The following is a 57,671-nucleotide window of genomic DNA, read 5'->3' on the forward strand; positions in this document are numbered from 1 at the left end:
AAACATTTCTGCGTTCATTCCCAAAATACCTTGAGGCATAGTATCTTTAGCATATTGATACTCCATTTCTACACCTTGGCGGATGAGTTGAATGATTTCTTCTTTAAATTCAGGCGTCCACAAATGCGGATTTTCAATTTTAATTTGGTTGATTACATCAATTCCAAAGTTCATATGCATGGATTCATCACGTAAAATGTATTGGAATTGCTCAGAAGTTCCTACCATTTTATTGCGACGTCCCATTGAGAGAATTTGCGTAAATCCAACATAGAAAAAGATTCCTTCGAAGATAACATAGAAGGCAATTAAATCGCGCAATAAGCGCTGATCATTTTCTATAGTACCTGTATGGAATGTTTCATCGCCTAAGCTTTGAGTAAAAGGTAATGCCCAGGCAGCTTTAGTTGCTACTGAAGGGATCTCACGATACATATTAAATACTTCTGCTTCATCAAGTCCCAAGCTTTCAATGACGTATTGATAAGCATGAGTATGTAGTGCTTCTTCAAACGCCTGACGTAACAAGTATTGTCTGCATTCAGGATTCGTAATATGTCGATAAACAGCAAGCACTAGATTATTGGCAACCAATGAATCCGCTGTTGAGAAAAATCCTAAATTACGTTTGATAATCAAACGTTCGGCTTCTGTAAGTCCCTTAGGATCTTTCCAGAGTGCTACGTCAGCACTCATATTGATTTCATTGGGCATCCAATGGTTTGCACAAGCAGTTAAATATTTGTCCCAAGCCCACTTATATTTAAAAGGGACTAGTTGGTTTAAGTCGGCACGGCAGTTAATGATGCGTTTATCATCAACGTGAATGCGTGCAGCCCCCATTTCAAGGGGCTCATATCCTGTTGCACCAGGATGAATTATATCGTGTTGTTGTATTATTTCTGACATTTAAATTCTCCTGATTATTGACATGCTTCGCAGTCTGGATCGAGTATGGAACATACCTTAGGTTCTTCAGCTACTATTTTAACCGCATTGAGTGCTCCATCAGTCACAGTAGATTTTTCAGCATTGGATGCGCCTAAACTGCGTAAGTAATAAGTGGTTTTTAATCCACGTGTCCATGCATGCATGTAGAGTTGGTCCAATTTTTTACCAGATGGCTGAGCCATATATATGTTAAGTGATTGAGCTTGATCGATCCATTTTTGACGACGAGAAGCTGCATCTACTAACCAAATTGGGTCAATTTCAAAAGAAGTTGCATAACGTTTTTTCAACTCAGCAGGAATGCGACTGATTGGTTGGACGCTACCATTAAAGTATTTCAAATCATTGACCATTACTTCATCCCAAAGATTCAATGTTTTCAAATCAGCAACCAAATAGGGATTAATCACAGTAAATTCGCCTGATAAATTCGATTTGACATACAAATTTTGGTATGTAGGTTCAATCGATTGCGCTACACCACAAATATTAGAAATAGTCGCGGTAGGTGCTATTGCCATCACATTGGAGTTACGCATTCCTTGTGTACGAACTTTGATACGTAAGCTTTCCCAATCCAAGCGTTGTGAGCGATCTTGTTCTAGGTACTTATCACGTGTTTGCTGTAACAGATTAATTGAGTCAATTGGTAGTATTCCCTTACTCCATAAAGAGCCTTCATAGCTGGAATAACTGCCTCGCTCTTTAGCCAAGTCACAAGATGCTTCAATTGCATAATAGCTGATTAACTCCATGGATGAGTCAGCAAATTCAACTGCTTCTTGAGAAGCATAATCAATTTTTAACTCATATAATGCATCCTGGAAGCCCATGAGACCTAAACCAATCGGTCTGTGTTTCAAGTTGGAGTTACGCGCTTGAGGTACGGAATAATAGTTAATATCAATTACGTTATCCAACATACGAATAGCAGTTCTAATGGTGCGTTTTAATTTTTCAGTATCTAGTTTGCCTTTTTTGATGTGTGCAGGAAGATTAACACTACCCAGATTACATACGGCAATTTCTTCTTCTGAAGTGTTAAGTGTAATTTCAGTGCACAAGTTAGAGCTATGAACTACGCCCGCATGTTGTTGTGGTGAACGCAAATTACATGGGTCCTTAAAGGTCATCCATGGATGGCCGGTTTCAAAAAGCATAGATAACATTTTACGCCACAGTTTGACTGCAGAGAGTGTTTTTGTGTTTTTGATGAGGCCTTGTCGTGCTTTTTCTTCGTACTCTCGATAGAGCGTTTCAAACGCTTTGCCATATTGATCATGTAAATCAGGTACTTCATCAGGTGAGAATAAAGTCCAATCACCATTTTCACGCACACGAACCATAAATAAATCGGGTATCCATAATGCGGTATTCATATCATGTGTACGGCGTCGATCATCACCGGTATTTTTTCTTAACTCGAGAAACTCTTCGATATCTTTATGCCAGCATTCCAAGTAAGCACAAACAGCCCCTTTACGTTTACCTCCCTGGTTTACCGCAACTGCAGTAGCATCAGCAACATTTAAGAAGGGGACTACACCTTGTGACTTTCCATTGGTACCTTTGATATGTGATCCCATAGCGCGTACTGGAGTCCAGTCGTTACCTAAACCTCCAGCATATTTTGAGAGGAGGGCGTTATCTTTAATTGCACTGTAAATGCCATCCAAATGATCTGGGACAGTGGTTAAATAGCAGCTGGACAACTGAGGTCTAACGGTACCTGAATTAAACAGAGTAGGGGTTGATGACATGTAATCAAATGAAGACAGCAATTGATAAAACTCAATGGCCTTTTCATCTTTATCTTTTTCACGTAAGGCAAGACCCATTGCAACGCGCATGAAAAACGCCTGTGGTAGTTCATACCGTGCACCATGATCATGAATGAAGTAACGATCATATAAGGTTTGTAAGCTTAAATAGCTAAACTTCATATCACGCTCAGGTAACAGTGCTTCACCAAGTTTTTCCAAATCAAAATCGGCCATTTTGGCATCTAATATCCCCTGTTTGATGCCATGAGCGACATATACTTTGAAGTAGGCAGGATACAGCTGGCTCATTTCATCAAAGGTTGCGTCTGCTTGAATTTCTAATTTATTCAATGCTTCCATACGTAAACTGTCTAACAATAAACGCGCACTGACATAGGTATAATTCGGTTCTTTTTCAACCAATGTACGTGCTGCCATAATTAATGCTTTATGTACGTCTCCAAATTTCGCTTGATTGTAAAGATTACGCATCGCATCTTTAATAACAGGTTCTGCTTGAACATGTTCCAAATTACGGCATGCTTCATTAACAATCGTGTTCATGCGGTCGGTGTCTAATGGTTTTAATTCACCGTCAGGCATTGTAATTAACAATATTTTATTATCACTGGCCTGTTGTTTTAGTTCATTTTCACGTGCTTTACGATGTTCTTCTCGATACAATACATAGGCACGAGCAACTTTGTAGTGACCACTGCGCATGAGCGCTAACTCTACTTGATCCTGAATGTCTTCAATATGAACAGCACCACCACTAGGTAAACGGCGTTTGAACACGTGAGTTATTTGACGGGTAATTTCTTCAATCTGTTGATGAATACGATCCGAGGTGGAAGCTGTACCGCCTTCATCTGCAATGAATGCTTTAGTAATTGCGACTTTAATTTTCGTATCATCATAATTTACTACTTTACCATTGCGCTTAATGGTTTTTAATAAACCAGGGGCATTAGCGGTCAATTCCAGTTGACTGGTTTGCGGTACATCATTTACCGGATCAAGAATTGCGGACATTTTTCCTCCACGCATTTATTATTATTTTTAATATTAACAGCCAGTTAAATTATTTGACTGTCAATTGAATTATAGCACAATATATTGGGCTTTGTCTGAGCCAAAACAACAAGATAATGTGTTTTGACGAAATGATCAAGAGAATAATATGGGAGTAATTTGTGGATAACTTGTGGGTTTATTCCCAATTGTTTTTAGGGAAAGGCTATAATCTTGGAGCCTGGCACAAAAATAAGCTCACATTATTTTGGTTACTCAAAAAGAAGCAGCTTTAAATTAATTAAATTGGAGTTTCTCTTTTTTTCACAATAACAGCATCACTGACATTAGAGAATCCATGAACATTAAGTAGAAACGAACCAATATGCGCATACAGTTGACTCGAACTGCCTCCGTCCAGATTGAGTGCATCAACACAAGATAGGGGAGGAGATCTGAGTAACTGGGCAAGCTTGTTGGTAGTCATTGCTGCATTAGTTGAAACGAGAATAATAATTTTTCCATCCGCAGTGATTCCCAGGGCAGAACGGTCGGCAATACCAGGTTTAAGAGATGGAATTTTCCGTTTGATTAAAAGCCGGGGCCCACTTTGAATTGCGAAATCAATATCACTATCGTGATTAAAATGTTTTAAGCTGGAAATATATGCTTGATTATTTTTTATATAAAAAACCCCCCACCAGCTAATTCGTTTTAAAGGATTAATCAATTTTTTATTATTAATCCTAAGCCCAAGCGGGTTAAATTCATGATCAAAAAAGCCACCATTAATGCTTAAAAGTGCTTTACTGTGCTCAGCAAATTGATCCGCGGAAGCATTTTTTAGCGATAATTTTTTTGCATTGACCAGGGCGAGTTTATTTTTGTTGAGGTCAATGCGAAATGCATAAATATGTGCCCAGGGCGAAAGTATCCCTCCAGCAAGATCTTGATACTCAATGCCAGGACTCAGTGTTCGCCAATAGCCCTCAGCATATGAATGAACAGGGAGGAATATAAGGCAAAGCGCAAATAATAAACCGTACAAATATGATTTGTTTGCAGGATAATCATTGGTTTGCGAAGACATGTTATTGTATCCTTATGTACATCATTCAATACCACGGAATCTCATATGCAAATTAAAACGCAACATAACAATACTGAAGTGCAGAAGTCAATAACAGATTTAACTCGTCTTATGGATGAGGTGCTGGAACTTGCAAAAAAGGAAGGTGCAACCGATGCCATGGTGGCAGTGAATAACGATAAGGGGTTTTCGGTTGATGTACGCATGGGCGAGGTGGAAACAGTTGCATTTAGTGAAGATAAAGGTGTTGGTTTGACTGTTTATATCGGTCAACGTAAAGGTGGCGCAAGCAGTACTGATACCTCACCTGCTGCTTTGGAAACTATGGTTAAAGCTGCCTGTGATATAGCTAGAGTAAGCGCAGAAGATCCATACTTCGGCTTGGCTGATAAAGAGTTAATGTCTACGAATCATCCCAATCTTGATTTATTTCATTCATGGGAGATAAGTCCTCAACAAGCGATAGAGATTGCTTTGAAATGTGAGAATTATGCATTATCTCTGGATAAACGAATCACTAATTCAGATGGAGTAAATGTATCTACATATGAATCGCATCATGGATTTGCTAATACACATGGCGGTTCCGGATTTATTCACAGCACACGTCATGGCTTAAGTTGTTCTTTAATTGCGAAGGATGGTGAGGAAATGCAACGAGATTACGATTATACAACAGTTCGTAATCCACAGGATTTGGTAGATCTCCATGTAATTGCAAAAAACGCTGTTGATCGCGCTATAAGTCGTTTAAGTGCACAACAAATTGCTACACAGGAAATACCGGTTATTTTTTCATCACGAATTTCTAGTGGCTTATTTTCAACATTTATTAGCGCAATTAGCGGTTCAAATCTTTATAGAAAAAATACTTTTTTATTGGACTCTATAGGTCAACAAATTTTTCCCGAGTTTATTCGAATTTATGAACAGCCTCATTTGTTAGGTGCCTTGGGAAGTTCTCCGTTTGATAGTGAAGGGGTTCCAACTCGTCCAAATCTTATTGTTGATAAAGGTTATGTGAAGCAATATGTACTGGGCAGTTATTCTGCACGAAGAATGGGATTAAAAACCACTGCTAATGCTGATGGAGTTCATAATTTAACGATTGATTCTACAGCAGGTGATCTTAATGATTTATTAAAAACTATGAGAAAGGGATTATTAGTTACAGAATTAATGGGTCAAGGAGTAAATATTGTAACTGGTGATTATTCACGAGGTGCAAGTGGTTATTGGGTTGAAGATGGGCAGATCCAATATCCTGTTGATGAAATTACAATTGCGGGAAATTTAAAAGATATGTTTAAAAATATTCTTGCAGTGGGTAATGATATTAATCCAAATATTGCGACGCGCTGCGGCTCAGTATTAATCGGAAAAATGATGGTTGCAGGGAAATAAAGAAAAGAGGATCCCTGCAGAGCAGGGATCAGTTGTTAGGATCAAATCATATGAGTTTAAACTGCCAAATAACCCAATCTGCAACTAACGCCAAAACGCATACACCCCAATAAGACAAGAGAAAAGTAGGGGGATAATTCACTGAGTGTTTATATAAACTCACGTCATCGATTGATAAAATAATACTGAATAAAATTAAAGCGGGTAAGATAATTGAAAAACCGGCAAAGTTCACGGGTGTGAAACTACAGATTATTCCAATCAAAAAATAACGAAAAAACCTCTTGAAGCCAAATTGAATCATTTGCATATTTTTTTTCATATTGCGCCCGTGATCGCTGAATAGATTAAACTTAAAAGGAATAAACCAATTGCAATAGTAAAAGTCCAGCTGAGCATATAAGCATACATGGGAGTGAAGGAGGGTAAAAACTTGCCTGTTCTTTTAGCAATAATCAAATCATGAAGTACAAGCACACAACTCATTTGAATTAAAAAAGGTAAAGTAACAGTCAAGAAAATCGGCAAAAAAGTGACGCATCCAGCAAGTGTTCCAATTAAAAGATAGCGTAAGAATCGCTTGATACTGTACTTTATATAATCAATAATTTGAGAAAGCATCGCTTATTACTCGCTTTTTTTACTGAATATTAATAAGAATATCATATTTTTAATCAAGACTGTGTACTTGCTTTGTTGATTCTTTATTCTACGCTTTAGGTAAGAGGATCGAATTGGAGTCGGCATGCGCAGGGTAATTTTAGCAGCATTGCTGGTAGTGAATACTGCTTTTGCAAGTGATGAGATTGTTGGTTTCGCTGCATATCAAAATGGAGATTATACCACTGCATATCCTTATCTAACGAAATCAGCAAGGGATGGAAATGTTGATGCGATGTATTTACTTGGTCGTATGTTTCAATACGGAGAAGGAGTAAATAAAAACTATACTGAAGCAATGAGTTGGTATCAAAAATCAGCAGATAAAAATAATGCCTTAGCCCAACTAAGCCTCGGGTTTATGTATGATTTAGGACAAGGGGTTCAGCAAAATTTCCCTGAGGCTTTTAAATGGTATATGAAATCAGCCAAACAAGGTAATGCAATTGCAGAAAGAAATATTGGTTTAATGTATGCATCAGGAGATGGTGTTAAAGCGAACAAAAAAATTGCATTTGAATGGTTCGAAAAATCTGCAAAAAAAGGATACAGCAAGGCACAAGTAAACGTCGCGTATGCCTATATTATGGGAGAAGGAACTAAAATGGATGTCAATAAAGCCTTCTACTGGTATCAGAAAGCAGCAGATCAGGGTGATGTCAGAGCAGAGTATAGCTTAGGTTTATTGTATACAGGACAACAAGAGGGTATTGCTCAAGATGACAAATTAGCATTTTATTGGTTTTCACAAGCAGCGAATCAAGGTCATGTTAAAGCACAAGCTTATTTAGCTTATTATTACCTTAAGGGTTATGGAGTCGAAGCAAATCCTCAAAAGGCAGCTTATTGGTATCAGGCTGCAGCGCAAAGCGGACTACCTGAGGCACAAGCTGAATTAGGGCAGCTACTGCTTACAGGAAAGGGTATTGCTAAAGATTATGAACAGGCTGTGTATTGGTTTACCAAGTCTTCTTTACAAGGAAATCCAGCAGGACAAGCCAAGTTAGGTTACATGTATCTTGCAGGACTTGGTGTAGAGAAAGATTGGATTAAGGCATATGCATTGTTTAAGATTGCAGCTCAGAATCAAAATGATGAAGCAATCAGAGAGCTTAAAATGTTAAAAAATAAACTTTCTGATGCGGATATTAAAGCAGGTGATGAGTTATCAAAAGAAATACAGCAAAAAAATGTTTCTCAATCAGCAAACAATGAATAACGGTATTCTTTCAGATTAGAAAACATTGAAACTTTGTCTGAGTAGATTGACTGAGATTTTTTTATTTTTATCACGACTTCGTTTAAACACAGTGTACACAGTTAAATTAAGGTTCTCGCTGGTAGCATATGCGACACTTAGAAAGTAAGTACTCTCTATGGTTATTTGGTCATCAGCTATATTAAGTTTTTTGAGCAATTCAGAGACTTTGCTTAGATCTTTAATTCCATTTTCTTTTCTTTCTTTGATTAATTCATTGAGTTGAGTTTCTTTCATTGAACTGCTTAGTGATTTTAGGACTTTTATTGGCGCTGTATTGATATTAATTGGCGTTGACTCCGGTAAAGTTGTAATTAAAGGATCTAGTGCTATATAAAGAGGTGCAGTCACGTCTTTAACCAGACGTAATTCGGATTTGCTGCTCATAAGTTGATGACTAGGATAATAAGGCGGTTTTTGACTCATATAATAAGATAGATAATTGTCTTTACCACGGGCCAGATCATAAGGGGAGAGCCAATCATTAATTGCAAGAGTGAGCTTAACTCTTTCTGCTTCGGGAACATTTGGTAAGGCTGCCCCAATAAGATTTACAAATCCTAACAAGGCTTTTCTATTTTCCAGGTTATTCACATTGTATTGAGCCTGCAGATCATAAAGTGCGCCTCTTAAGGTAACGGTGCTGTAAATATTTTCCATGTCACGAGGAAATACACTCACAACTCCTTGGTTATCAGCCTTGGCAAATTTATTCTTTGTATTATTTAGCTCACTAAGTGACCAAAAAGTAACTGCTTGTGAGGCAAGATAAATCTTATCGTGAGTGAGTATAAGTTTTGTACGGTAAATATCTAATTGCACTTTGGTACTCATAGCTGTAGCTACAATTGCAACCAAAGTCATAATAAAAAGTGCAGTGAGTAAAGCGCTTCCTTTTAAGGTTTTAATTTGAAACATAAAGCGCACCTGGCAGAATAAAAAGTAAATTTACTTCACCCTGATCCTGCAAAGTCATATTAAATTGTATGGCTTTGGGGAATGGCTCTTTACGTTGATTTAAGGTTACAGCCTGCTCTCTCCATTCAGGAAGTATTTGTAGATTTTGATTTAAATAACCAAAATGGCAGTTATTCAGACGGTTCAGCAAGATTTTATCTTCATAGTTTTTTTGATTGATTATGTCGAGACTATTCCAGGTTCTACGGAGTAAAGTACCTTGTTGGCACGCATATGCAACACGTTTTAGCGTACTGCGTTTTTCAATACTACCAGGATTTATATTACCATCCCGCGTAAATTCCACATAATTTGTTTGTCCTATAAAAGCGGGTAATAATTGCATCTCATTACTACGAATAGGGCGCTCTACAGTTTGACGTGTGTCTTGTTGTATAAGACTGATTGCAAGTTGCAATTCATTAAGGCGTTCACTTTGCTCATTAACTCGCGTGCGTGTTGTAAATGCATTATATAATACGGAACTCGTAATAGTTGCCAGAATAGCGAATACGGTAAGTGCAATTAAAATTTCAATCAAAGTAAAGCCGTTAAGTTTTTTGGATGTTGCATCTTTTTTCATGGTGCATACCTGAACGCTTGCAGTTCCTCTCTAAAAGGCCCTGTTTTTTCCGGGCTGACAGAAATAACTATTTTTTGAATGTTTTTAAGTGGAGTAGTGCTTACTTTCGCTCTCCAGTACCAGTGTTCGTTCAACATGGTTGTATCTTGGGTTGTTTCCTGACTTTGATTAATCTGGAGTAAATTGAGCTGAATCATCGCCACACCTTGCATGGCGACCCAATGACTCACTGTTTTTTCTTTTATACGTCGGGTCGTTTCTACGTTTTGTGATATCGCTTTTAGCAATGCAGTTAATGCGATTGCTATTATGGAAAGCGCTAATAGAACCTCGATTAGAGTGAATCCTGACGGATTAGATCTCTTTTGAGTCTCAATAGAGTTTAAATCCTCATGCACAGCATGTACAATGCGGTTTTGCGCTTCATGCCTCCTCGCATTCATTTGGTGTTCGCCACGTTAAATTGGAGTTCTCCATTGTGTTTCCCGATAAGCAAGGCTAAATTGGTGTCTTGTTTGCTGCCAAAGCTCAAAGTAAATGGGGTCATATCTCCAGAGGCCGAAATAATAATAGGAGGGACTCCCGCTGGAGTTGAATTAGTTGTTTTCAAAATAATACGTGTATCTTGGGGAAAATAAGTCATTTTAAACACTCCTTTATCGGAAATAGGTTTCCATTGAGTGTTGTTGTACAGTTGAAACACTTGATATCCGTTATTATCAATACGCAGACCTAGAGTACTGGTTCCCAAAATAGCTTGCTGTTGGGCGAGGCGAAGTGTATTAACTAATTGTTCTGCAGAAAATAAAATACGTCGACCTTCACCAAAATCACCAAACGCAAGTAAAGCAAAACCGAAGGTTATGCCTATAATCACCAAAACAATCAAGATTTCAATCAGGGTAAAACCTTGATTTGACTTCTTGAGAACTTCTGCTTTAGAGGAGAATTGCTTTGTCGATTCGGTGCTCGAATTTTCATGTGACTGTATGTATGAAACATTTCTGCACTCAGTGTCTCCTTGCGCTTCTCTCTCTGTAGCGAATTTTCGAAAAAATCTATTATTTTTTCTCATCCCAGTTACCAATTTCGGCATTAATACCAGTCCCTCCGGGTTGTCCTTCAGCACCGTAGGTGAATACATCAACATCACTGTGTTGACCAGGATTTAAATAAAGGTAATCTCTACCCCATGGATCTGTGGGAAGTGACTTGAGATATTGTTTCCAATTGTTCGGTACTGGATTTGAAGTAGGTTTCTCAACGAGAGCCATCAACCCTTGATCCGTAGTGGGATAATTACCATTGTCTAGTTTGTATAAATCCAATGCGTTTTGGATGGCAAGCACATCTTGTTTGGCTTTAACTTTTCGCGCCTCATCAGGACGCCCCATAATTTTAGGTACGACTATAGAGGCGAGAATGCCCAATATAACGACCACTACCATGATTTCAATTAATGAGAATCCTTTTTGTCTATTCATTTTTACTCCGATTTAAACTAGATTGGATAACATGAAGCAATCAGCTGCTACACGTTTGGGCTTTTAAGTAATTAACTGCTCCATTGAAAAAATAGGCAATAAAGTAGCTAAAACAATAAATAAAACGATTGCACCCATCAACAGGATCACCATAGGCTCCAATAAAGTCAATGATGTATCAATTAGCCGCTTGACTTCATTATCCAGGTGAGCGGCAGCGCGTTCCATCATATTTGACAATTGGCCACTTTTTTCACCGCTGCCAATTAAATGAATTGCCATCGGACTAATATAACCCGTTTCCTTTAACGCCTCATTAATACCACATCCTTCCCTAACTTTTATTGTAGCAGTATCGAAAGCTTGCCGCATAACAACATTGGTTACTAGACTTGCTGCAACACGCATTGTTTCTAGAACACTTACTCCTGCTGCGAAAAGTATACCAAAAGTATGTATATAACGCGAAACATTAACTGTTTTTACTAAATATGAAATTATAGGAAGTCTTAATAAAAGTCGATGCCAGGCAGTTTTAATCTTTTCATTGTTCAAACTTTTCTTAAAGGCAAAAACCATTAGGATGAGTGCAATTAAGGTATAAAGGCCATAATTTTTCACGAAGTGACTTATATTAATTAATATTAGAGTCATTTCAGGCAGGGTTTGACCACCGCTGGTAAATACTTCAATAATTTTGGGAACAACAAAACTCAGCAAAAAACTAATAATAGCAATTGAAACAATAATCATAATGAGGGGGTAAATCAGTGCTTGCTGAACTTTTTGTCTTGTCTGCTGCTGGTTTTCAGTGTAATCCGCTAATTTTTCTAAAACCACATCAAGTCGACCAGTTTGTTCTCCTGAGCCAACAGTCGCACGATATAACTCAGGAAATGCAGATGGGAATTGGGCCATGGCTTGTGCCAATCCATACCCTTCAAGTACTTTTGCACGCACACCTATAATGAGTTCTCTGACTTTGTCTTTTTCTGTTTGCTCACTCACTCCACGTAATGATTCTTCTACTGGAATCCCGGCAGCAAGTAAAGTGGCTAATTGACGTGTGAATAGGGCAAGATCTGCTGCAGAAATTTTGCTTTTGGCACGACTTCCTGTGCGTTGTTGGGTCAAAATACGAACTTGAGTTGGAATTAATCCCTGATCACGCAAAAGTTGGCGAGCGTGACGTTCAGAGTCTGCTTCCAGCACTCCTTTGGTCGCGTTACCATTTTTTTGAAGCGCCTGATATTGGTATGCACCCATATTTTTTATGGTTTATGTTAAAACATAGAGTTTAATCTATTGGGTTTAATAAGTCACTTAAGGTACACTATACAACCAGACTATCCTGGAGAGCAATAATGAGCAAAAATACAGTACTTGAGGCGATTAAGGAACTTGACGCCAAATTAGTTGACCTGCGGTTTACGGATATACGGGGTAAAGAGCAACATATAACCGTTCCAATTTCATCAGTTGATAATGATTTTATTGAAAATGGAAAAATGATTGATGGATCTTCTTTTAAGGGTTGGCAAAAAATTCACCAGTCAGATTTGGCTTTGATGCCTGACTTGGAAACCATGAAGCTTGACCCATTTTTTCAAGACAACACTTTAGTTATTCGATGTAACGTAGTAGATCCAAAAACCATGATGGGATATGAGCGTTGTCCCCGATCATTGGCGTTACGTGCTGAAGCCTACTTGCAATCTACTGGTATTGCAGATACTGCGTATTTTGGCCCAGAGCCAGAGTTTTTTGTCTTTGATAGTGTGCAATGGGAAACAACCATTGGTGGTGCTTTCTATAAAATTGACTCAGAAGAAGCTCAATGGTACTCAGGAAAAGAGTTAGAAGGGGGTAATATTGGACATCGCCCTGCAATAAAAGGCGGTTATTTCCCCGTTCCTCCAGTTGACTCTTCTCATGATATGCGTTCTGCAATGAGTTTGATTATTGAGTCCTTGGGAACAGTTGTTGAAGCACACCATCATGAAGTAGCTACAGCAAACCAATGTGAAATTGCTACTCGGTTTAATACATTGACCAAGAAAGCTGATGAATTACAGATTTTAAAATATGTAGTCCATAACGTTGCGCACAATTACGGTAAAACAGCTACTTTTATGCCCAAGCCCTTAGTTGGGGATAATGGAAGCGGTATGCATTGCCATCAATCATTAGCCAAAGACGGTGTGAACCTGTTTTCTGGTGATCAATATGGTGGCCTATCAGAAATGGCACTTTATTACATCGGTGGAATAATTAAGCATGCACGTGCTTTAAATGCGTTCACTAATCCATCAACTAACAGTTATAAACGTTTAGTTCCTGGTTTTGAAGCTCCAGTTCTATTGGCTTATTCAGCAAGAAACCGATCTGCTGCAATTCGTATTCCTCATGTAAATAATCCTAAGGCGCGCCGTATCGAAGTGCGTTTCCCGGATCCTACTGCGAATCCTTATCTGGCATTTGCTGCAATGATGATGGCAGGCCTAGATGGTATCCAAAAGAAAATTCATCCTGGTCAAGCTATGGATAAAGATCTCTATGATTTACCACCAGAGGAACTTGTTGATATCCCTACTGTATGTTCGTCTTTGGAACAAGCTATGGAATATTTGGAAAAGGATTATGATTTCTTGTTACAAGGTGATGTATTTACTAAAGACTTTATTATGAATTACATCAAAATGAAGGAAGAAGAAACAACTAGAATCAGAAGTTTGACCCATCCTTATGAGTTTGAGTTGTATTACAGTCTTTAGGAATAATGGTGATGAGTAAATTTTTTGTCTCTCTGCCATTGATGATGGTAATTTGTGTCGTATCCTATGCGACACAAATTTACAAATGGACTGATAGTAAGGGAAATGTTCATTTCAGTGATACTCCTCGTCAGGGAGCAATAACTGTGACAATTCCCGAGACCCAAAGTTTTTCATCACCAACTCCTTCCAATCCTCAAACTCCAGCACAAAAATCTGAACAATTAGAGCAAGATGATACGATAAAGTTAAAGCATTCCTACACTAAAATAGCAATTGCCAACCCCCAAACAGGGGCAACAATTCGTAATAATCAAGGTTTTGTTGCAGTGAGTGCAGAAGTAGAACCTGAGTTGCGCTCGGGAGATAAGTTACAATTGATATACGATAATGGAGCTCTTGGTGAACCCCAAACGAGTCCAATGTTTGAAATAAAAGGTATGTATAGGGGAACGCATACTTTGGCCGTGCAGGTTGTTGATACGGATGGGAATGTGGTTGAAACTAGTGACCCCATAACTATTTATGTCTTTAGACCGCGGGTTGGTATGGTTCCTGGTACTGCACGTTAATTTCTATGGATTAATTATGCTTATTTTATTATCACCAGCTAAAAAATTATTAAATAGTTCCAAGTCCTATTCAGGAACGACATCTAATCCTATGTTTGTTGATAAAACCAACACTCTAGTTAAACTGATGAAAAATAAATCAGTTGCTGATATAGCTGCTTTGATGGATTTGTCCAAGGATTTGGCTGAATTAAATTATAAACGGTATCAAGATTTTTGTTTAGACGATAAAGTGTCATCGCATGCATATCCTGCTTTACTTTTATTTCAGGGAGATGTTTACCAAGGTTTAAAAGCTGCAAGCTGGGAGCAAAAGACGATTGACTATTCGCAAAATCATTTGCGAATTTTGTCTGGGCTTTATGGTTTGTTAAAACCTTTGGATAATATCCAGCCTTACCGGCTTGAAATGGGGGTTCGTTTACAGAATCCCGCAGGGAAGAGTTTGTATGATTTTTGGCAAGACACAATAACGAATGCGCTAAATCAACAGTTAGCAGTGCAGAAAAATCCAGTATTGATTAATCTGGCATCAAGTGAATATTTTAAAGCGGTAGATGAAAAGGGATTAAACTATCCAATTATTACGATCAATTTTTATGAAAGAAAGAACGAGCAGCTGAAGATGATTGGCATTCATGCTAAAAAAGCACGAGGAACAATGGCTAAGTTTCTCATGCAAAATCAACTTGATAATTTAGAACAGTTGAAGCAATTTAATGAGTTAGAATATAAATTTCACAGTTCAACCTCAACTGATACTCATCTTGATTTTGTACGGGATACTCATTAATGTAAAATGAATCAGTTGTAGCCTGGGTGCAGCGCAGTGGAACCTGGGTCATACGCGAAATTATTTCCCCGGGTTCCGCTGCGCTGCACCCAGGCTACAAAATATTTAATCTATGTGGAATTTATCCAGCCGAGTACATCGTTTAAACCAGTTTCCTGATCAAAAAGTAAGTTGTTATGTTAAAAGAGATGACGAATTAGGTTGTGGTATTAGCGGTTCAAAATTACGTAAGTACGCCAGTCTTTTTCCTTTTTTGATTGAGCAAGAAATACAGCACTTAATTATTATTGCTGGCCCCCAATCTAATAATTTACTTGCTGCATTGCAATTAGCACGCGAATTTAAGCTGAAAGTGACTGCTTTTTTAATTCAGCCTTGGAAATTGGAGCTGTGCGGAAATTATAAATTAAGTCGTTTATTTCTTGAGGAACACGAAATTGTCTGGGTTGCCCGTAACAACTGGTCGAAGGTTAATGAACTGGCAGATAATTACCTACTGACATTAAAAGAGCCTGGATTTGTTTTACAGGAAGGAGCGAGTGTTCCACAAGCGATGAACGGTGCCCTAACTCTTGCTGATGATATTATTGTAAATGAGCATACATTAGGATTTAGGTTTCAACACATTTTTATTGACTCGGGAACAGGGTTTTCCGCTTCTGCACTCCTTAAAGGTCTGAACCAATTAAATCATTCTGCCCGGGTTTATGTATTATTATTGGCTGATGATGAAATAGCGTTTCGAAATAAACTTAAGCAATGGATTGAACTAATTCCTCAGAATTTTCTTTGTTTTTATCCTACTACAGCAAAGGCTTTTGGCTCAGTGAATCAAACTATTAAAAATGAAGTAAAACGTTTAGCGCGAGAAGAAGGTATCTTGGCTGATCCCATCTATGCAGCAAAACTATTTCATGAGTCCAGAAAATACATCAAAACCGAACAATTGAATGGTAATGTATTAATTATTCATTCCGGTGGTACCTTAACGATGCCTGGATTTGATTATAAATAAGTTGAGATCTCAATTTTATTCTTCCCCCCCCTTGAAATTTATCAATTTAACCCTATATGACAATACATCATAAGAAAATGTGTCATAGGAGATTAGGTAAATGTCAAGTAAGCAACAAACCATGGGCTTTCAAACAGAAGTAAAGCAGATGTTGCATTTGGTAGTGCATTCACTTTATAGCAACAAGGAAATATTTTTACGTGAGTTAATTTCCAATGCTTCTGATGCCTTGGATAAATTAAGATTCTTAGCTTTATCAAACGGGTCGCTGTATGAAAATGATTCTGATTTAAGTATTACTGTTGATGTTAATGAAAAGTTAAAAACAATCACGATTAAAGATAATGGTATTGGCTTAACTTGGGATGAGGCTGTTGACAATTTAGGTACAATCGCGAAATCGGGTACCAAAGAATTCATGAGCCATTTAACTGGGGAAAGTGCAAAAGACTCTCAGTTGATCGGACAATTTGGTGTAGGCTTTTACTCAGCATTTATTGTTGCTGATAAAGTTACTGTGAAAAGTCGACGTGCGGGAGTGAAACCCGAAGAAGGCATTGTTTGGGAATCCAATGGCGAAGGAGAATTTACCATTGGTTCTGAAAATAAAGCAACTCGCGGTACTGAAATCACTTTACATATCAAAGATGAGAATGATGAGTTTCTCAGTAATTGGCGTCTGCGCAGTATTATCAGTAAATACTCGGATCATATTTGCTGGCCAATCATTATGAAGAAAATCTCTCAGGATGATAAAGAAACAAACGAGTATGAAACTGTAAATAAGGCAACTGCATTATGGACAATGCAAAAATCAGATGTTTCTGATGAAGAGTACAAACAACTTTATAAGCATATTTCTCATGACTTCCAAGATCCGCTCATTTGGTCACACAACCATGTTGAAGGAAAACATGATTATATTTCTTTGCTGTATATTCCAGCACATGCACCATTTGATTTATGGCAACATGAAGTTAAACATGGCTTAAAGCTTTATGTTAAACGTGTTTTTATTATGGACGATGCAACTCAATTTTTACCTCGCTATTTACGTTTTGTAAAAGGTATTGTGGATGCGAGTGATTTACCGCTTAATGTGTCGCGAGAGATTTTACAAGACAACAAACAAGTAGAGAGTATCCGTTCTGCATGTACAAAACGTGTTTTAGCTATGCTTGAAAAAATGAGCACCCAAGACAAGGAAACCTATCAAAAGTTTTGGAATGAGTTTGGGTTGGTCTTAAAGGAAGGGCCAATTGAAGACTTTACCAATAAAGAGGCTATTGCCAAACTGCTGCGTTTTGCAACAACGACAAGCGGTTCCGAGAAACAAGATGCAACCTTGGATGAGTATGTCAGTCGGATGAAAGAAGGTCAGGAAAAAATTTATTACATTACTGCGTCCAGTTATAATGCGGCTAAAAATAGTCCTCACCTAGAAATTTTTAGAAAAAAAGGGATTGAAGTATTGTTGCTTAGCGACAAAGTTGATGAGTGGTTAGTTGGTTATTTAAGTGAATATGATGGAAAGAAACTTCAGTCCATTTCCAAAGGTAAGGTAGAGCTAGGCGATGAGTCACCAGAGCAAATCAAAGAACAAGAAAAAACTCTTGAACCTTTGCTAAAACATATTAAAAAGGTTTTGGATACACGGATTAAAGATGTGATGGTGACAAACAGGCTGACTGATTCACCTGCTTGTATTGTTGCAGATGAGCAAGATATGGGATTAGAAATGCAACGTATTCTGCAAGCTGCAGGTCAGCAGGTCCCTATAAGCAAACCTGTATTTGAAATAAATCCTGACCACCAGCTAATTAAGCGGTTACATGATATTCAAGATGATGATTTATTTGAATTATGGGTCACTATGCTGTTTGAGCAAGCAGTTTTAGCTGAAGGTGGGCAATTAGATAATCCTGCAGATTTTGTAAATCGAGTTAATAAATTATTGGTTTCATCTGCAGTTTAGTATTTGTCCCAGGCCACTATACTTCAGTTTAAGAAATAGTAGGAGAAGGAAGAATCAGAGCTGTTATTTTGTTCAGAAACCAAGTGTTTTATCTACGTCCCGCGGCTTGTTCGCGGGATCCAGTGATTCTTATTATTTCTAGCTCCAGCGCTCAAGCTGCAGAACGTCGGATAAGGTCAGGGGGGATTAACATGAACGGCAGTTCTGCCTCACTACATCCAAGCTATAATTTAATTAGGTGTAAACGTACTTTCTTCAAGAGACTCATGCATAAAGGCGGCTGATGCGCTTGAATCTTGATAAGAATATTGAGATGTTTGATCACTAGTGAAAAAAGGTTGGCTGACTGGATATTGAACAGTTACTTTTTTTGCGTTATTTAATTTCAATTCAGCATGTTGGAATAAGCCATCGATGTGTTTATCCAGCCTGCTTAGATTACCTTCAGCCCCGCTTATTTTATGTGCTAGTTCAGGCAGTATTTCTTTTTCAAGCGAAATTATTTCACTATCTTGTTGGGCAATGGTTACGATATTATCTCTTATTATGGTTTGATTTGTACTTAATTGATTTCTGTCCATACTGTTTTTTATTGTATAGATCAATGCAGCAATGAATAGACTTAATGTAACGACAGCAAGTAGTGCAGCTGGAGCCATAAAAAGAGAAGTTATTGCAAAAATCTCCCCTGTAACGACTGCCGCTGCACCAGCTCCTCCGGCTGCCAAGAAAAAGAAGAGCAATCCTATTTTGAGAAGGGTATTCCTATAATTATGACGCTCCTTGATGGCGATTTCTAATTGTTCATTTTCCTTTCCTAAACTCACATTTTTAAAGGCCAGTTGCGGGATTGATTGTTTAAATCGTTCAACTTTTTTTTCGTTTTGAGACTTATCCCGTACTATTTCCTCCTTCTCAAAAAAAACGGCATTTCGTACCAATCTTACTCGTTGCTCCTCCGCTTTAAGTGTAAGATATTCACGTATAAATTGAATTATTTGTTTTAACGCTTCGTTTTCCTGGTAACTTCGATTTGTTGCTGATTGCAAATAAATTTCAAGACGTGTAAGATAAGTTTGATAGCTTATCTCAATAGCTCGCTGCATCAATTGCTCTTGTTTTTGATGCAGTTTTTTGTGCGCTGTCTCAACAGACTTATTCAGTGAATGACGGTTTTCTTCTGAGAGCTGCAATAAAGTAGGATCATCTCCTAAACGCGCTATAACTCTTGTCGTTCTTGCTTCTGCTCGTATCTGTCTTTGTTTTGCTTTTTCGGGTAAATCCAAAAATTTTTTGCTTATTTTATTGTGACTTTCAATCAGCTTTTGATGACATAATTGTTCGCTCTTTAATCCTATTTGGAGTGAGTTTAGTTCCTTTATAAGAGTATCTTTTTCGCGTACTAAGTCTGCTCCCGCGTGTCCATGTAGTGTTGTATTTGAATCCCTGTCAGTTGTATTTAAATGTGGGGAAACCTCCGGGTGAGTATGTGTTGTATGATCGTGTTGCTCAATTGTTTCCAGATGAGGATAATTATGAGTGGCTTTTGAAGGAGTATCCGCTGGTTCTGAATGAGAGTGATGTTGGTGAGTTTCTTCGTCTTTCTTATGCGCCGCTAAAATAAGTTCATCTAGGTGTTTTATGCGGACTTGAAGGAGACGAATATTTTCCTGGTACTGTCGTTTCTCTGCTTCTGCAGATCTTGTTTTCTCGCGCAGGAGTTGTAATTGAAACTCTAAGTTAACTGCCAAAAGAGAATCATCATCTGACTCTTGATGATCACGCCTTTGTTCATCTAAATCGTATTGGGATTGTTTTTTACAAGCATCTAATGTTAAATCAGACGTTGATTCCTTCTGATCAATCTGAAGAATATGAGATAGTAGAGCTTTGATTTCGCTGGTTACAAAAGGAATTGGCGATAAAATAATACATGAGTCACGCAAAGTAGAATAGTTTGAACTTTCAATGTACTTATCCGTTATTTGCTCAACTGAAAGTTCAAGATTTAATTTTGATAGCGACATACTCCAATCCCTCTGTAATATTTAGCTGCATTTTATATAAGTGCTTTACAGAGTCAATAAGTATTATTTTTTAAAAAAATCCTGGAAAAATATTGTTACTTTTCCAGGATTAATGGGTATGCATGTTATGTGTTATGCATATGGAAGAACCAATACCGTAGTTCCTACATCAATGAAATGCTCATTGAGCCATTTTGCAGCCCCAGGTAAAACACGAATGCAGCCATGACTGCTATTGTATTTAGGTACTTCATATGCAGCATGAATCGCATAGCCATCATGGAAATGCATACAATAAGGCATTTTGGCGCCTCCCACTACATGACCATCGCGGGCAATAGGGTACTCATTAGATTTACAGTCGGCGCCTTTTTTATTGAATACATGGTAAGTTCCGACAACTGTGCGGCACGATTCATGAATATCCTCACAATAATCCATTCCACCAGAGGCACTACCTGTCATAACTCTATTGCCTTGCGCGTCATATGCGGCCCATGCATCCACTTTAGGGTCAAAAATAAAGAGTTTTTTGCCTTGGACATCTTGCTTGATGGGAAATATGTTGCGGCCTCGTGTATCATCTTGATAGGGTATGGTGTAATGTAGATTGCCTGCATCATCTGCAATTACATCAGGTTTATCAGTAACACATGAAGTGATGAGAAGGCCTATTAACGGTGTGAGATATATTAGTTTCTTCATCACATATTTATCCTTACAAAAGCGAATTTATGTTTATTGCAAAAAAAAGGCTCGATATTCGAGCCTTTTAAGATGTAAATAATTTCTGATTTTTAAATTATTCGTCAGTTAGACGAAAATATTTAGTTCCAAAATATCTTTGGAGTTTCTTTCTGATTGTGCCGCGGCTAATGCCTAGCATCTTAGCTGCTTGCAGTTGATTGCCACGACGTTTTTCCATTACCGCTTGAAGTAATGGAGGCTCAACTTCAGATAATATCATATCATAAAGATCATCAATGCTTTTGCTTTTATTTTCTGCGAGAAAACGAGTAACTAGACTATAGACTAAATCTTGCAGGCCTTGGTCTTGTTTCGTTATGCTTAATGTAGCTTCAGGTGTTTCAATGACAGTCATCTTAACTTCCTTATTATTAATTAAATCATACATTCCAATTGCTAACATTCAAAATGAAAGCAAAATTAATTGTACATGAAGGATAATTGATATTCTATATTTTTAAGAGAAAACTATGCATTTTTTTCGAGCAATTCATTGGCCACAAGATTAAATAATGAGCGATCAGACTTTTCTGAAGACAATGAGCTTTTTACTCGATTTAAATGGGAAATCATTTTCGTAGGTTGCTCTGGGTCATTGTGGAAAAGATCAACATAACGGGTCAATTCATGAGCATTGCAATCATACTGTAAAAACTCGGGGATAATCATTTTATTCGCTAAGAGATTGCACAGACCAAAAAATTTGACTTTGATAAATCTCATCGCCAGCACATAGGAAAGAAAGGACGATCTGTAAATAATACACATCGGTTTTTCTAATAAAGCACACTCAAGAGAGGCAGTTCCAGAAGCGACGATAACAAAATTTGCAGCAGCCATGCAGTGTACTGCTTGGCCTTGTACAAAGCTAATAGGTAAACTTAGCTTAGAAAAATAATTTTTGATTTTTTCTGGATTAATCGTATCTGCAATGGGAATTACAAAATGTAAATTGGGATAACGTTGCTGCAAAATTAGAGCGGTGTCACGCAACACTGGCATATGATATTTTATTTCGTTAGCACGACTTCCGGGAAGAAGAGCAAAAATGTTTGCCTCCGGAGGAAGACCCAATGCTTTGCGTTGTGATTGGAGATCATCAACAGATGTTATTTTTTCTACTAAAGGATGACCTACAAAACTCACTGGAACTTGAGCTTTCTCATATATAATTTTTTCAAAAGGCAAAATGACTGCCATTTGATCAATGCATTTTTTGATAAGATGAATACGATTCGCTTTCCACGCCCAAATTTGGGGGCTGATGTAGTATAGAATTTTAATCCCTAATTTCTGCTTTGCATACTTTGCTAGTCTTAAATTAAAGCCCGGATAATCTACTAAAATAAGTAGGTCAGGCTTTTGCTGATTTAAATGTTTTTTAATTGCCGAAAATGCCTTGCGGATTACATTTAGATTGCGAATAACAGCAGTAAGTCCTGTGACACCAAAGCGAGCTAAGTCAGTAATTATTTGCGCTCCAGCTTCTTGCATGTGTTTGCCACCAATTCCACTGATTTCGATATTAGAATAAGCGGCTTTTAATTGACGAATCAAAACTGATGCATGAACATCGCCAGATTCCTCACCTGCTATAATGACAACGTGTTTAGAGTTTTGCATGATGTTCAATTAAGCTATTCTGGATAAGCGAAGTTATTGTTTCTGCAACATCAAGTGCATGGAGACCATCTTCACCTGTTACAAGTGGAGTACTGTTTTCTTGGATGCATTTGACGAATGATTTTATTTCTTCAAATAATGCATCACCTTGCTCATACTCTTTTTCTTCTCGGACAATATCAGGAATTCCAGGAAACATTTCCCCAGTCCCTTTTTTAAATACAGCAAGCTTTTTGCTCTGATAGTCAATTGAAAGATAGGAGTTTTTTTGAAATATTCGTGCCTTGCGCTCTGTTTTAAAGCTAACTCGACTGGCTGTAAGATTAGCCACGCAGCCATTGGCAAATGTAATTCGAGCATTGGCTATATCAATAGCATTGGTAAGTATAGGCGTACCTTGAGCAAGAATCGAAGTAATTGGGCTTTTAACCATATTTTGAATTAAATCAATGTCGTGGATCATGACATCAAGAATCACATTAACGTCAGCGCCGCGTGGTTTGAATGGAGCTAAACGTTCTGATTCAATAAATAAAGGTGTTTCTAAATATTCATCCAAAGCTAACCGCGCCGAATTAAAACGCTCAAGATGTCCAACTTGTATTTTTACTTGGTGTTTTTGGGCAAGTTGAATTAATTCTTTTGCTTGGGCTACTGTTTCAGTAATTGGTTTTTCAATTAAAACATGGATGCCTTGTTCTAAAAAAGCTTTGGCAATTTCAAAATGTTTGTTGGTTGTTGCTGCGATACTCACGGCATCAACTTTATCGAATAAGTCATGGTAGTCATTATAGCCAGGAACATGTAAGTCCTGCGATGCTGTTTCTAGTACACTTTGATTCAGATCGCAAACCCCAATGAGTTCTGCATTTGGAATAAGTTGATATTTTTGTGCATGAAATTTGCCTAAATAACCTACACCGATGACTGCACAGCGGATTTTACTCATTATCTTCATCTGTCAATTATTTGTGCGCATGATCGCATTTCTTGGATGATAAATCAATTTTAAAAGAGTATTATTAGCGAACGTTGATGCCCTATGGCTATACTGATTAAAGAAAGAGAAGAATATTATGCTTATAGCTGGCGTAGATGAAGTGGGACGTGGTCCTTTGGCAGGTGCAGTTGTAACTGCAGCAGTTATTTTAAAAGCTCCTATAGAGGGTCTTGCAGACTCGAAAAAATTGAGCGCAAAGAAACGTGAATTATTATCCGAGCGAATAAAGGAGCAGGCTATTGCTTATGCATATGGCAGGGCAGAGGTAGATGAAATTGATATCTTAAATATCCATCATGCAACTTTGCTAGCGATGCAACGCGCAGTTGAAGCGTTACCAATCAAACCAGATCGAGTGTTAGTTGATGGTATATATATGCCAAAACTGAGTATTCCTTGTAATGCGATTGTACAAGGTGACAATTTAATTCCTGAAATCAGTGCCGCTTCAATTCTTGCTAAAGTGTTACGAGACGCAGAAATGGTAGCCTTTGATGCACTTTATCCTGGGTATGGGTTTGCAGATCATAAAGGATATGCGACAGCTGCTCATCGAGAAGCATTAAGTCGACTTGGGCCTTGTGCCATTCATCGGCGAAGTTATGAGCGAGTGGCAGAATTTTTTTAATTTAAACAATATAGTCTAGACACAGCGCAGGAGAACACGGATGTTTTAGTGCAGCATATTATCAGGTTCCGCTACACCATCCTACAAAAACAGACCCGACACACTCAAATTACAATCAATTTAAGCTATTAAATAAAATTTTATGTGAACTAATGGACATCAAGATCCCAAAGCTCGCTAAAAAGGTAACCATTGCTGTGCCTCCGTAGCTGACCAAAGGCAAAGGAATGCCAACAACCGGAATAATTCCCATAACCATCCCAATATTGACAAAGCCTGACATAAAAAATGACATGGCCAGGCTTGCAGCTAAGAGGCGGGTATATGTCGTTTGGGCATTAGATGCGATGTTCAGGCTTCTTAGAGAAGTCAGAACAATAAGGGCAATAATGGCAAAGCCACCTGCGAAACCAAACTCTTCACTTGTGACTGCAAAGATAAAGTCCGTAGCATGTTCAGGTAAGAAATTAAGATGAGATTGGCTCCCTTGTAACCAACCTTTTCCAGCAAGCCCACCTGATCCAATGGCAATCTTGGATTGGATAATATGATACCCAGCTCCAAGCGGGTCTTGTTCTGGATCAAGCAGCATATAGACACGTTGTTTTTGATAATCATGCATGACATGCCAGACCACTGGAATGGCAGAGCCTATTAGGAGCACAAGCAACAAAATAACTTTAAACCTTATTCCAGCTAAAAATACAACACATAGTCCTGCAGCAGACACCATAATTGCAGTCCCTAAATCGGGTTGTTTTGCAATAAGCAGCGCAGGTACGCAGATAATGAGCCCTGCAACAGTTAGCGATTTAAAACTGCTGGGGCGAGCTTGTCGATCAAAATACCATGCAGCCATCATAGGAACAGCCAGTTTCATGATTTCAGAGGGTTGAAAGCGAAATAAACCCAATTCAAGCCAGCGTTGCGCACCTTTCCCGATTTTGCCCATGAGCATCACAGCAAGCAATAAAGTCAGTCCTACGCTATATATCCACGGAGTCCATATTTTATATTTATGAGGAGGAATAAAACCAAGCACAATCATAATGAGTGATGCAAAAATGAGTCTCATTGATTGGCGTAAGATCATACTTGTATTCGCATTGGAGGCGCTGTATAAGATCAAAAGACCAAAGCTTATCAATAAAAGTAGTAATCCCAATAAGGGAAAATCCAAATGTAGCGATTTTGTAGTAAACCGATAAACGGGTTTAGTGTGTCGTCTGTTCATGAGTTTTCATCGGATAAAGTTGATAGTATGTATCGAGCACTTTACGTGCAACAGTGGAAGCAGCAACATCATTCTCTACAACAACTGCAAGTGCGATTTCAGGGTTTTCAACCGGAGTAAATGCAATGAATAATGAGTTGTCCCGTAATGCTTCGGGGATGTCTTCATATTTAACTTTTTCATATTGTCTTCCACTAAATACTTGTGCTGTACCAGTCTTTCCAGCAACAGGGTAAGGAGGGTTGCGTCCGAATCGATATCCTGTTCCCTCATTACTGGTTAAAACGTTGTGCATTGCATCTGCAACAATATCCCAGTTTGCTTCATCTCTAAGGTAAATTGGATATTCCTCAACCGGCTTATATTGTTTTATCTCACCACTATCACTGTTTACAGTTTTCGTTAACAAATGAGGCCTAAACCGCTGTCCATGTTGGCTTAACGAAGCAGTCGCATTTGCCATTTGTAATGGTGTAGCAAGCATAAAACCTTGTCCTATAGAGGTAATTAAGGTATCACCAGGATACCAAGAAACACCCTTAGTTTGTTTTTTCCATCGTAAGCTCGGTACAATACCTGCAGCTTCTTCATAAAGATCGATATGGCTTAAATGGCCCAAACCAAATTTTACAAGCATATCTTCAATATTGGAAATACCCATTTTATTTCCCAGTTGATAAAAATAAGTATCACAGGAAACAGTGATTGCTCTTTTAAAGTTAATCATTCCATGACCTGTTTTTTTCCAATCTCTATAGATGTGGCTGGCGGTAGGAAGTTTATATCGGCCTGGATCATAAATAGTTGTTGCAGTAGTGATAAACCCTTTATCTAAGCCTGCTAAACCAACAAATGGTTTAATTGTCGATGCAGGAGGATATACACCACGTACCGCACGATTAAATAACGGTCTTTGTAAGGTATTTGACAATTTTTTGTATTCTTTAGTACTGACACCACCGACAAAAATATTGGGATCAAAACTTGGAGAACTCGCCATGGCCAAAATTTCACCATTTTTAGAGTTAATCACGACAGCTGCGCCTCGTTTGTCTTTGAGTGCTTCATAAGCCGCTTGTTGAAGTCTGACATCAATACTTAAATAAAGTTTTGCCCCTGAATGCGGATTAATTTTATCAACAACCCTTAGAGTGCGTCCACTGACATCGGTTTCTACCATTTGGTATCCCACCTTACCATGAAGGACATCCTCGTAATATTTTTCAACACCTGCCTTGCCAATAAAGTTCGTGGCACGATAATTGGTTGGATCTACTGCCCTTAATTCCTCAACATTGATTCGACCAACATAACCCAGAACATGAGCTGTTATCTCACCTAAGGGATAATGGCGCATCAAACGAGCTTTAATACTAACACCAGGAAAATGATATTGATTGATGGCAAAAAGCGCCACTTCCTCTTGAGTTAATTTTAATTTAACTGGTATGGGTACAAAAGAGCGGTTTTGCTTTCGTGTACGTTTGAAATTTTTAATATCTTCTTCTGTAATCGAAGGAATTAATTTATGTAATTCAGTTAGTGTTTGCTCCATGCTTTTAACATGTTCAGGGATAATTTCCAATACGTAAACAGGGATGTTTTCCGCAAGCAAAATACCGTTCCTATCGAGAATTACTCCTCTTGGTGGAGCAATAGGAATAATACTCATTTGATTTTTTAAAGATAGAGTTTGATATTTTTTAAATTCGGAAATTTGCAAAAATGCCAGTCTTAAAACAAGGATTAAAGATAAAATAATAAGGAAAGCTACCAGCAGATTAATTCTAAAAAGTTGATGCTGGGATTCTGACCGGTAATTTTTAAAAGATTGATTTCGACTCATTGACGCACAGTCAGTTAAGCTGGACTTAAAAACCTGCATAGTAACTTAAAATTAGATTGTTTACTATAGCTTTGTCACATCGTTACATTACTTATGATATGGATGATTGTTAATAATAGACCAGGCTCTATATAAGGTTTCCAGTAAAATAATACGTACTAATGGATGAGGAAGGGTAAGCTTGGATAAAGACCAGCGCTCGTCACATAGTTTAATGATTTCTTGAGATAGCCCTTCAGGCCCCCCGATTATAAAGCAGAGATGACTGTGTATTTGTTGTAGTTGAGATATCTTAAGTGCCATCTCCTCACTGCTAAACGCTTTACCTTCAATATCAAGAGCAATAATTCGCGCGTTATTGGGTAAAGCATCCCTGATTAGCGCAGATTCCTTGTCTAATATTCGTAATAAGTCTGACGATTTACCGCGGCGAAGCAATGGTATTTCAATGAGTTTGAGTTGTATACCATCATTCAATCGTTTGGCATATTCATTAGACCCCTGGTTAACCCAGTCGGGCATTTTATTACCTAAAGTAATGATGGTAATTTTTAACATAACTATTTAATAAAAGTATTTAATCTTTGGGTGTTTCTTCCCACAGACCTTCCAGATTATAATATTGCCTGTATTCAGGCTGCATGACGTGAATGATAAAGTCGCTAAAGTCAATAAGAACCCAATCACCTGTTTCCAGCCCTGTGCAATTCATGGCAGGAGAGCCAGCAGATTTCATATCTTCCATTATTTTTTGTGCAATTGCTTTAACATGCCGAGAAGAACGGCCTGAAGTAATAATCATATAATCAGTAATTGCAGTTTGTTTTCGAACATCAATTACTTTAACATCAATAGCCTGATTGTCATCAAGCAATTGTAACAGTTTAGTTAACATTGGATTTTGATCTGACATAAATTAGCTAATCATTTATAAAACGCGCTGAATGATAACAGTATTTTCCCTATATAAAAAGGGCTGGGATGAACGTATCCAACTTAATTGCAGGAAAAATCCCTGACTAATAAGAAAAATCCTGGTTAATCATCATATTATTTTTTTATTTGTTTGAATTAAAGCTCGAGGATCCACTATTTGGGATAGATGAAACAAAATGGATGCTAAATTCCATTTTGTTTCAATTCCAATGATGGTGAATCGCTTAAATGCGTATGAGTTAATAAGAATTTGATTACTGCAAATAAGACCAGGCAGCATAAGGCAGCAATAAATAGTATTCCTAATTGTTGGGTGAATGCTGCAGCATAAAGAGTTTTTAATACTACAATATTTGTTTCGCCGGATGGAATCGCAGCTAATGAAGCCAGTTTGCCTGATAAAAATCCGCCGATTCCCAGAGAAACGAAAAAGATACCCATCAGGGTGCTCACTTTGTTTTTGTCTGCTAGAAGTGTAATTGCAGATAATCCAACAGGAGACAAAAGGAGTTCAGCCAATGAAAACATTAAATAAGCAGGAATGATTAAAAGAGGTGTAAGTAAGGCATTTTTATCAGTCAAGTTGCTGGCTAAGGCAATAACAGCATAAGCTGCTGTGGTAATAAATATGGCAAGCAGAAATTTTCTTCCAATACTTAACCCACGTTCCACTAAATTGAGTTTAGGGTTTCTCTGCGCCAGAAAGTAACCAATAATCAGCATTCCTATACTTTGAATTGTTACATAATATGGCGCAGGGAAATGAATACCACAAAATGTTGGCTCAACAACTCGCGAAATAAATAGAGTTAATGACATAAACATTTGAAAATAGAAAGACCAGAATACTACTGAAATGATACACAATAAACCAATTACAAGAGTTTGACGGGATTGATTGGCATCTTCTTTGCTGACTGAATATAGGATATAAGCCACTGAGAATAATACAACAAGTCCAAATATAAGATTGGCTAATTGAGGTGAATTTAAAATATAAAATGATAAAGACCATAGGAATATCATTAAGAGAATAGCTATAGCAATTTTTTTATATTGAAAAACATAAGGATTGTAGTCTTTAATATTGTATTTTTTGATGCCATGTAAAAAAACGAGGAAGGCTATGATCATACCAATTGCTGCACTGGTGAAAGAGGCTACCCATCCAAAATACTCGTTTAAAATACTTGGTAATGTAGTCCCTAAAATAATACCTGTAGTAATTCCCATATAAAAAATAGTAAAACCACTCTCACGACGAGCAGAGCCCGTAAGATATTCATTACCCAAAAGGGATGAAATGTTTGGCTTCAATAGTCCGGTCCCTACGGCAATTGCTGCAAGACATGCTGTAAGTACAGTAGTATTATCGACTAATGATAAAATGCAATAGCTCACAAAGAGTACTACCGCACCGAGTAGAACAGCGCGTTTTTGTCCTATTAATTTATCTGCAATCCATCCTCCTACTACAGGGGAAAGGTAGGTCAATGCAGTAAAAGAGCCAACTAATGCATAAACTTGCTTATCGGGCCATTTGAAATGCAAAGCTAAATAAAGTGCCAAAAGAGATTGAACTACATAAAAACCATATCGTTCCCACATCTCAGTTGCAAAAAAAATACGGAGTGACTTTGGGTGTTTTTCAGAGTTGGTGTGCACTTTATTTAGATACGTGAATTGAGAGTAGCCCAATTATAACATAGTATTATGAGGGTTCATAGACAATGTGTTCTCTTGAAGGTCACTTTGAGCAGCAATTAGTAATTATAGTAATCAAAGTGAATAATTATTATGAGCGATCATCAGCGAAGCTTGTAAAGATTTATCTAAAATATTCCATGACTAAAATTGATATCTATGCTCTGAAATAGCTCTGGTGTATGATGCTCCTATTTTATTTTCGCTATGGAGCGTTTCTTAATGGAAGACTATAAAACAAATCGAATAATTAGAGCAGATCGTGGAAATGAAAAACAAGCTAAAAGCTGGCTAACTGAAGCGGCGCTTCGCATGCTGTGCAATAACCTTGACCCAGATGTGGCAGAAGACCCAGATTCTCTTATTGTTTATGGAGGTTTAGGGAAGGCCGCTCGTAATTGGGAGTGTTTTAACAAAATAGTCGATGTTCTCAAGACATTAAATGAACAACAAACTCTGTTAATTCAATCAGGTAAACCTGTTGGTGTGTTTACCACTCATGAGGATGCGCCTCGAGTTCTTATCGCCAATTCTAATTTAGTCCCGCGCTGGGCTACTTGGGAGTATTTTAATGAATTGGATAAAAAAGGCTTGATGATGTATGGGCAGATGACTGCAGGAAGCTGGATTTATATTGGTTCGCAAGGCATTGTACAAGGAACTTATGAAACTTTTGTTGCAGCTGCCCGTAAACACTACGCTGGAAGTTTAGAGGGACGTTGGATTTTAACAGGTGGTTTAGGTGGAATGGGGGGAGCACAAACTTTAGCTGGCACTATGGCTGGAGCTAGTGTGTTAGCCGTGGAGTGTGATCTATCAAGAATAGAAAAGCGTATTAAAACAAAATACTTAGATCGATATACAACAGACTTGGATGAAGCTTTGGCATGGATAAATGAGTCGTGTCAAAACAAAAGTCCATTATCTGTTGCTGTTTTAGGAAATGCTGCAGAAATTTTCCCTCAGTTGGTTCAGCGAGGTGCTTTACCAGCTTTAGTTACTGACCAAACGAGTGCCCATGATCCTTTAAATGGATATCTTCCTGCTGGATGGACCTTAGAGAAGGCTGCAAAATTGCGTAAAACTGCACCGGATGAAGTGGTCACTGCAGCAAAACAGTCTATGGCCGTACAGGTTCATGCGATGCTGGAATTTCAAAAAATAGGCATTCCTGTTTTTGACTATGGGAATAATATAAGACAAATGGCTTTTGAAGCGGGAGAAAAAAGTGCTTTTGAATTCGAAGGTTTTGTTCCTGCTTACATCCGGCCTTTATTTTGCGAAGGAATAGGCCCTTTTAGATGGGTTGCCTTATCAGGAGATCCTGAAGATATTTATACCACTGATGAAATGGTTAAAAAATTAATTCCAGATAACAAGCATCTTCATAATTGGTTGGATATGGCGAGGAAAAAAATTGCGTTCCAGGGATTGCCGGCACGTATATGTTGGGTTGGGTTAAAAGATCGTGCTCGTTTAGCATTGGCTTTTAATGAAATGGTTCGTAATGGAGAAGTTAAAGCACCTATTGTAATAGGACGGGATCATTTAGACTCTGGTTCAGTAGCAAGCCCTAATCGTGAAACTGAAGGGATGATTGATGGCAGTGACGCTGTATCTGATTGGCCTTTACTCAACGCTTTATTAAATTGTGCGAGTGGTGCAACTTGGGTTAGCATCCATCATGGTGGTGGAGTAGGTATGGGATTTTCACAACATGCTGGAGTTGTGATTGTAGCGGATGGCACAGATAAAGCTGCAAAACGTTTGGCAAAAGTACTCCATAATGACCCGGCGACTGGAGTTATGCGTCATGCGGATGCAGGGTATGAACTTGCAAAAAAATGCGCTAAAGAAAACTCACTTTGGCTGCCTATGGAATCTTAGAGCTCGATTTGTTCGGACTTTTGTCCAGAAAATTTGTGATCCTAGTCGTGATCTCATGTTGGGTCAAATGGACCCAATAATATTTTAAGGAGGTAAATTAATGCAGGAACCTTTTATTCTTCAACCTGGCGAGTTGAACTTGCAGTCAATCAAATTTATTTTAAATCAGCAATTACATTGTGTTCTTGCTAAAGAGGCATTTGAGAGGATTCATGCATCGCATCAAACGGTTAAAAAAGTAATTCTTGATAAAAAAACTGTATATGGAATTAATACGGGTTTTGGATCATTGGCAAATCAAACGATTTCAGAAGAAAATCTGAAACAGTTACAGCGAAATATAGTCCTTTCCCACGCTTGTGGAACAGGTGAGCTGTTGTCTGATGAAATTGTTGCCTTAATATTACTGTTGAAGATAAATAATTTGGCTCAAGGGTATTCTGGAGTTCGTCTGGAGCTGATTGAAGCACTAATCTCTTTATTCAATCACAAAATTTATCCCTGTATTCCATCTAAAGGCTCTGTAGGTGCTTCTGGTGATTTAGCCCCATTGGCTCACATGTCTTTACCTTTATTAGGCGTAGGTGATGTACGTCATCAAGGAAAAGTAATCAGTGCTATCGAGGGATTGAAAATCGCGGGTTTAAAGCCTATTGAATTGGAAGCGAAAGAAGGACTCGCTCTTTTAAACGGATTACAAGCTTCTACAGCTATCGCTTTAAATGCCTTGTTTATTACAGAAACTTTGTTTGAAACCGCACTGGTTGCTGGTGCTTTATCAGTGGATGCGGCTAATGGCAGTGATGTGCCATTTGATGAACGGATTCAAAAAGTGCGAGGCCATGAGGCACAGCAAAATGTAGCAGCATGTTATAGAGAATTATTAGCTGGAAGCGAGATCCGCGAGGCTCATCGCTATTGCGCTCGCGTCCAAGATCCCTACTCATTAAGATGCCAGCCCCAAATTATGGGTGCGATATTGCATCAAATTCGATTCGTAAGAATGACTCTAGACGTTGAAATCAATGCTGTTTCTGATAATCCACTTGTTTTTCATGAACAAAAGCAAATTATTTCAGGGGGGAATTTCCATGGGGAGATAGTTGCTATGGCTGCTGATAATCTTGCTTTGGCTGTGGCGGAGATAGGAGCAGGCGCTGAACGACGCATTGCGCTGCTCATTGATAAAAACTTTAGCGGTTTACCTGCTTTTCTCATTAAAGAAAGCGGTTTAAATTCAGGATTTATGATTGCTCATGTTACTGCAGCGGCTTGTGCTAGTGAGAATAAGGCTCTTGCTCATCCACACTCAGTTGATAGTCTTCCAACTTCAGCAAATCAAGAAGATCATGTATCTATGGCAACCAGTGCTGCCCGAAGATTAAAAGAGATGAATGATAATACAGCAACTATTTTAGCTATTGAGTTATTAGCTGCGGGACAGGGAATTGAGTTTCATAAACCACTAAAATCATCGACATTATTAGAAAAATTTTATCAACGCATACGTTCCGATGTAGCGGCTTATGATACGGATCGCTTTTTTGCACCTGATATAGCCATAATCAAGCAAAAGATTTTCGATGAGGAATTTACCACTCCATTTTTCCATTTGTGGAATATAAATTAGGGATGAACGTGAGTATAGAAATTTATACCGATGGGGCATGTAAAGGAAATCCAGGACCTGGCGGTTGGGGAGTGTTGCTTCGTTATAAGGGACAGGAAAAAACTTTATATGGAGGAGAAGCACATACTACGAACAATCGCATGGAACTTATGGCTGCTATTAAAGGTCTGGAAGCTTTAAAACGTCCGTGTACTGTTGATTTATATACTGACTCCCAATATTTGAGACAAGGTATGATGGATTGGTTAGCCAACTGGAAATCAAATGGTTGGCGTAACTCCAAAAAGGAGCCTGTGAAGAATTCAGATCTATGGATGTTGCTAGATGAGTTGGCTTCGCGCCATAAAATAAATTGGCATTGGGTAAAAGGGCATTCTGGTCATGTGGAAAATGATTTGGTTGATGCTTTAGCAAACCAAGCAATCGAAGAGTTAAGTGAGTAAATAATGCGGCAGATTGTTTTAGATACAGAGACTACGGGTATAGGGCATGAGCATGGACATCGTGTCATTGAAATAGGCTGTGTCGAATTAGTTGATAGAAAATTAACCGGCAAACATTTCCATGTCTATCTCAATCCGGAACGTCAGGTTGATGAGGGAGCTTTTCGTGTCCATGGGATTAGTGATGAATTTCTCAAGGATAAACCTTTATTTGCAGAAAAGGCTGATGAGTTTTGGCAGTTTATTATTGGCGCTGAATTAATAATTCATAATGCTCCCTTTGATGTGGGATTTTTGAATTCTGAACTGAGGCTAATTAAATGGAATAAGCAGTTAGAGGATTTTTGTACTATTATCGATACGCTTGTTTTGGCTCGTGATAAATATCCTGGGCAACGAAATAGTTTGGATGCCTTATGTAAACGATATGGTATCGATCACTTTAATCGTGAGCTCCACGGTGCTTTGCTTGATGCCGAGATCCTGGCATATGTTTATTTAGCTATGACAGGTGGCCAAACAAGCTTTTTCACAGAAGTTGAAGAAACATCAAGTCAAGCTAAAGTAAAGGACCAAGAAGTTTCTGCACTTCACTTGGCAAATCCTATCGTTTTGCCAGCAGGTAGTGAAGAATTGGAATTGCATCAAGCTTTTGTTGATTTTTTGGACGAAAAGTCAGGTATTAATCATTGGAGTAAGAATTAACTTCAGGAATATTAATCCTGTTTTGAACCTTATTTTATATATACATACTGTGTATTTTACGGGATACATAAAAGGCATTTCTCGCCTTTTATGTTGACTTACAATATTTAACTTCTTAGTTTTTGGGAATTAAGTGTTTTATTGCAAAATCTTTGCCTATACACTCGCCAAGAGCTTTTCCCCAAACTCCCGCGTTGTCGGTATTAATTTTATCTGGAATATTAGCGTAAAGCTCTTGTTGACATTTACTGACACTATCGGGAATCTTAGTTACACATTGGTCATAAGTCATTTTGATATCATCAAGACGCTTTTTTAGTTGAGGGTCATTCTGAAATCCCTTGCAAATGAGATCAGGTAATAATGGTGTAACTGATTTTAGCCAGCTGTCTTTTGATATATTAATTGTGCTATTAGAAGTGTCTGTAGAACTACCAGTAGAGCTGCTGGTAGAGCTGGCAGTCTTATCTTCAGCACTAGTATTGAAAGAAATCAATGTACATCCCAAAAAAATGGAGGAGGCTACAAGCAAATGTTTAGTCATGATGGAGTCACCTTATTAACATCCTTTCATTAATAGTAGGACAAATATTCTTTATTTGCGTAAAAATAATTTATTTTGATCAAATATTAAACTAAAATATAGGAGACGATGGATAAATAATTAGGAATTATTATGGAAAAACAAAGTTCTATTTTATCATTGGTATATTCTTTATTCATTCTTTTATCCTTTTTTCTTTTTTCTTCTCCAACTTTAGCAAACACTTTTGTCTTCAATCCCAATACGCTGACATGGAAGGCTATTGATTCAAATGGAAAAGTTGTTCGCACTGGAAAAGGTTCTGGAGGTAAACGATATTGTGCTGATATACATAGAGGATGTAAAACTCCAAGCGGTGTTTTTACGATTTGGAGTAAGGGAGGACCTGGGTGCAAATCTAGTCGTTATCCAGTAGGTAAGGGTGGTTCGCCTATGCCATATTGTATGTTTTTCTCAAAATATTATGCGATACATGGTTCTTATGATGTGCCGAATTATAATGCAAGCCATGGTTGTGTGCGAGTACGCCCTGGAGATGCTAAATGGTTAAGCAAGAATTTTATAAGAATAGGAACTAAGGTGATTATTAAACCCTATTGATCTTCTATACTGAGGTGCAGCGAAGCAGTAATACCAGTTTCTGTTTCGCTGCATCAAAATACTAATGTGATTTATTTTAGTAATCATCCTCATCATCAATACTAAACGATGAGCCGCATCCGCAAGTGGTTTTTGCATTTGGATTACGAATCACAAATTGTTCGCCTTGTATACCTTGGACATAATCAATTTCAGCTTGATGCAAGTATTGATAACTCATTGAATCAACCAGAAGTTTTACTGAAAATATACCATCTGAACATTGCTGAATAACTACGGTATCATCCTCATTGATTTCTTCATCAAAACTGAATCCATACTGAAATCCAGAGCAACCTCCACCTGTAATTGAGACCCGTAGGTTTAAGTTTAAATTATCTTCCTCTTTTATTAGCTCAGCCACCTTGTCTGCTGCATTAACAGTAAAGTGAATGTCGCTGGTACTGGTAGAGGGGGATATATCAATAGCAGCCATTTTAACTCCCGTTGTATAATACAAGTATAATGTATTTATCTAATAATTTGTTCAATAGTTGCTCCACCTAGACATTGGTTTTTATCATAAAAAACTACATATTGTCCTGGAGTAACTGCTCTTTGTGGATTTGAAAACATTACATAATGTTGATTTTCATTCTGAGGTGATATAATACAGCCTTGTTCCGCTTGTCTGTATCTTGTTTTAGCATAGCAGGTAAGCGGTAAATTATCCTTGTAATCAGCTAGCCAATGGATTGGACCACAAATTAGACCTTGTGCATAGAGCATTGGATGTTGACTACCTTGGGCTACATATAAAGTATTGGTAGCAACTTCTTTATCGACTACATACCACGGATCATCGGTTGAATTTTGTAAGCCTCCGATACCTAATCCTTGTCTTTGGCCCAAAGTGTAAAACATTAATCCATCATGTTTGCCTAGAACTGTACCATCGGTGCTTTTTATCTCTCCTGGTCGTGCCAAGATGAATTCTTGTAAAAAAGATTTAAAGCGCTTTTCACCAATAAAACAAATGCCTGTCGAATCTTTCTTGGCTTGTGTCACCAAGCCAAGCTTCCTAGCAAACTCTCTAATTTCAGGTTTTGTATAATCACCAACTGGAAACAGGGTTTTTGCCAAAGCTTTGGGATCTACGGCGTGAAGAAAATAGGTTTGATCTTTATCACGATCTTTTGCTTTAAATAAAAGCCCAATGTCTCCTTCTGTTTTATTTTTAGCGTAATGTCCTGTCGCAATATAGTCAGCGCCAAGGTTCAACGCATGATTTAAAAAAGCATTAAATTTGATCTCCTTATTGCACAATACATCAGGATTAGGTGTTCTTCCTTTTTCATATTCACTTAAAAAATGAGTGAAAACTTTTTGCCAATACTCTTCAGAAAAATTAACCGCATGGAGAGGAATATGTAATTGATTGCATACAGCTTGCGCATCTGCAAGATCTTGCGCTGCAGGGCAGAATCCATCTTTATCATCTTGTTCCCAGTTTTTCATGAACAAGCCTTCTACTTCATAGCCTCTCTCTTGTAACAACCATGCTGCAACAGAGGAGTCAACACCACCAGACATTCCAACAATAACTTTAGCTTTCATAAAATTAAGATACCGCTTAATATTTCATTTTATCAGAACTGTAGCTTTAGAATGTGTAAAATGTATCATCCTAAGCTGTTGCTCTATATGTAGAGCCTGTTTACAATTCTATTCTATTGACTAAAATGCTGCAGCATTTTGACTCAAGACAGCGAATTGTAAACAAACCATGGAACTTATTAAAAAATATAACTCTTTAGGATACGACAATAATGCTCTACTTACAAGAAATGGTTAAACAAAGCCAACAAACTATGACAGTAACACTTAGTGAGCGTTTACCCAATTTTATTACCACTATTTGTCAGTTGGATATTACGTATCATGTTGAAGCTAAGGAAGATTTTTACCTAATCCATCTTCATGTTAAGGGGGAGTTGCCTATTCGATGCCAGCGTTGTCTGGACGAATTTAAATTTCCATATGATAATATGACAGTAGTTGCTGTATGTCGTAATGATGAGAGAGCAGAACAGATATTGGAGTATTACGAGTGTATTGTTTCTGAAAATTTGCAAGTATGTTTGGAAGATATGCTAATTGATGAGTTACATCTCTACGCGCCACAATTTCATCCAAAAATTAATGATTGCAGCAGTGAAATAAATCAAATTTTAATGGGAAAAAATGAATTTTATTGAAATTTTATCTAATTAACACTAATATTCCCGCTTTATGAATGCAATTTGTTTAGGAGTAATACAATGGCCGTACAACAAAATAAAAAATCACGCTCACGTCGTGATATGCGTCGTTCGCATGATGCTTTAACCAAACCCACACTATCTGTTGATTCAACTACGGGTGAAACTCATCGTCGTCATCATATGACAGAGGATGGTTATTATCGTGGCAGAAAAGTGATTGATACTGGTAATGTTTACGAAGACGAAAAAGAGTAAGTTTCTTGAAAAATATCACCATTGCAATAGATGCGATGGGTGGGGATCATGGTTTAGGTGTTGTGATCCCTGCCTGCATTCGCGCGGCAAAAGATAATCCTGATTTGAAGCTCATTCTTGTTGGAGTGCACGACAAGATTCAAGCATTTCTAAAAAAGCAGGGGATGGCTTCTTCAAATCAATTTTCCATAGTTCATGCTTCTGAAGTGGTGGCTATGGATGAATTGCCTTCACATGCCTTGCGGAATAAAAAAGATTCTTCCATGCGTGTAGCCATTAATTTGGTGAAAGAGGGTATGGCACAGGCTTGTGTTAGCGCCGGAAATACCGGTGCCCTAATGGCTACAGCACGTTATGTTTTAAAGACCTTACCAGGAATCGATAGACCCGCAATTGTGTCCGAACTGCCGACTATGCGCGGTAGAACATGGGTAATTGATTTAGGTGCTAATGTCGACTCTTGTGCGGAGCATTTATTTCAATTCGCAGTTATGGGCTCTGCATTGGTTCAGGCAGTAGCTAATAAACCCAAACCGAAAATCGCCTTATTGAATATTGGCGTGGAAGAAATGAAGGGAAATGATCAAGTAAAGCGTACAGCACATATGCTTGCTGAATGCGAGGTTATGAATTACATAGGTTATGTAGAAGGTGATCATTTTTATACCGGAGAGGTAGACTTAGTAGTCTGTGACGGCTTTGTGGGTAATGTCGCTTTAAAAGCGAGCGAAGGTCTTGCAAAGCTTTTCGTGAATCTACTCATGGAGGCATTTAGTAGGAATTGGTATACCAAGCTTTCTGCTTTAATTGCTCGTCCAGCATTAAAGCATCTAAAGAAACGTTTTGATCCTTCTCGTTATAATGGTGCAAGTATGCTCGGTTTGAATGGCATAGTGGTAAAAAGCCATGGTGGTGCCAATGAGCTTGGGTTTCAACATGCTATTGAACAAGCAGTTCTTGAAGTTAAAAATAATGTAGTTGATTTAGTGCGTGTTCAAATAAATGATTTTATAAATCAGGGACTGCTGTTATGAAAAATGCTGTAATACGTGGGACTGGAAGTTATATTCCTGAAAAACAACTTACCAATCTTGAACTTGAATCAATGCTGGATACTAGTGATGAGTGGATCGTCACTCGTACTGGTATTAGTAGTCGTAGCATTGCACAACCTTATGAAACTACCTCGTATATGGCATCCAAAGCTGCTGAGCAAGCATTAAATGCTTCAGGTTTGGACGCTGATGAAATTGATTTAATATTGGTTGCTACATGTACTCCGGATCATTTTTTTCCTGGAGTAGCTTGCTATGTTCAACATGCTTTAAAAATTAAGCGACCTATACCTGCTTTTGATGTTGGTGCAGCATGCAGTGGCTTTGTTTACGTAATGGATATTGCGAAACAGTATATTGCTGCTGGCGCCGCAAAAAATATCCTTGTTATTGGTAGTGAAAGCATGTCTAGGGCTGTGGATTGGACTGATCGTTCAACCTGTGTTTTATTTGGTGATGGTGCCGGAGCAGTAGTTCTAAGTGCCAGTGACAGACAAGGTCTTATGGGTAGTGTGCTACACGCTTCTTATGATGCTGAAAAATTATTAAATCTTAGTAATGCAACATTTGATAATCAACGTGCTACGATTAGTATGCGTGGTAATGAGGTTTTTAAAATTGCTGTTAAAATTATGGGTGATGTTGTTGATGAAGTTTTAGAGGTGAGTCATTTAAAAAAATCTGATATTCAATGGCTAATTCCTCACCAAGCAAATATGCGTATTATCCAAGCCATTGCTAAAAAACTTGACCTTCCTATGTCGCAAGTGATCGTTACTATTGGTAGCCAGGGTAATACTTCGGCTGCATCTATTCCTCTGGCTCTAGACCATTCTATTCGAACCAATCAAATTAAGAGAGATGAGCTGTTATTGATTGAGTCCTTTGGTGGTGGAATGACTTGGGGAGCTATGGTAATTCGTTATTGATAATTTGCTAGAGTTAACTTTTTTGAATTAAATTTTTAGTTCGGAGCTATTTTTGATATGGTAAAAACAGCATTTGTATTTCCTGGGCAAGGTTCGCAATCAATAGGGATGTTGGCTGATTTTGAGTTGCAATATCCTATTGTTGTAAAGACTTTTGCAGAAGCATCAGAAGCTGTAGGTTATGATCTATGGAAACTAGTGCAACATGGTCCTGAAGAAAAACTGAATCAAACAGAGCATACTCAAGTCGCAATGCTTACTGCTGATGTGGCTGTATACAGGGTATTGATGCAGCATGATATTGCTCAGCCAATAATTACGGCTGGCCATAGTTTAGGTGAATATGCCGCATTGGTTTGTGCTGATGCCTTGTCATTATTTGATGCTGCATGTTTGGTAGCTCGTAGAGGACAAGTAATGCAAAATGCAGTGCCCTTGGGCCTGGGGGCTATGGCTGCAATTGTTGGTTTAACGGATGAGCAAGTAAAAACCTTATGTACTCAAGCCAGCCAAACAAATGAGGTTGTGACTCCTGCAAACTATAATGCAATCGGACAGGTAGTTGTTGCTGGCCACACTCCAGCAGTAACACGAATACTAGGATTAGCTGAGGAAGCTGGGGCACGTCTTGCAAAAGTGATTCCAGTCAGTGTCCCATGTCATTGTCCTTTATTGTCTGATGCTGCAGTATCTTTTGCTGAATACCTGGCTAAGATTGAATTCAAAAAACCCAAACATGATGTGGTGAGTAATGTCGACTTAAGCATTTATCATTCAGTACAGCATATACGTGAAAAGCTAAAAGAGCAGTTATATAGCCCTGTTCGATGGGTGGAAACAATTCAACTTTTTAAAAATAATGGTATAGAGTTAATTCTTGAGTGTGGGCCAGGAAAAGTACTTGGCGGGTTAGTTAAAAGAATAGATAGAAGCTTAAATACTATAAGTGTTTACGATACTATTAGCCTGGATCAGGTTGAAGAGCAATTTGCATAGTCTATAGGTGCAGAAGAAGTGAGCCCAGATTGTGTCTGAGATGTAGAATGAGCTATGGTATAGCCCAAGCTGTGTTAGTGTAGAAACTGAAATTGTTTGCCAAATACACAACCTACAAAAAATAAACATTTTCTATTGAGGAAAATAAATGATGAGTCTAGAGGGAAAAATTGCCTTAGTCACAGGGGCAAGCCGGGGAATAGGACAGGCTATAGCTCTTAAACTAGCACAGCAGGGTGCTTTGGTATTTGGTACAGCCACAACAGAACAAGGGGCTCAATCAATTAATGCCTATTTTGAAAAAGAAAAATTATCAGGTAAGGGATTGGTTCTTGATGTTACAAGTTCAGAGCAAATTGAAAAAGTGATAAGTGAATTGTCTAAAGAGAACCAGTCTCCTTCGATATTAGTAAATAATGCGGGGATAACCTCAGATAACTTACTGCTGCGTATGGATGATGAAGAATGGTATAAGGTAATTGAGACGAATTTGAATTCAATATACAAAATGTCTAAAATTTGCATAAAGCCCATGTTTAGAGCGCGATGGGGACGAATTATTTCCATTGGGTCAGTGGTTGGTTCAAGCGGAAATTCAGGCCAAGTGAATTATACCGCAGCAAAAGCAGGAATTGTTGGTTTCAGTAAGTCTTTAGCTCAAGAAGTAGGAAGCAGGGGAATTACTGTGAATGTTGTTGCTCCTGGTTTTATTGATACAGATATGACAGCAGCTTTGCCTGATATGGTAAAGGATGAAATGTTAAAAAGAATTCCTATGCGTAAGCTGGGAGAGCCTGGGGATATAGCTGAAGCTGTTGCTTTTTTAGCATCAGAAAGTGCTAAATATATCACAGGTGAAACAATTCATGTCAATGGCGGCATGTATATGGACTAAATGCACTTGCGTTATCTGTATAAATGAATAAACTATACCACTTCCATTTAACTCTGGTTGTTTTGGTTTTTTTGAATTGTATTTAAATTTAAGTGATTAGATTAAAAAATGGAGCCTGGCTTGTTTGTTAAATTAGTTAATAATTTAAGAAATAAAAAGAGAGCATGCTTTCAAGCAATTAAAGTTAAGTGGAAGTGGTATGGTAATTAACCTGAAGTTTTTTTAAATTTCTATCAACCGAAAGAGGAAAATCAAGTTATGAGTACAGTTGAAGAGCGTGTTCGCAAAATTGTTGTTGAACAATTAGGTGTTAAAGAAGAAGAGTTAAAGAATGATGCATCATTTGTTGATGACCTAGGTGCTGATTCTTTAGACACTGTGGAATTGGTTATGGCTCTTGAAGAAGAATTTGAAACAGAAATTCCTGATGAAAAAGCTGAAAAAATTACCACGATTCAAGAAGCGATCGATTATATTGAATCTAATTTAAATAAAGAAGAAGCGTAACGGTTTTCTTTTCTCCCTTCCTCTCCTATGCTTAGCGTGTGGGAGATGATTGGAGTGTTTTACGAGGAGCTTTCATTGAATAAGCGGCGTATAGTAATTACTGGTATGGGTATGGTTACCCCTGTCGGACTTAATGTAGAAGAAACTTGGCAAAATATATTGGGTGGTGTAAGTGGAGTTGTTCTGGCAGATGAGTTTGATGCCAGCGAGTACAGCACACGAATATGGGCTAAAGTTAAGAACTTTAATATTGAGGACTATGTTCCGCTTAAAGATGCACGTAAAATGGATGTATTTACCCAATACGGTATTGCTGCAGCCGATGAGGCAATACTTGATTCGGGTTTGAAAATTGATACAAATTTATCAAATCGTATTGGTGTAGCTGTAGGTGCAGGTATTGGAGGCATCCAGACAATTACCAATAATCAGGATAAACTGATGGCAGGTGGCCCTCGCAAGGTTTCTCCATTTTTTATTCCAGCAGGTATTATCAATATGGTTGCTGGTCAGATTTCAATTAGACATCAGCTTAAAGGGCCCAATATTGCAGTTGTTACTGCATGCACTACAGGAACGCACAATATTGGTCTTGCTGGACGAATGATTGCTTATGGCGATGCTGATGTCATGGTATGTGGTGGGGCCGAAATGACCTTAACACCCCTATGTTTAGCAGGATTTTCTGCTGTACGTTCTTTATCTAAGCGTAATGATGACCCCGCAAAGGCATCAAGACCTTTTGATAAAGATAGAGATGGTTTTGTTATGGGCGAGGGTGCGGGTGTTCTTGTATTAGAAGAATATGAGCATGCTAAAGCTCGTGGTGCAAAAATCTATGCCGAACTTGTAGGATTCGGTATGTCTGGTGATGCTTTTCATATCACTGCACCAGATGATGATGCTGATGGTGCTGCTCGTGCAATGGAGGCAGCGATACATGATGCAGGTATTGATCCCGAACAGGTTGATTATATTAATGCGCATGGTACATCTACTTATCTTAATGATTTGAATGAAACAAAAGCGATTAAACGTGTATTTAAGCAACACGCTTATGATTTGGCTGTGAGTTCTACAAAATCAATGACTGGGCACTTATTAGGTGCTGCCGGTGCTGTAGAGGCAATATTTAGTATTTTAGCGATCAGAGATCAAATTGCCCCGCCAACTATTAATTTGGATAATCCAGATGAGGGATGTGATTTGAACTATGTACCCTATACCCCTCAAAAAAGAGCTATTAATTACGTTCTGAGCAACTCATTAGGCTTTGGTGGGACAAATGGTAGCTTATTATTTAAGCGTGTGTAAATGAGGTTTATAAGACATAAAAAACTGGTTTTTTTTGTAATAATACTGTTTTTTATGTCTTTCCTGTCTTTCTCTTTGCTTGCCTATATTCAAATTACTAGACCTATTGTTCCAAAACATGGAGCGCCTGTCATTATCACTGTTGACCGAGCTGCTTCGGCATCACAATTTGTAAAAAACTTAAAAGAGAAAAATCTAATACACTCAAGTTCAATGCTTTTAATGATCATTCGTTATTCAGGTTTGTCTTCTCAACTTAAAGCAGGTGTATACCAGATAACTCCAGGCGAAACGCCACTGCACTTGGTGCATCGAATCGTAGCTGGAGATGTTGTAACGCAAAATTTTACAATAATTGCCGGGACTACTCAGCAGAAAATTTCTCAAGATTTGATGAAAGCAGCATATTTAAATTATCATCCGGAGGATTGGAATTCGATTAAGGGCGAGCATCCCAATGCTGAAGGATTATTACTTTCTGATACCTATCAATATGCCGGTGGAAGTAGCGGTAAAAGTTTGTTAGAGCATGCTCATCGTAATTTAATTAATTATTTAAATACGAGTTGGGCTAACAGGGCGCCCAACTTACCTTATAAAAACCCATATGAATTGCTTACGGCAGCCTCAATAATTGAAAAAGAAACAGCTGTTCCACAAGAGAGAAAATTGATTTCAGGGGTAATGATTAACCGCTTAAATAAAAAAATGCCTTTGCAAATGGATCCTACAGTCATTTATGGATTAGGTACTGCATATACTGGAAAATTATCTCACAATGATTTGCTCATTGATTCGCCCTATAATTCATACCACAATCGAGGGTTGCCACCAACACCGATTGCAATGGTAGGAAAGGAAGCTTTGGATGCAGCAGCCCACCCTCAATTATCCAATTATTTATATTTTGTTGCCAAAGGAGATGGAACGCATCAGTTTTCAGAAACGTATGAACAACAAAAGCAAGCAATTAATCAATACAAGCGCAAGGATTTTTAATGCCATCATTAAGCGGGAAATTAATTGTTATTGAAGGATTGGAGGGAGCAGGGAAGTCCACTGCAATAAATACAATTACAGAGCTGTTAACAGAAAAACAAATTAAAACCTTAACTACTCGAGAGCCCGGTGGCACAGCAATAGGTGAGATTTTGCGTGCTTTAATCAAAAACCCGGATTATCGTGATGTTTTAGATGACCGCAGTGAATTATTATTACTCTATACAGCGCGTATTCAGCTTTTTGAGGAAGTTATTAAGCCTGCCTTGCTTCAAGGAGTTTGGGTTATCGCGGATCGATTTGAGCTATCAACTATGGCTTATCAAGGCGGTGGACGTGGCCTAGACCAAGAGATAATTAATCAGTTATCTTCTTTTGCACTACAGGGATTTAAACCGGATTTGATTATATATTTAGATATTAGTCCTGAGGAAGGAATGAAGCGAGTCAAATCAAGAGGAGAGTTCGATAGGATTGAACAGCAATCCATTGATTTTTTCCATCGCGTCCATAAAAGCTATACTCGTCATATTGAAATGAGCACTAATGCAATAACAATTGATGCGAGCCAACCGCTACAAGAAGTGAAACAGGCGATTCAAAAGGCAATGAATGAATTTATCGAGAGTCAAGGATGAGTGATATCGATGAACGGGATCCTTCTCCATTGAAGGGTAATACAGAATATCGAACCCAATGGAATCAAATGCAAACCGCATGGCTAAATAATCGTATGCCCCAGTCTATGCTGTTTGTTGGTTCGTTTGATTATGTTTTTATGGATTTTGTTAAGAAATTAGCTCAATTGATTTTCTGCAAAAAAAATGACAATGAACCTTGCTTGGAGTGTGCAGATTGTAACATGGTTGTTCATAGCGAGCATTCTGATGTGAAATGGGTTAAACCAGAAAAAAACAGCGGCCCAATTAAAATCGATCAAATCAGAGAATTACAGAATTATGCTTACTTGACCCCTCAGCGGAGCAAGCATCGTTTAATTGTGATTGAATCGTCTGATCGAATGAATAATTCTGCTGCAAACTCATTGCTAAAAATTTTAGAGGAGCCTCCTCCACAGACGATTTTTTTGCTTTTAGCTCAACAATTAAGTACGTTATTACCTACGATTTTAAGCAGATGTCAAATAATACGCTTTACATCACATGATGATTTATCAGTTATAAATCTTTCGCAATTAGCTGAACACTACTCACCAGACTCTGAACAAGTAATGATTGTGAAACAATCAGAGATAATTCTAGATGGTTTAATTGCAGTGATAGAGCAAAAGGAACATCCAAGTGTGATTGCAGCTCAATGGAATCAATTTGAGTTTGGTGCCTTACTTTGGTTTCTGTATTTAGTGTATGCGCAAATACAAACGATGCAAATTAATAGCTCTGCAGCTATTGGTCCAGCAAGTCGCCAATTGAATCATTTAATGTCCTTATTAAAGCCTATAATAATTTTTTCCCAAATAGATAAATTAAACACATTGAGGCGAAAATTAAGCCATAATATGAATGTAAATCAAATTTTGGCATTGGAAGATTTATTGTTAGGACTATACAGTGAATCTAAGACTTTCTCATAAATTAGCCGATGCATTAATGTTTTGATTTTACATTAAATTAAGGGATAAAAAGGAAATCGATGATGGATACAATTCACCAGATTAATTGCACCTTTATTAATGAATCAGCATTGTATGCAGCCTATATGCCTTTTATAAAAGGAGGTGGGTTATTTATTCGTACTAATACCAATTATCTGTTTGGATCAATAGTTAAGTTATTGATTAAATTGATGGATGAAGACGAACTCTATGTAGTCGATGGTAAGGTGGTTTGGATTACGCCTAAAGGTGCTCAGGGCAATAAAGTGCCTGGTATAGGGGTCCAATTTATTGGAGATAACAGCCGTTACGTGTGTAATAAAATAGAGACCTATTTAGCAGGCATGTTAAAATCTTCGCAAACAACCGATACAATTTAGATTGGGCTCAGTTTACACTTTGCTAGATTGAATCCGAATAATCTGATTTTCACGGACCAAAGCGAAATATTTATGAGTATGTGAAGTAGATCGTAGCACAAAAAATCAGTTCATTTGGGACCAAGAAAGTAGAAATGTAAACAGAATCTAATTCGATGTGAAGAAATATAATTTCTATTTCTCAATTTGAACGCATATTTAATGAGGATCCCCATGTTAGTTGATTCACACTGTCATTTGAATTTTCTCGATTTAGCAGATTTTAATAATGATATAGCTAATGTCTTGGCACAAGCAAAAGCAAATGGTGTGCAGCATTTCTTATCTGTTTGCGTCGAACTAAAGGATTATCCAGAATTAGAGAAACTTGCAGCAAAATATTCTGGTATCAATATTTCTGTAGGTGTGCATCCAAATACTGAACTGGAATATCCTGTGACATCGCAAATGCTATGTGACTTAGCAGTGAATCCAGCATGTATTGCTATAGGTGAAACAGGTTTGGATTATTATCGAACACATACCGATGAAGCGCAGGAGGCACAACGTAATCTTTTTAGAGAACATATAAAAGCTGCTTTAAAGTCTTCGAAACCATTGATTATCCATACTCGTCAGGCAGCAGAAGATACAATAGCATTAATGGCCGAAGAAAATGCACATAAAATTGGCGGTGTCATGCATTGTTTTGCTGAAAGTTTAGATATAGCACATAAAGCGATGGATTTAAATTTTTATATTTCATTTTCAGGAATTGTAACATTTAAAAATGCATCCATACTTCAAGATGTGGCGCGTAAGGTGCCTTTGAATAGAATACTTATTGAAACAGATTCACCCTACTTAGCACCAGTGCCTTATCGTGGCAAACAAAATCATCCTGCACTTGTGAAGCATGTTGCTGAAGCTATAGCCGGACTTCGCAATATGTCCTATGAAGAAATAGCTGCAATTACAACGAATAACTTTTATAATTGTTTCAGATTGTAACCATATAACGTTGCGTCCAGGCTATAAATGACACGCCTATTTCTAAAATATTTGGGTGATAAATTGAGGAATAATTGATGACTTTGTACATTGGTTTGATGTCTGGAACAAGTATGGATGGCATTGATGCTGCTCTTGTTGATGTATCGACAAATACATTGCTTTATGGAATGACTAAAAAATACAGTGATGAAGTAAAAGGAAGGATTGAAAATTTGCTTTCAGGGAACGATTTGAGTTTGGCATCTATTTGCCAGCTCAACATATTAATTGGCAGAGAGTTTGCTGATGCAGTCAATCGATTATTACAGAAAACCAAATTATCACCCAGTGATATTTGCTCCATAGGGAGTCATGGGCAAACGCTATGTCATAATACTCACTCCACTATTCCGTATACGCTACAGCTGGGATGTGCTCACACTATTGCTGAATTAACAGGTATCACTGTTGTTGCTGATTTTCGAACCCGTGATCTAGTACTGGGTGGACAAGGAGCTCCTTTTGCACCACTTTATCATCAGAAGCTATTTGCTGGTAAGAATAATCATGTCGCGGTAGTGAATATAGGAGGTATTGCCAATATTACATTTATCAAAGCAAATGAACCTGTTAAAGGTTGGGACATAGGTCCTGGAAATTGTTTACTGGATGCATGGATTATGAAACATCAGGGGAAATCTTATGATGCTGATGGGGCATGGGCAAGGCAAGGTGAAATTATTGAAACTCTTCTTGAAGAGCTAATGTCTGATTCGTTTATCACCTCTTCTTCACCCAAAAGTATAGGTAAAGAATACTTTTCTTTATTATGGTTAGAACACTATTTAAAAGAAGAGTATCAACCTGTAGACATACAAAAGACGCTGCTTGCATTTACTGCTAAAACTATTGCGGATACAGTATTAAATGAACAAAATCCCGTTGAAACAATGTACTTATGTGGCGGGGGGACTCACAATCTGGCTTTATTGCATATGTTGGCTCAGTTATTGCCTCAAATTGGAGTAAAAAGTATTGCAAAAATTGGCCTAAGCCCTGATTTCTTGGAGGCAATGATGTTTGCCTGGCTTGCTGAACAAACGATAAATCAAATTCCAGTAGATTTATGTACTATTACTGGCGCACGACAACCAGCAATTTTGGGTGCGATCTATCCTGTTATAAAATGATTTGAACGCAAATCATGTAGATCAGGTAAACAGTTAGCGGAACCTGGTTATGTAGTTACTGTCTGGCATCAGCTTTTGTATCTTTTAAATGCAAAGTGAAGCGCTGAACACATATTAAATCTGTATTTGTTTTATATGTACCAAAATCATATTGACAAAATAAATATGTATAGGCTTAAATGTGGAATTTCAAACGGAGTGACCTTAAATTGAGCGTACAACATTCAGAAAGCACAAATCAAGGAACAACCAGTCTCGTAACTGCTTATTTTATATTTTTTCTGGCAGCATCATTTTATTTATACGAATTCATTTTACAAGTAGCGCCCAGTGTTATGGCTGAATCCATGATGAAAACTTTTGGGGTTACGGGACAAGGATTTGGGGTAATATCGGCTTTCTATTTTTATGCATATGCGCCAACCCAATTGCCTGCGGGTGTGTTATACGATCGTTACGGTCCGCGCAAGCTAATGACTTGTGCAATTATCCTATGCGCTTTAGGATCTGCCTTCTTTGCATCTACAGACAGTGTATTTACGGCGTGTATTGGCAGGTTCCTTATTGGAATTGGCTCTGCATTTTCATTTATTGGCGTTCTAGTTCTCTTATCACGCTGGTTTCCCCCTTATTATTTCGCCATTTTAGCAGGAGTTGCTCAATTGATGAGTTCGGTTGGTGCTATATTTGGTGAAATGCCTCTTGCCTATTTAATTCAAGCTGTTGGGTGGCGTAATGCAAGTTTTATTCTTTCACTTATTGGCTTTATTTTAGCGGCTTTTTTTTGGGTGTATATTCGAGATTATCCGCACCAGAAAAGTCAAACAGTCCCTGGACATTACCTGCGTGATGAATGGAAACGGCTTCTTGCTGTATGCAAACATAGTTATACTTGGATAATCGGATCTTATGCGTTCACGATATGGGCCCCTATTGCAGTTTTTGCCGCACTCTGGGGTGTTCCGTATTTACAAGAAAAATTCCAAATAAGCGTGGTGGCTGCTTCAGGATTATGCAGTATGATTTGGATTGGAATAGGTGTGGGGAGTCCCCTGTTAGGATGGTTTAGTGATAGAATTGAAAGTCGACGTATCGCTCTGATTATTAGTGCAGTTTTAGGTTTATTGGCTACATTGATCCTATTGTATTGGCCTGGATTATCTTATGGATGGACGCCCGTTGTACTATTTGTACTGGGTTTAGGAGCAGGTGGACAAACGGTAAGTTTTGCTGTGGTTAAAGAAAATAACCCTCCTGAGTATGTTGGTACCGCTTCGGGTTTTAATAATCTTTCAGTTGTGATCGGAGGTGCAATATTTCAGCCATTGGTAGGCTACATATTACAGCATACTAACTTATGGCATGTAGTGAATGGGGCGCACGTATATAGTGTTGAAAGTTACCAAATTGCCTTAGTGGTTATGCCAATATGCTTTTTATCCAGTTTACTTATTGCAAGTTTCGTACTCAAAGAGTCTCATCCAACACATCGGAAGTATTAATTATAAATTTATTTAGCTCATCTTTTCAAAGGAAGAGATGAGCTTCTTGAAATATCAAACCTCTAAAGGAAATGCACATCCAGTTTCTAACACTGCTTTGTTATTGCCTTTTTCTTCCTTATTCTTTGGTGCAAACCATAATAAAGCGCATGTTTCCTTATAAAAAATATAACGTGCTTCATTTAATCTCCTTAAATATTTTTGTTTGGTATAGCCTCCATAGGATTTTTCATCTTTTGCAATTCTATCGAATTTTTCTTCATAAGCATTAAATTTAGCAGCTAAAAATTGTGCCGCCTCTGAAGAGTCCCAAGAGCTGGTTAAGAGCTTGGTAATATTATTAGGTGAAGTAAAAATATGCTCATCAAAAGAATCAAATAGAATATTCCATAAACTTAATGATTCAAACATCCCTTTAATTTGTGAGATCGTTTGGATAAACTGGCAAACAGTTTGCGCATGCAACTGAAAAACACCTTCTTTACGTGCTTCTTCTAAAATAAAAAATTGGATCGTATGGGCCCATTTTCCATGTGCTGGACCTGCTCCCGCATCTGCAGCTAAATAACCATTTTTTAATAAAACATTATTAAACAGGTCAGCAGTTAATTCACCATGTAAAATCGGTGTGTGCCTGGGATATTGAAAATCAGTGCTGGTTTTAAATATTTCACTAACCTCGGAAGAGGTTGGGTTATTAAAATGATTTTTGTTCCCCCAATGATCAAAAAAATACCTTAAAGATCTTTTTTCTTCTTGGTTAAATAAAAAATATGTTGTTACAAACCTTTTTAAACCGCGTAATACCAATTCTTCGTTGCAGAAAAATTTCCAGACTTCAATAACATCTTCTTGTACTTTATTGTCTAAGTTAGTGTATCCAAAATCTTGTAAGCATTGCTCATAATTATTCGTATCTTTCTTCCCAATTTGTATGAGTTCAACAGTCATGATTTTTCCTTTGAAAAAAAACTATATTTCTATGGCAGGTATTGTTAGAAAATTAATAAGTTGCACAATAGATTTAAGCTCACCTCATTTAATGCTCAATTATTTATTGTTGTCCATGTCAGATACTTGACTTATATGGTTATGATTTAATCTAAAAACAGCAATAATTATACATTTTGGTTCATAATTTTCAATTGCATTAAAGTTCGAATAATATTAGAAGCTCCTTTCATGCCAATACAATAGCACGTAATGTTCCGGCAAATGCACGAGGTAAATGGGCATCTTGTCCCGGTGTAGGTATGTATGAAAGTGCAGGTTCAAGATAGATATTGTTCATTATTTTTGCCTGATAATAAATCTGATACATTAACTCAGTAGAGCGATTTGTAATTTTTTGATTGAGCCAGGCAAGAGAAAATCCTGTGCCTAGTGAGTCTCCCTCACGATTTGCAATGAGGCCAAATACAGTGAAGCCTGCACCAACGGATCGCTTCATAGGTAAAACACTTGAGTTATTAATACTGTATTGATAGAACGCAGATATACCGCTAATGTCATATCCGGGATGGCGATACCACAAGCGTTGGGAGCCAAATAAATAAGCACCTGTTGCTCCGATTTCAGTCAGATTATGTTGGCGAATTAACCCCGTTTGATGCCATATGCCTATTCCCGCAGTACCTGGTCGATGACTTTTGCCTAAAACCCAGGCTCCACCAATTTCGCCAACTTGAAAATAATTTCCATTAAATGTTGGACCCGTTAAGCCAGTTTGTTTGCCACTGGCTAGATTGCCATCATATATTCCGTAGGAAAGATACCATTGTGTGATCGGGGCCAATGTCATGGTAATCCCATATGCGGTATTCGTATAACCCGGCATGATCCCATCTACTGATGGATTGATGAAAATCGGAGTATAAATTAAGCTTGTTACAGCAGGGATATTTGGTGCATCAGAACTAAGTGATGCAGGCTTGATTACGTTATTAAAATCAAGAGTGGTGATCGTTTTACCAATTCGAATAAACATTTTTTTATCAAAAAATGCTTGTCTAAACCAAAGCGCATAAAGCTCGGACCGATTAAAAGGATAAACATCCGGTAATGAGTTATATCCTTGGATAATACCTGCTTGTGCATTGGTATTCTGAGCATTTTGCTGAAGAAACTGAGCGCTAAATAATCCTCCATTCCATCCATTAAATTGTTCCGTGTCTACAGTAAGATCCAATAAAAGTACGCTGTTTGATGTGACGCGATCAGCATCAGGTATTCCCCCTGAAAACAATTTATTCGTGTCACCTATCCAAGCACCTTGAAGCATAACTCCATGATTATTATGGATACCTAGCTTTTCCTCTAAATAACGTTGAATGACACCTGATCCCATTGTTACATTGACCGCAGCAGGGTTAGAGCTTATGCTCGAATTTATTGTAGGTTTTGACAGTGATTTTTTTGATATTGTAGGGATGGGTACTGACGTTTCTGTCTTACCGAAACTATGAGAACTCGTAAAGAGAGTCAAGATAAAAAATAATAATCGGGCCATAATTTTATTAAAAGCATGGAGATGCATATTTACCTACATCTTTAACCATATACTTTTCTAAAGCAAGTCTTAAAACTTATAAGGCTCCTATATTGACAAGGAATTTTTAAGTAGATACCGTAAAATACTAATTTGTTGATTCAACAAGGATTTTGTAGACGGATAATAACCACCAACAGGATTGATATGGAGCATTACTATGATTTCGAATTCTAAATTATTGCTGCTAATTGGGGCAGTGTGTTTTGTTACACTGCTTCCTGATGTAGCTGTTGCTGAAGATAACTTAATTAACGCTTCGGGAAATACAAAAAAGTGTTTTCCTTTTATTGATAAAATCGACCAAAAGCTTATGGTTGCTCCGTCTCAAAGTGCGGATTCAGCTCATAAAACCTATATTCTTCCAGCCACTCCTGCAACGACACAATGGGGAGTGTTCAATAATCATCAGCCCCCCGTTCTAATAATCAATCCGGGTGATAGTGTTTCCATAGAGACAATGGCTGCTTCCGATAATCAGGTTGTTCCTGGGACACCAATTGAAGATGTTGTACGCATGAATGATGCAGTACCTGGAAGAGGGCCCCACACAATAACGGGACCGATTTACATACAAAATGCAGAGCCAGGTGATATTCTCAAAATTCACTTTAACAAAATACTGCCTCGTAGTTATGCATCGAATAATAATGTCCCAGGAAAAGGGTTATTTCCCGAAGAGTTTCCAGAGGGGCAAATTAAATATTTTTACCTTGATGTAAAAAAAATGCAGATGCAATTTGCACCCGGGATTGTAATCCCGCTTGCACCATTCCCAGGATTAATTGCAGTAGCTCATGGTGAACCGGGTAATTTTGATACCATTCCACCGGGCCCTTTTGGTGGAAATATGGATTTACGGGAAATGAAAGAAGGAACAACATTGTATCTACCCGTTTTTGTAAAAGGTGGATTACTTTGGACTGGGGACTCGCATGCCGGGCAGGGGAATGGCGAGATCAATCTTACAGCGATTGAAACTGCATATGAAGAATTCAATATTACTGTTGATTTGATTAAACAAAAACCTTTAAGTTGGCCGCGAGTTGAAACATCAAATGCTTGGATTACAGTAGGTTATGATGCTGATTTGAATAAGGCTCTTGAAATTCTCAAAAGTGAGACTGTCAAATTGATTATGGAACAAAATAAAGCATCTCATGAACAGGCTGAAAAAATCATGTTTGCAACATGGAATTGCCCTATTTCAGAAGTAGTCAACGGAATAAAGGGCGTCTATTGTATGATCCCCAAACAAGTCGAGCAACAAACTCCATTCCACTTACCTCAAAAAGATACCTCAACTCAATACGTAACTTATGCACAAGATAAGGATGTCGAAAACGCAATGAAAAAAGCATCTATGGAAATGCTTACTCGAATCGCTAGGGAGAAAAAACTAACGCGTCTCGATGCTTATTCGCTGCTTAGTCTAACTATGGATTGTCGTATTGCTCCATACAAATCTGGTGATAAGGAAGTCCATTGTATGTTAGATAAAAATTTGTGGGTATCTTAGTGCCATGGTTTCCATGGTCCAAAGGGGCTCAGTTTTATGTAGAAAAGTGGAACTCAGCAAAAAGATGTGAGTTTCACTGCACCCAACTCCATGCTACATTGCGCTGCTTGCATCCACTTCGCTTTCTGTTGCGACCGAATTTTTTGGTAAAAAAGCTAACCCTGTAAATATCAGGAATAGGAGTTGGACTGCATTACAATAAAGCGCAAAATGAAGGTTATTGTGTTGCTTATAAAATATACTAGCTATTTCTGTCCCTAGTGCACCAACTACCATCACGCATAGGCTAACCACTGCAGATGCAGTGCCCTTGCTTACAGGTGTTACAAAAAGGCAGAATCTATTTAAAGGTGCATTAATCACACTTAGTGCAAAGAAGTAAATAATTGTTCCAGGCAGCAAGTAATAATAGGCATTCCCATAAAGAAAAGGAAGCAAAGAAGTTAACACTGCGCCAATAATCATGATAATGCAGCCTAAAAAAACTATTCTCTCTATTTTGTATTTATAGGTTAATTGATGTAAAAACCAATTGCCTAAAATGGTTGCACCAAATACAGGGAGTTGCCAAAGCCCATATTGAATCACCGTAAGTTTTGCCTCAACAATCAAAATGATTGGGGCTAATGCAATCCAGGCAATACAGGGAATACCCACTGTTCCGGCAGCTAAAGTGCCAAAACAAAACTTTTTATTGGTAAAGAGATCTTTATAGTTTTGAATGACTTTTTGTGCCGAGAATTTTGTTTTCGGAGTGAGCTCCCCACTTCTCTTTATTTGTCCTATAGGTTCAGGCATGTATCGCCACAATCCCCATAATGCAACAAGAGCACCAATCGCGATAGTCACAAAGATGTAACGCCATGACGTATAATGAATAACTAGGGCTCCTATGAGAGGGCCTAATAATGGGGCAAGAATCGCAACATTCGCCATAATGGATATCAAGCGAATCGCATCCATCTCTTCAAAAATCTCTTGTATTGTTGCATAGCCGATTACACCAATAAAACATAAGCCCATACCTTGAAAGAAGCGAGCTATCAAAAACTGATTCATTGAATTGGATGAAGCAATAAATAAAGTAAAAATAAAAAATAGGAATGCACCAACCAGCATCATGGGTCTGCGCCCATAACTATCCGATATAGGACCTAAGAAGATTTGCAGGCTTGCACCTCCAAGAATATAAACACTCAGCGAGGTAGCCACGGCGGATTCGGGCGCATCAAAAGAACGAACAACATAAATCATGCCTGGCATGATCATGTCGTTGGCAATATAAGTCAAAAACTCATACATGACAAAAAAACAGGTAAATATAAGTGCCTGTTTTTTTGTTATAGGAATAAGGGGTTCAGTCATAACAAGACTCTTGTTGATTCATTTTTCTTTAATTGTACATCTCTGTAATTCTGTGACTTTTTTTTATATACTCTGTTGAAGTTCAATTTTTGCGAAACAATCTTATGAAATGGTTTTTTTTTGGCGAAGATAGTGGCAAACCCAGAATTAATGAACGTTTAATGATTTACATCCTTAGTCTACTTGATCCCACCTCGCAGTTCAAGGCATCACTGGTCAATCATAAATGGAAAGAACTCATAGAATTAACTCAAAAATACATGAATTTATTGCCGACGATTCATCGCATTCCGCTGTTTTCCAAGGTAGGACTTGATGTAATAAGATTAAAATTACTGTCGGGAGGAATGACTAATACTGTATACAGGATCCAAGTAGGACCTGATATTAGCAAGTCACTTTTAAGATTTCCTGGCATCACTTCAACTCTTGTTGAACATAGGAGACCGCAACGATGGGTCCTACGAATTCCAGGAGAAGTATCATCATATTCCGTATCGCGTAAACATGAATCAGAAAATGCACGTAAGGCATCACTTTTGGGGCTTAATGTGCCTATAGAACATTTTGAGCCAGACGGTTTGCAATTAACTAAGTTTATAGAAAACGTTCAAGCTCTAGACGAAAAAACTTTACAGCGTATTGATATATTACAAACATTGGCTGTCATGGCAAAAAAGCTACATACCTCGGAACATTTTGATAACGATACAGCTGTTTTTGAACGTAATGAAGGATTAGTGGAACAATTAAAATTAAAAGATTTTCTGTTCCCTAAAGAAATGGATTTTGTAGTAAAGCAGATGTCTTATTTAAAAAAATTGTTCTCATCTTATCAAATTGAATTGAGTCCATGCCATAATGACTCAACCCCATTGAACTACATGATGTCGCTTTTTGGATTAAAGAAACAGGAGGTTTTCTATCAAATTGATTGGGAGTATTCAAGCAATAATGACTTTATATGGGATCTTGTTTATTTTGCCAGGGAAGCGAAACTCAGCAAGGAACAAGAATTAATTTATTTAACCGCATATTTTGGGAAAGAAAAACTTACAGATTCAGTCTTGGCATGGTTCAATGCTTACAAACCTGTTGTGGAGTGGTGGATAACTCTTTGGTCCTGGACCCAATTGGCAAATGAAGCCAAATCTGTGGGTAAGAATGAATATGAAAAGTTGGGGAGCGAGCGTTTCGCAAAGACAGTGGATTTTTTACAAAGCGAAGAGTATAAGGATGCCATCGCAGTTATTGATTCAGATCGCTTAGATCCTTCTTTTAGTGGTCATCGGTCTTTTAAAGTTTAATATGCCTGGTACAGCACAGCAAAACCAGGAATTTATGGATATGATATGCCTCCGCACCTCTGTTTTTTTTGCTTTTCTGCATCCTGGCTACAAAACCAGGATTCTATTGTTTTAGGCCATATGACTCAAAAATTCTTGTAAGTGTTCTTTGTCTTGCTCGGAACTTAAATAGATTTTGAGAGAATCTAGGGCACGGTGATATTCATCATATTGCAGTATGCCTCGCATGAGTT

58 protein-coding genes (2 of these 58 cut by a window edge) are annotated in these 57,671 nt (G+C 37.9%); 30 read left to right on the forward strand and 28 right to left on the reverse strand.

Features of this window, described 5'->3' with window-relative positions:
• The 3 genes from Lpar_RS12235 to Lpar_RS12245 all read right to left on the reverse strand — a co-directional run.
• Positions 1 to 909: the 5' portion of a ribonucleotide-diphosphate reductase subunit beta gene (locus Lpar_RS12235; protein ID WP_058518190.1), read on the reverse strand. 189 nt of this gene lie to the left of the window's left edge; the window shows 909 of its 1,098 coding nt (coding positions 1-909); its start codon is at positions 907 to 909; its stop codon lies off the left edge, out of view.
• A 14-nt stretch (positions 910 to 923) separates the two neighbouring features.
• Entirely contained in the window at positions 924 to 3,749 is a 2,826-nt protein-coding gene (locus Lpar_RS12240; protein ID WP_058518191.1) for a ribonucleoside-diphosphate reductase subunit alpha, read from the reverse strand.
• Between the two features lie 280 nt (positions 3,750 to 4,029).
• On the reverse strand, positions 4,030 to 4,818 hold the full coding sequence (locus Lpar_RS12245; RefSeq protein WP_058518192.1) for a phosphodiester glycosidase family protein: 789 nt from the start codon (positions 4,816 to 4,818) through the stop codon (positions 4,030 to 4,032).
• A gap of 45 nt (positions 4,819 to 4,863) precedes the next feature.
• Here Lpar_RS12245 and pmbA point away from each other — a divergent pair, with 45 nt between their 5' ends.
• Entirely contained in the window at positions 4,864 to 6,222 is a 1,359-nt protein-coding gene (pmbA, locus tag Lpar_RS12250) for a metalloprotease PmbA (protein ID WP_058518193.1), read from the forward strand.
• Between the two features lie 46 nt (positions 6,223 to 6,268).
• Here pmbA and Lpar_RS12255 read toward each other — a convergent pair whose 3' ends face one another.
• Together Lpar_RS12255 and Lpar_RS12260 are read right to left on the reverse strand one after the other, a co-directional pair.
• A complete protein-coding gene (locus Lpar_RS12255; RefSeq protein WP_058518194.1) occupies positions 6,269 to 6,544 on the reverse strand; it encodes a hypothetical protein in 276 nt (91 codons plus the stop codon).
• Positions 6,541 to 6,843 (reverse strand): hypothetical protein, encoded by a 303-nt coding sequence (locus Lpar_RS12260; RefSeq protein ID WP_058518195.1) that lies wholly within the window; start codon positions 6,841 to 6,843, stop codon positions 6,541 to 6,543. Before Lpar_RS12260 ends, Lpar_RS12255 begins: the two co-directional genes overlap by 4 nt.
• Positions 6,844 to 6,967: 124 nt before the next feature.
• Between Lpar_RS12260 and Lpar_RS12265 the strand changes: the two genes are divergently transcribed.
• On the forward strand, positions 6,968 to 8,101 hold the full coding sequence (locus Lpar_RS12265; protein ID WP_058518196.1) for a tetratricopeptide repeat protein: 1,134 nt from the start codon (positions 6,968 to 6,970) through the stop codon (positions 8,099 to 8,101).
• Between the two features lie 15 nt (positions 8,102 to 8,116).
• On the opposite strand, the gene gspK is transcribed toward Lpar_RS12265, so the two are convergent.
• The 6 genes from gspK to lspF form a co-directional block, all read right to left on the reverse strand.
• On the reverse strand, positions 8,117 to 9,058 hold the full coding sequence (gene gspK / locus Lpar_RS12270) for a type II secretion system minor pseudopilin GspK (RefSeq protein WP_058518197.1): 942 nt from the start codon (positions 9,056 to 9,058) through the stop codon (positions 8,117 to 8,119).
• Positions 9,045 to 9,680: a GspJ family T2SS minor pseudopilin variant LspJ gene (gene lspJ, locus Lpar_RS12275; RefSeq protein ID WP_058518198.1), complete on the reverse strand. Its 636-nt coding sequence runs from the start codon at positions 9,678 to 9,680 to the stop codon at positions 9,045 to 9,047. The genes gspK and lspJ overlap by 14 nt, the downstream gene beginning before the upstream one ends.
• A complete protein-coding gene (gspI, locus tag Lpar_RS12280) occupies positions 9,677 to 10,123 on the reverse strand; it encodes a type II secretion system minor pseudopilin GspI (protein WP_237759409.1) in 447 nt (148 codons plus the stop codon). Before gspI ends, lspJ begins: the two co-directional genes overlap by 4 nt.
• Positions 10,120 to 10,755 (reverse strand): type II secretion system minor pseudopilin GspH, encoded by a 636-nt coding sequence (gene gspH, locus Lpar_RS12285; protein WP_082650380.1) that lies wholly within the window; start codon positions 10,753 to 10,755, stop codon positions 10,120 to 10,122. The genes gspI and gspH overlap by 4 nt, the downstream gene beginning before the upstream one ends.
• On the reverse strand, positions 10,742 to 11,164 hold the full coding sequence (lspG, locus tag Lpar_RS12290) for a GspG family T2SS major pseudopilin variant LspG (protein WP_058518199.1): 423 nt from the start codon (positions 11,162 to 11,164) through the stop codon (positions 10,742 to 10,744). The genes gspH and lspG overlap by 14 nt, the downstream gene beginning before the upstream one ends.
• A 63-nt stretch (positions 11,165 to 11,227) precedes the next feature.
• On the reverse strand, positions 11,228 to 12,430 hold the full coding sequence (lspF, locus tag Lpar_RS12295) for a GspF family T2SS innner membrane protein variant LspF (protein ID WP_058518200.1): 1,203 nt from the start codon (positions 12,428 to 12,430) through the stop codon (positions 11,228 to 11,230).
• A 98-nt stretch (positions 12,431 to 12,528) separates the two neighbouring features.
• Between lspF and glnA the strand changes: the two genes are divergently transcribed.
• The 5 genes from glnA (at position 12,529) to htpG (ending at position 18,293) form a co-directional block, all read left to right on the forward strand.
• Entirely contained in the window at positions 12,529 to 13,938 is a 1,410-nt protein-coding gene (gene glnA, locus Lpar_RS12300; protein ID WP_058518201.1) for a type I glutamate--ammonia ligase, read from the forward strand.
• Positions 13,939 to 13,949: 11 nt separating this feature from the next.
• Positions 13,950 to 14,510: a DUF4124 domain-containing protein gene (locus Lpar_RS12305; RefSeq protein WP_058518202.1), complete on the forward strand. Its 561-nt coding sequence runs from the start codon at positions 13,950 to 13,952 to the stop codon at positions 14,508 to 14,510.
• 16 nt (positions 14,511 to 14,526) lie between these two features.
• The gene (gene yaaA, locus Lpar_RS12310; protein ID WP_058518203.1) at positions 14,527 to 15,303 is read left to right on the forward strand and encodes a peroxide stress protein YaaA; all 777 of its coding nucleotides are present in this window, start codon (positions 14,527 to 14,529) and stop codon (positions 15,301 to 15,303) included.
• Positions 15,304 to 15,415: 112 nt separating this feature from the next.
• Positions 15,416 to 16,318 (forward strand): pyridoxal-phosphate dependent enzyme, encoded by a 903-nt coding sequence (locus tag Lpar_RS12315; protein WP_058518204.1) that lies wholly within the window; start codon positions 15,416 to 15,418, stop codon positions 16,316 to 16,318.
• A gap of 100 nt (positions 16,319 to 16,418) precedes the next feature.
• Positions 16,419 to 18,293, forward strand: a complete 1,875-nt coding sequence (htpG, locus tag Lpar_RS12320) for a molecular chaperone HtpG (protein WP_058518205.1) — start codon at positions 16,419 to 16,421, stop codon at positions 18,291 to 18,293.
• 230 nt (positions 18,294 to 18,523) lie between these two features.
• Here the strand turns inward: htpG and Lpar_RS12325 are convergent, their stop codons facing one another.
• The 5 genes from Lpar_RS12325 to Lpar_RS12345 all read right to left on the reverse strand — a co-directional run bounded on the left by Lpar_RS12325 (position 18,524) and on the right by Lpar_RS12345 (position 23,639).
• Positions 18,524 to 20,320 carry a hypothetical protein gene (locus Lpar_RS12325; protein WP_058518206.1) on the reverse strand — a complete coding sequence of 599 codons (1,797 nt, stop codon included), beginning with the start codon at positions 20,318 to 20,320 and terminating at the stop codon, positions 18,524 to 18,526.
• A 132-nt stretch (positions 20,321 to 20,452) separates the two neighbouring features.
• On the reverse strand, positions 20,453 to 21,025 hold the full coding sequence (locus Lpar_RS12330) for a L,D-transpeptidase (protein ID WP_058518207.1): 573 nt from the start codon (positions 21,023 to 21,025) through the stop codon (positions 20,453 to 20,455).
• A 97-nt stretch (positions 21,026 to 21,122) separates the two neighbouring features.
• The gene (locus Lpar_RS12335) at positions 21,123 to 21,422 is read right to left on the reverse strand and encodes a helix-turn-helix domain-containing protein (protein WP_019232137.1); all 300 of its coding nucleotides are present in this window, start codon (positions 21,420 to 21,422) and stop codon (positions 21,123 to 21,125) included.
• A 113-nt stretch (positions 21,423 to 21,535) separates the two neighbouring features.
• Positions 21,536 to 22,690, reverse strand: coding sequence for a lipid-A-disaccharide synthase (gene lpxB / locus Lpar_RS12340; RefSeq protein ID WP_058518208.1), 1,155 nt, complete (start codon positions 22,688 to 22,690; stop codon positions 21,536 to 21,538).
• Complete coding sequence (locus Lpar_RS12345) at positions 22,677 to 23,639, reverse strand: Gfo/Idh/MocA family protein (protein ID WP_058518209.1); 963 nt, start codon at positions 23,637 to 23,639, stop codon at positions 22,677 to 22,679. Before Lpar_RS12345 ends, lpxB begins: the two co-directional genes overlap by 14 nt.
• 127 nt (positions 23,640 to 23,766) lie before the next feature.
• On the opposite strand from Lpar_RS12345, the gene rnhB reads away from it, so the two are divergent.
• Complete coding sequence (gene rnhB, locus Lpar_RS12350) at positions 23,767 to 24,318, forward strand: ribonuclease HII (protein WP_058518210.1); 552 nt, start codon at positions 23,767 to 23,769, stop codon at positions 24,316 to 24,318.
• 115 nt (positions 24,319 to 24,433) lie between these two features.
• Here rnhB and rodA read toward each other — a convergent pair whose 3' ends face one another.
• The 5 genes from rodA to Lpar_RS12375 all read right to left on the reverse strand — a co-directional run bounded on the left by rodA (position 24,434) and on the right by Lpar_RS12375 (position 29,999).
• Positions 24,434 to 25,552 carry a rod shape-determining protein RodA gene (gene rodA, locus Lpar_RS12355; RefSeq protein ID WP_058518211.1) on the reverse strand — a complete coding sequence of 373 codons (1,119 nt, stop codon included), beginning with the start codon at positions 25,550 to 25,552 and terminating at the stop codon, positions 24,434 to 24,436.
• Complete coding sequence (gene mrdA / locus Lpar_RS12360) at positions 25,533 to 27,398, reverse strand: penicillin-binding protein 2 (protein ID WP_058518212.1); 1,866 nt, start codon at positions 27,396 to 27,398, stop codon at positions 25,533 to 25,535. Before mrdA ends, rodA begins: the two co-directional genes overlap by 20 nt.
• 87 nt (positions 27,399 to 27,485) lie before the next feature.
• Positions 27,486 to 27,956, reverse strand: a complete 471-nt coding sequence (gene rlmH, locus Lpar_RS12365) for a 23S rRNA (pseudouridine(1915)-N(3))-methyltransferase RlmH (RefSeq protein WP_058518213.1) — start codon at positions 27,954 to 27,956, stop codon at positions 27,486 to 27,488.
• A gap of 19 nt (positions 27,957 to 27,975) precedes the next feature.
• Positions 27,976 to 28,311 (reverse strand): ribosome silencing factor, encoded by a 336-nt coding sequence (rsfS, locus tag Lpar_RS12370; RefSeq protein WP_058518214.1) that lies wholly within the window; start codon positions 28,309 to 28,311, stop codon positions 27,976 to 27,978.
• A 206-nt stretch (positions 28,312 to 28,517) separates the two neighbouring features.
• Positions 28,518 to 29,999, reverse strand: a complete 1,482-nt coding sequence (locus Lpar_RS12375; protein WP_082650381.1) for a peptide MFS transporter — start codon at positions 29,997 to 29,999, stop codon at positions 28,518 to 28,520.
• 261 nt (positions 30,000 to 30,260) lie between these two features.
• Here Lpar_RS12375 and hutU point away from each other — a divergent pair, with 261 nt between their 5' ends.
• The 4 genes from hutU to dnaQ all read left to right on the forward strand — a co-directional run bounded on the left by hutU (position 30,261) and on the right by dnaQ (position 34,703).
• Positions 30,261 to 31,925, forward strand: a complete 1,665-nt coding sequence (gene hutU / locus Lpar_RS12380) for a urocanate hydratase (protein WP_058518215.1) — start codon at positions 30,261 to 30,263, stop codon at positions 31,923 to 31,925.
• A gap of 100 nt (positions 31,926 to 32,025) precedes the next feature.
• The gene (hutH, locus tag Lpar_RS12385; protein ID WP_058518216.1) at positions 32,026 to 33,555 is read left to right on the forward strand and encodes a histidine ammonia-lyase; all 1,530 of its coding nucleotides are present in this window, start codon (positions 32,026 to 32,028) and stop codon (positions 33,553 to 33,555) included.
• Between the two features lie 8 nt (positions 33,556 to 33,563).
• Positions 33,564 to 33,998 carry a ribonuclease HI gene (gene rnhA / locus Lpar_RS12390; RefSeq protein ID WP_058519264.1) on the forward strand — a complete coding sequence of 145 codons (435 nt, stop codon included), beginning with the start codon at positions 33,564 to 33,566 and terminating at the stop codon, positions 33,996 to 33,998.
• 3 nt (positions 33,999 to 34,001) lie between these two features.
• Positions 34,002 to 34,703 (forward strand): DNA polymerase III subunit epsilon, encoded by a 702-nt coding sequence (gene dnaQ, locus Lpar_RS12395; protein WP_058518217.1) that lies wholly within the window; start codon positions 34,002 to 34,004, stop codon positions 34,701 to 34,703.
• 115 nt (positions 34,704 to 34,818) lie between these two features.
• On the opposite strand, the gene Lpar_RS12400 is transcribed toward dnaQ, so the two are convergent.
• Entirely contained in the window at positions 34,819 to 35,247 is a 429-nt protein-coding gene (locus Lpar_RS12400; RefSeq protein ID WP_058518218.1) for a hypothetical protein, read from the reverse strand.
• A 132-nt stretch (positions 35,248 to 35,379) separates the two neighbouring features.
• Here Lpar_RS12400 and Lpar_RS12405 point away from each other — a divergent pair, with 132 nt between their 5' ends.
• Positions 35,380 to 35,847 (forward strand): L,D-transpeptidase, encoded by a 468-nt coding sequence (locus tag Lpar_RS12405; RefSeq protein WP_058518219.1) that lies wholly within the window; start codon positions 35,380 to 35,382, stop codon positions 35,845 to 35,847.
• A 76-nt stretch (positions 35,848 to 35,923) separates the two neighbouring features.
• Here Lpar_RS12405 and erpA read toward each other — a convergent pair whose 3' ends face one another.
• Complete coding sequence (erpA, locus tag Lpar_RS12410) at positions 35,924 to 36,322, reverse strand: iron-sulfur cluster insertion protein ErpA (RefSeq protein WP_058518220.1); 399 nt, start codon at positions 36,320 to 36,322, stop codon at positions 35,924 to 35,926.
• A 35-nt stretch (positions 36,323 to 36,357) separates the two neighbouring features.
• Entirely contained in the window at positions 36,358 to 37,443 is a 1,086-nt protein-coding gene (gene mnmA, locus Lpar_RS12415) for a tRNA 2-thiouridine(34) synthase MnmA (protein ID WP_058518221.1), read from the reverse strand.
• Positions 37,444 to 37,655: 212 nt separating this feature from the next.
• Here mnmA and Lpar_RS12420 point away from each other — a divergent pair, with 212 nt between their 5' ends.
• The 15 genes from Lpar_RS12420 to Lpar_RS12490 all read left to right on the forward strand — a co-directional run bounded on the left by Lpar_RS12420 (position 37,656) and on the right by Lpar_RS12490 (position 50,699).
• Positions 37,656 to 38,084 carry a YceD family protein gene (locus tag Lpar_RS12420; protein WP_058518222.1) on the forward strand — a complete coding sequence of 143 codons (429 nt, stop codon included), beginning with the start codon at positions 37,656 to 37,658 and terminating at the stop codon, positions 38,082 to 38,084.
• A gap of 63 nt (positions 38,085 to 38,147) precedes the next feature.
• A complete protein-coding gene (rpmF, locus tag Lpar_RS12425; protein ID WP_058518223.1) occupies positions 38,148 to 38,345 on the forward strand; it encodes a 50S ribosomal protein L32 in 198 nt (65 codons plus the stop codon).
• Positions 38,346 to 38,350: 5 nt separating this feature from the next.
• Positions 38,351 to 39,379 carry a phosphate acyltransferase PlsX gene (gene plsX, locus Lpar_RS12430; protein ID WP_058518224.1) on the forward strand — a complete coding sequence of 343 codons (1,029 nt, stop codon included), beginning with the start codon at positions 38,351 to 38,353 and terminating at the stop codon, positions 39,377 to 39,379.
• The gene (locus tag Lpar_RS12435; RefSeq protein WP_058518225.1) at positions 39,376 to 40,329 is read left to right on the forward strand and encodes a beta-ketoacyl-ACP synthase III; all 954 of its coding nucleotides are present in this window, start codon (positions 39,376 to 39,378) and stop codon (positions 40,327 to 40,329) included. The genes plsX and Lpar_RS12435 overlap by 4 nt, the downstream gene beginning before the upstream one ends.
• A 57-nt stretch (positions 40,330 to 40,386) precedes the next feature.
• Positions 40,387 to 41,325: an ACP S-malonyltransferase gene (fabD, locus tag Lpar_RS12440; protein WP_058518226.1), complete on the forward strand. Its 939-nt coding sequence runs from the start codon at positions 40,387 to 40,389 to the stop codon at positions 41,323 to 41,325.
• Between the two features lie 148 nt (positions 41,326 to 41,473).
• Complete coding sequence (gene fabG, locus Lpar_RS12445; RefSeq protein ID WP_058518227.1) at positions 41,474 to 42,220, forward strand: 3-oxoacyl-ACP reductase FabG; 747 nt, start codon at positions 41,474 to 41,476, stop codon at positions 42,218 to 42,220.
• Positions 42,221 to 42,478: 258 nt separating this feature from the next.
• A complete protein-coding gene (acpP, locus tag Lpar_RS12450; RefSeq protein WP_003631752.1) occupies positions 42,479 to 42,727 on the forward strand; it encodes an acyl carrier protein in 249 nt (82 codons plus the stop codon).
• Between the two features lie 75 nt (positions 42,728 to 42,802).
• Positions 42,803 to 44,041: a beta-ketoacyl-ACP synthase II gene (fabF, locus tag Lpar_RS12455; protein WP_058518228.1), complete on the forward strand. Its 1,239-nt coding sequence runs from the start codon at positions 42,803 to 42,805 to the stop codon at positions 44,039 to 44,041.
• A complete protein-coding gene (gene mltG, locus Lpar_RS12460; RefSeq protein ID WP_058518229.1) occupies positions 44,042 to 45,040 on the forward strand; it encodes an endolytic transglycosylase MltG in 999 nt (332 codons plus the stop codon).
• On the forward strand, positions 45,040 to 45,678 hold the full coding sequence (gene tmk, locus Lpar_RS12465; protein ID WP_058518230.1) for a dTMP kinase: 639 nt from the start codon (positions 45,040 to 45,042) through the stop codon (positions 45,676 to 45,678). Before mltG ends, tmk begins: the two co-directional genes overlap by 1 nt.
• Positions 45,675 to 46,634 carry a DNA polymerase III subunit delta' gene (locus tag Lpar_RS12470; RefSeq protein ID WP_058518231.1) on the forward strand — a complete coding sequence of 320 codons (960 nt, stop codon included), beginning with the start codon at positions 45,675 to 45,677 and terminating at the stop codon, positions 46,632 to 46,634. The genes tmk and Lpar_RS12470 overlap by 4 nt, the downstream gene beginning before the upstream one ends.
• Before the next feature lie 62 nt (positions 46,635 to 46,696).
• Positions 46,697 to 47,035, forward strand: coding sequence for a PilZ domain-containing protein (locus Lpar_RS12475; RefSeq protein WP_082650382.1), 339 nt, complete (start codon positions 46,697 to 46,699; stop codon positions 47,033 to 47,035).
• Positions 47,036 to 47,248: 213 nt separating this feature from the next.
• Positions 47,249 to 48,025: a TatD family hydrolase gene (locus Lpar_RS12480; RefSeq protein ID WP_058518233.1), complete on the forward strand. Its 777-nt coding sequence runs from the start codon at positions 47,249 to 47,251 to the stop codon at positions 48,023 to 48,025.
• Between the two features lie 77 nt (positions 48,026 to 48,102).
• A complete protein-coding gene (locus Lpar_RS12485) occupies positions 48,103 to 49,197 on the forward strand; it encodes an anhydro-N-acetylmuramic acid kinase (RefSeq protein WP_058518234.1) in 1,095 nt (364 codons plus the stop codon).
• Positions 49,198 to 49,406: 209 nt separating this feature from the next.
• A complete protein-coding gene (locus Lpar_RS12490) occupies positions 49,407 to 50,699 on the forward strand; it encodes an MFS transporter (RefSeq protein WP_058519265.1) in 1,293 nt (430 codons plus the stop codon).
• A gap of 54 nt (positions 50,700 to 50,753) precedes the next feature.
• Here the strand turns inward: Lpar_RS12490 and Lpar_RS12495 are convergent, their stop codons facing one another.
• The gene (locus Lpar_RS12495) at positions 50,754 to 51,650 is read right to left on the reverse strand and encodes a LirA/MavJ family T4SS effector (protein WP_058518235.1); all 897 of its coding nucleotides are present in this window, start codon (positions 51,648 to 51,650) and stop codon (positions 50,754 to 50,756) included.
• 229 nt (positions 51,651 to 51,879) lie between these two features.
• Positions 51,880 to 53,235 (reverse strand): carbohydrate porin, encoded by a 1,356-nt coding sequence (locus tag Lpar_RS12500; protein WP_082650383.1) that lies wholly within the window; start codon positions 53,233 to 53,235, stop codon positions 51,880 to 51,882.
• 172 nt (positions 53,236 to 53,407) lie between these two features.
• Here Lpar_RS12500 and Lpar_RS12505 point away from each other — a divergent pair, with 172 nt between their 5' ends.
• Positions 53,408 to 54,766, forward strand: coding sequence for an acetamidase/formamidase family protein (locus Lpar_RS12505; protein ID WP_058518236.1), 1,359 nt, complete (start codon positions 53,408 to 53,410; stop codon positions 54,764 to 54,766).
• Positions 54,767 to 54,859: 93 nt separating this feature from the next.
• Here Lpar_RS12505 and Lpar_RS12510 read toward each other — a convergent pair whose 3' ends face one another.
• Positions 54,860 to 56,131, reverse strand: a complete 1,272-nt coding sequence (locus Lpar_RS12510) for an MFS transporter (RefSeq protein WP_058518237.1) — start codon at positions 56,129 to 56,131, stop codon at positions 54,860 to 54,862.
• A 104-nt stretch (positions 56,132 to 56,235) separates the two neighbouring features.
• Between Lpar_RS12510 and Lpar_RS12515 the strand changes: the two genes are divergently transcribed.
• Positions 56,236 to 57,438 carry a phosphotransferase family protein gene (locus Lpar_RS12515; protein ID WP_058518238.1) on the forward strand — a complete coding sequence of 401 codons (1,203 nt, stop codon included), beginning with the start codon at positions 56,236 to 56,238 and terminating at the stop codon, positions 57,436 to 57,438.
• 111 nt (positions 57,439 to 57,549) lie between these two features.
• Here the strand turns inward: Lpar_RS12515 and Lpar_RS12520 are convergent, their stop codons facing one another.
• Positions 57,550 to 57,671, reverse strand: partial view of a 3'-5' exonuclease gene (locus tag Lpar_RS12520; protein ID WP_058518239.1) — the final stretch only. 649 nt of this gene lie beyond the right edge of the window; 122 of the gene's 771 nt are visible here — the last part of the coding sequence; its start codon lies beyond the right edge, outside the window; it ends in the stop codon at positions 57,550 to 57,552.

The organism is Legionella parisiensis, assembly GCF_001467945.1.
GTDB lineage: Bacteria > Pseudomonadota > Gammaproteobacteria > Legionellales > Legionellaceae > Legionella > Legionella parisiensis.

Excerpts from the sequence above, each read along its gene's own strand:
- Lpar_RS12240 (WP_058518191.1), bottom strand. The coding sequence starts at position 3,749 with ATGTCCGCAATTCTTGATCCGGTAAATGATGTACCGCAAACCAGTCAA.
- Lpar_RS12245 (WP_058518192.1), bottom strand. The coding sequence starts at position 4,818 with ATGTCTTCGCAAACCAATGATTATCCTGCAAACAAATCATATTTGTAC.
- pmbA (WP_058518193.1), top strand. The coding sequence starts at position 4,864 with ATGCAAATTAAAACGCAACATAACAATACTGAAGTGCAGAAGTCAATA.
- Lpar_RS12255 (WP_058518194.1), bottom strand. The coding sequence starts at position 6,544 with ATGAAAAAAAATATGCAAATGATTCAATTTGGCTTCAAGAGGTTTTTT.
- Lpar_RS12260 (WP_058518195.1), bottom strand. The coding sequence starts at position 6,843 with ATGCTTTCTCAAATTATTGATTATATAAAGTACAGTATCAAGCGATTC.
- Lpar_RS12265 (WP_058518196.1), top strand. The coding sequence starts at position 6,968 with ATGCGCAGGGTAATTTTAGCAGCATTGCTGGTAGTGAATACTGCTTTT.
- gspK (WP_058518197.1), bottom strand. The coding sequence starts at position 9,058 with ATGTTTCAAATTAAAACCTTAAAAGGAAGCGCTTTACTCACTGCACTT.
- lspJ (WP_058518198.1), bottom strand. The coding sequence starts at position 9,680 with ATGAAAAAAGATGCAACATCCAAAAAACTTAACGGCTTTACTTTGATT.
- gspI (WP_237759409.1), bottom strand. The coding sequence starts at position 10,123 with ATGAATGCGAGGAGGCATGAAGCGCAAAACCGCATTGTACATGCTGTG.
- gspH (WP_082650380.1), bottom strand. The coding sequence starts at position 10,755 with ATGAGAAAAAATAATAGATTTTTTCGAAAATTCGCTACAGAGAGAGAA.
- lspG (WP_058518199.1), bottom strand. The coding sequence starts at position 11,164 with ATGAATAGACAAAAAGGATTCTCATTAATTGAAATCATGGTAGTGGTC.
- lspF (WP_058518200.1), bottom strand. The coding sequence starts at position 12,430 with ATGGGTGCATACCAATATCAGGCGCTTCAAAAAAATGGTAACGCGACC.
- glnA (WP_058518201.1), top strand. The coding sequence starts at position 12,529 with ATGAGCAAAAATACAGTACTTGAGGCGATTAAGGAACTTGACGCCAAA.
- Lpar_RS12305 (WP_058518202.1), top strand. The coding sequence starts at position 13,950 with ATGAGTAAATTTTTTGTCTCTCTGCCATTGATGATGGTAATTTGTGTC.
- yaaA (WP_058518203.1), top strand. The coding sequence starts at position 14,527 with ATGCTTATTTTATTATCACCAGCTAAAAAATTATTAAATAGTTCCAAG.
- Lpar_RS12315 (WP_058518204.1), top strand. The coding sequence starts at position 15,416 with ATGTGGAATTTATCCAGCCGAGTACATCGTTTAAACCAGTTTCCTGAT.
- htpG (WP_058518205.1), top strand. The coding sequence starts at position 16,419 with ATGTCAAGTAAGCAACAAACCATGGGCTTTCAAACAGAAGTAAAGCAG.
- Lpar_RS12325 (WP_058518206.1), bottom strand. The coding sequence starts at position 20,320 with ATGTCGCTATCAAAATTAAATCTTGAACTTTCAGTTGAGCAAATAACG.
- Lpar_RS12330 (WP_058518207.1), bottom strand. The coding sequence starts at position 21,025 with ATGAAGAAACTAATATATCTCACACCGTTAATAGGCCTTCTCATCACT.
- Lpar_RS12335 (WP_019232137.1), bottom strand. The coding sequence starts at position 21,422 with ATGACTGTCATTGAAACACCTGAAGCTACATTAAGCATAACGAAACAA.
- lpxB (WP_058518208.1), bottom strand. The coding sequence starts at position 22,690 with ATGCAAAACTCTAAACACGTTGTCATTATAGCAGGTGAGGAATCTGGC.
- Lpar_RS12345 (WP_058518209.1), bottom strand. The coding sequence starts at position 23,639 with ATGAGTAAAATCCGCTGTGCAGTCATCGGTGTAGGTTATTTAGGCAAA.
- rnhB (WP_058518210.1), top strand. The coding sequence starts at position 23,767 with ATGCTTATAGCTGGCGTAGATGAAGTGGGACGTGGTCCTTTGGCAGGT.
- rodA (WP_058518211.1), bottom strand. The coding sequence starts at position 25,552 with ATGAACAGACGACACACTAAACCCGTTTATCGGTTTACTACAAAATCG.
- mrdA (WP_058518212.1), bottom strand. The coding sequence starts at position 27,398 with ATGAGTCGAAATCAATCTTTTAAAAATTACCGGTCAGAATCCCAGCAT.
- rlmH (WP_058518213.1), bottom strand. The coding sequence starts at position 27,956 with ATGTTAAAAATTACCATCATTACTTTAGGTAATAAAATGCCCGACTGG.
- rsfS (WP_058518214.1), bottom strand. The coding sequence starts at position 28,311 with ATGTCAGATCAAAATCCAATGTTAACTAAACTGTTACAATTGCTTGAT.
- hutU (WP_058518215.1), top strand. The coding sequence starts at position 30,261 with ATGGAAGACTATAAAACAAATCGAATAATTAGAGCAGATCGTGGAAAT.
- hutH (WP_058518216.1), top strand. The coding sequence starts at position 32,026 with ATGCAGGAACCTTTTATTCTTCAACCTGGCGAGTTGAACTTGCAGTCA.
- dnaQ (WP_058518217.1), top strand. The coding sequence starts at position 34,002 with ATGCGGCAGATTGTTTTAGATACAGAGACTACGGGTATAGGGCATGAG.
- Lpar_RS12400 (WP_058518218.1), bottom strand. The coding sequence starts at position 35,247 with ATGACTAAACATTTGCTTGTAGCCTCCTCCATTTTTTTGGGATGTACA.
- Lpar_RS12405 (WP_058518219.1), top strand. The coding sequence starts at position 35,380 with ATGGAAAAACAAAGTTCTATTTTATCATTGGTATATTCTTTATTCATT.
- erpA (WP_058518220.1), bottom strand. The coding sequence starts at position 36,322 with ATGGCTGCTATTGATATATCCCCCTCTACCAGTACCAGCGACATTCAC.
- mnmA (WP_058518221.1), bottom strand. The coding sequence starts at position 37,443 with ATGAAAGCTAAAGTTATTGTTGGAATGTCTGGTGGTGTTGACTCCTCT.
- Lpar_RS12420 (WP_058518222.1), top strand. The coding sequence starts at position 37,656 with ATGCTCTACTTACAAGAAATGGTTAAACAAAGCCAACAAACTATGACA.
- rpmF (WP_058518223.1), top strand. The coding sequence starts at position 38,148 with ATGGCCGTACAACAAAATAAAAAATCACGCTCACGTCGTGATATGCGT.
- Lpar_RS12435 (WP_058518225.1), top strand. The coding sequence starts at position 39,376 with ATGAAAAATGCTGTAATACGTGGGACTGGAAGTTATATTCCTGAAAAA.
- fabD (WP_058518226.1), top strand. The coding sequence starts at position 40,387 with ATGGTAAAAACAGCATTTGTATTTCCTGGGCAAGGTTCGCAATCAATA.
- fabG (WP_058518227.1), top strand. The coding sequence starts at position 41,474 with ATGATGAGTCTAGAGGGAAAAATTGCCTTAGTCACAGGGGCAAGCCGG.
- acpP (WP_003631752.1), top strand. The coding sequence starts at position 42,479 with ATGAGTACAGTTGAAGAGCGTGTTCGCAAAATTGTTGTTGAACAATTA.
- mltG (WP_058518229.1), top strand. The coding sequence starts at position 44,042 with ATGAGGTTTATAAGACATAAAAAACTGGTTTTTTTTGTAATAATACTG.
- tmk (WP_058518230.1), top strand. The coding sequence starts at position 45,040 with ATGCCATCATTAAGCGGGAAATTAATTGTTATTGAAGGATTGGAGGGA.
- Lpar_RS12470 (WP_058518231.1), top strand. The coding sequence starts at position 45,675 with ATGAGTGATATCGATGAACGGGATCCTTCTCCATTGAAGGGTAATACA.
- Lpar_RS12475 (WP_082650382.1), top strand. The coding sequence starts at position 46,697 with ATGGATACAATTCACCAGATTAATTGCACCTTTATTAATGAATCAGCA.
- Lpar_RS12480 (WP_058518233.1), top strand. The coding sequence starts at position 47,249 with ATGTTAGTTGATTCACACTGTCATTTGAATTTTCTCGATTTAGCAGAT.
- Lpar_RS12485 (WP_058518234.1), top strand. The coding sequence starts at position 48,103 with ATGACTTTGTACATTGGTTTGATGTCTGGAACAAGTATGGATGGCATT.
- Lpar_RS12495 (WP_058518235.1), bottom strand. The coding sequence starts at position 51,650 with ATGACTGTTGAACTCATACAAATTGGGAAGAAAGATACGAATAATTAT.
- Lpar_RS12500 (WP_082650383.1), bottom strand. The coding sequence starts at position 53,235 with ATGCATCTCCATGCTTTTAATAAAATTATGGCCCGATTATTATTTTTT.
- Lpar_RS12505 (WP_058518236.1), top strand. The coding sequence starts at position 53,408 with ATGATTTCGAATTCTAAATTATTGCTGCTAATTGGGGCAGTGTGTTTT.
- Lpar_RS12510 (WP_058518237.1), bottom strand. The coding sequence starts at position 56,131 with ATGACTGAACCCCTTATTCCTATAACAAAAAAACAGGCACTTATATTT.
- Lpar_RS12515 (WP_058518238.1), top strand. The coding sequence starts at position 56,236 with ATGAAATGGTTTTTTTTTGGCGAAGATAGTGGCAAACCCAGAATTAAT.